Origin of the sequence: Antricoccus suffuscus (assembly GCF_003003235.1) — a bacterium.
In the GTDB taxonomy this organism is placed as follows: Bacteria; Actinomycetota; Actinomycetes; order Mycobacteriales; family Antricoccaceae; genus Antricoccus; species Antricoccus suffuscus.
Genome location: NZ_PVUE01000018.1, coordinates 1 through 57,671, shown reverse-complemented (window position 1 = coordinate 57,671; position 57,671 = coordinate 1). Strand labels below are relative to the sequence as shown.

Below are 57,671 nucleotides of genomic sequence, written 5' to 3'. Positions count from 1 at the left end.
AGGGAAATTCTGGAATTCCAATACACCCGTGCGCGGAGCAAACAATCCACGGGCTCGATGACGCCCTCCAAGTCAAGCTCAAATTACGGGCTCGCACGTACCATATTGCGCGACGACGTCGACCCTGACCGGCGCTACTAGCATTGCCGTACGCCGCGGCCGGCCAAGAGATCGACCGCTTGGGGAGTTCTCGGCCACTCCGCGCGGCGCCCAAAAGGCTAAATTGATAAAGTCGGCCGAGTCGGCCCACTTGATTTTTTGAGCGAGGCGCCGGGCCGTTGTAGGCCACCCGGAAGACACTGCCTGTTGATCGAGTCGAGGCGAGCCCTAGTCAGGTATGTCTCCAAGTGCTCCAAGAGGAGTTGCCTCGGCCGGAGCGCTGATGGCCAACGCCTAGTCAGCGGGTCGCGTGCGATCGCTTTAACGGTGGCCTTGCGGATCTGACTTGGGCGCCGGTATCGGGCCAATGCCGAGTGCGGCCTCGGTGAGCCTGGCCAGCGTTTCCATGCATGCGTCAAGATCGAGGGCCGGGTCGAGCTGGTACTGCAAGCCGATCCCGAAGACTGCCCCATTCACCACAGTAAGCAGCAGGTCGAGCGCCTCACGGTCGGCGTTCGATCTGCGGGGAGAACCGGTGGCCGAGCTAATCGCATAGCCGGCGGCCTTGCGCCGGGTCCGGAAGAACTCGACATAATGAGTGTGCACCGGGCTGTCGGATGAAATAGCCTCGGTAAGCAACATGTAGAGCACGCCGGCGGTCGGGCCCCGCATCCACTCCTTGAGTCGGTCGAATACCTCGCGCACACCACCCGGGCCCGAAGCCGCGATTGAGCCAGGCGGCATTAACTGATCCACGGCACGCTCCACCACCGCGATCAGCAAGCCGTCCTTGTTCGCGAAATGCCAGGGGATTGACCCTCGGCTGATACCAGAACGCTCCGCCACGTCGACGAACGACGTTCGGGAAAAGCCTTTCTCTGCGAACAACTCCTCCGCGGCATCCATGATGCGGCGGCGACTCTCTTCACCGATCTCTTCTATCCGGCTTTTGCGTAGCGGCATGCGCCGCACCTCACTGTCGGCATCTATCAAGTATCCGCCCAGCCCATCTCATCGTATGTCACACGCCATACCGTATGTTTCCATGTCCAGCATAGTCACTCAGTCCCCAGACGAGCGTACTGCGGCGCCCGCTTCTCCAGAAACGACTGCCAGCCCTCCTGAATGTCACCACTGTCGACGCACGCAGCAAGCAACGAACTCGAGGCTCTGGCGGAGTTAGTGAGAGTCCCAGACAGGTCCGCATAGATCTGCTTCTTGATGGTCGCCATCGACGTGGGCGAGCACAGCAACAAGGTCTGGAGATACTCCCGCGCAGCTGTGAGGAGCTCGCCCGCGGGCAGCACTCTGTCGACCCATCCAAGTCTGAACGCCTCGTCGGGCTGCACTCGGCGCGAGGAGATCAGGACGTCGAAGGCCGCACCCGGTCCGATGAGTCGCGACAGAAGCCAACTGCTCGCGCCCTCGGCGACAGTGCCACGCTGCGAGAACGCCATCGTGAACATCGCCTCCTGCGACATGAAGCGAAGGTCGGCCCACAGCGCGATGACCGCCCCCATTCCGACGGCTGGGCCGTTGACCGCAGCGATCACCGGCTTATCGAGGTTGCGCATTAGTGCAAATGGACCGGCCGTCTCCGCGTTCGTCGCCAACGACTCATGAGCAGACGCAGGTGCCGCTGGCTTCGGCACTCGGAGGTCGTCCAGCGTGAGGTCCTTGAGGTCACCGCCGGAGCAGAATGCCCGCCCCGTTCCGGTGACGATCACCCCGACCACCCGTCTGTCGTTGCCCGCACTCGTGAGCGCGTGCCCCAACTCGCGGGACATCGTCATCGTCCACGCGTTCAGCCGTTCCGGGCGGTTCAGTGTGATGGTGGCGATCGGATCGTCCACGTCGTACAGGATGGTCTCGTAGTCAGTCAAGGGTCTTCACTCTCAGGTTCGGGTTCGGGTTCGGGTTCGGGTTCGGGTTCGGTCAGGAGTATCAGATTGTGCGACCCGTCGCGGCCCAGTAGGGCTCGCGAAGTTCGCGCTTGAGGATCTTGCCGGAGTCCAGACGCGGGATCTGGTTGATGAAGTCGACCACCTTGGGCGCGTTGAAAGTGGCCATCCGGTCCCGAATGAACATTTGTACGTCGCCCGCGGTGACCTCAACCGTGCCATCCAACTCGACGGCAGCCGCCACCGATTCGCCGAACTCCTCATCCGGGATGCCGAACACCGCCACATCGCGAACTCCCGGCATGGTGAGGAGAACCTCCTCGACGGCCGGCGGGTAGATGTTCACCCCGCCGGAGATCACCATGTCCTTTTTCCGATCGCTGAGGTATAGGAAGCCGTCATCGTCCAGATAACCGATGTCGCCGGCGGTCAGGAACCCATCCTTCTCCATCTCGGCGCGCGCGTCAGGACGACCTTCGTACTCGAAGTCAGGCTGTTGCGCGATCTGGGTATAGATCTCCCCCGGTTCCCCGATCGGCATTTCATTGCCGTCGGCATCGAGGATCTTGACCTCTACGCCGGGTAGCGCCTTCCCCACCGTGCCCGGATGTGCCATCCACTCCTGCGCAGTGGCGCCGGTGCAGACGCCGGTCTCAAGGCTCCCGTACATCTCGTATACCACTGGGCCCCACCAGTCGATCATGGCCTGCTTGACGTGCCTCGGGCACGGGGCAGCAGCATTGGTAACGTGGCGCAGGGACGACACGTCGAACTTCTCGCGCATATCGACCGGCAGCTTGAGCAGGCGGCTGTACATGATCGGCACGAGGTACAGGCTGCTGACCTGTTGCTCCTCAATGATCCGTAGCAGGTCCTCGGGATCGAACTTCGCCTGGAGCACGACAAAGCCACCGGCGCGCACCCAGCCCAGGCCCCAGAAGTGTGGTGCGCCGTGGTACATCGGGCCCGTCACGACGGCGCGGGCGCCGGGTACCACGCCGAAGTACTCGGCCATCCGCGAGTAGTAGCCGTCCTCGGTCATGGCCTCGGCCGACTTGGCCTTGCGACGCACGCCTTTAGGGTTGCCCGTCGTGCCAGAGGTGTACATCATGGCGCCCGGCGCGGGCACCGGGGCGTCGGGCCATGGATCGAACTCATCGACCCAGGTGTCCCATGCGACCAGCCCGTCAGGGACAGCACATAGGTCTTTGGCAATGCCGTACGCCTTGCCGATGTCATCCGGCGTGGGGACCACGCGGATCTCCATGCCCTCCGGGATCAGGCCGAGTACTGGGCGCAACAGGTCGGCGTGCGCGACTACGACCTTGGCCTTGCAATCGCGCAGTATGCCGAGCACGTCCTCTGGCTTGCCGTGCCAGTTTTGCGGGACTGATGCGGCGCCGATAGCGCCTGCCGCGAGGGTCGCTTCGAAGAACGGGATGTCGTTGCGGAGCAGCAGCGCCACTGCGTCACCTGAACCCACGCCGATCGAGTCGAGTGCCGTTGCCGCGCGAAGGGCGCGCTCATTGAGCGTCTCGGTCGAGATGAACTCATCGCCCCGCAGGATCCCCGATTCTTTGATCACTTCAAACCTCCGGCTGTCGGTCGAAAAAACACTGGTTTGGCCACTACGCTGCTCAATCTAATCTATAGCATTTAACCATTGCTATGCTGATCAGCATAGCAACTAGATTGAACGGCCGCTTGCGGGCCATTACCGCTCGCGCAACTGGCGCTTGAGGATTTTTCGGAGTCCAGCTGCGGGATCTCGTCAAGGAAGTCGATTACCTTGGGCACCTTGTAATTCGCTAGGCGCCTGCCTACGAAGGAACGTACGTCGTCAGCCGTGACCGCCACGCTGTCCATGTCCTTTTTCCGATCGCTGAGGTATAGGAAGCCGTCATTATCGTGATAATCGATGTCGCCGGCGGTCAGGAACCCATCCTTCTCCATCTCGGCGCGCGCGTCAGGACGACCTTCGTACTCGAAGTCAGGCTGTTGCGCGATCTGGGTATAGATCTCCCCCGGTTCCCCGATCGGTACCTCAATGCCGTCGGCATCGAGGATTTTGATATTCACGTCCACGAGTGCCTTGCCGACCGCGCCCGGATGAGCCATCCATTCCTGCGCAGTGGCGCCGGTGCAGACGCCGATCTCGAGGCTGCCGTACTGCTCAATGAGCACTGGTCCCCACCAGTCGATCATGGCCTGCTTCGTGTGCTGCGGGCACGGAGCGCCGCCCAACACGACGTGGCGCACCGAGGACACGTCGTACTTCGCGCGGGTCTCATCGGGCAGTTGCAAGAGACGGTTGAACATGATCGGCACCAGCATCAGGTTGCTGATCTGCTTTTCGTAGATAAGTCGGAGCAGGTCCTCTGCGTCGAAGCGGTCCTGGAGCACGACGAAGCTGCGGCTGCGAACCCACCCTAGCGCCCGCGAGGAATGCCCGCCGGACCGGGGAATTCCTTGCTTGACGCTAGGAAAATACTTCTGCGTCACTGCAAAAGAAAGCGGCTGCGTGGGCCACGCCGACATGCTGTTGGTCATGCCCCCGCGCGCCCTCGTTGGTGCTGACCATCATCGGTCCTGCCGTGTCGAAGATGCTTAGCGCTAGTCGTCTTGGCGGGCCGGCGGTGATGGCGCTGGCGGCCGCGCGCTCGTGTGCTGCGGGCCGCTCAAGAATGGTCTGGGGATAGACCAGGTCGCTACGGCGATCGCGACGGCTGCCGTGATAGAACCACGCGCCCCGCGCGGTCGACCGCATCGGGCATCTTCTGCTTAGACGATCATCGCTGATTCGGCTCAGCCCTTTTGTTGCTTCGAAAATGAACCGCGCCGACAAATGCAACAACCAAGGTTATAGCGCCAGAGGCGCAGAGCCCCGCACCGAGGTGCCACCTTAGGAGAGTTGCGCCTAACGCCGCACCGCTTAGCATTAAGGCGATGGCCGCTACCCGACGCAGTCCCCGCCCGTCCCCACCGCTGCCGAGTGCCAGTTCGGAAGCGAGCGCCGTAATCGTGGAGGTGATGACGACGGTGGTGACGTCCTTGACCGCTATAAAGCGAGCGGCGCCGGCCTGCGCGCCCATAGCGCAACCGAGCAGGGAGGTGGTGATGACCTGGACTGTGCTGGAAGGGTGATCACCGACAATCAACAACGTCGCCGCGAGCACGAGAATAAGTAGCCCAATGGTTCCGAAGAGGAGGCTAAGGCGATTGCTCCAGCCCGATTGTGCTTTGCGTAATGACCTTCCTGCGATAGTTGCGCCTAGGAAGAAGCCGAAGAACGCGATCAATGGCCCGACAACCGGAAAACCTCCAGCTCCCAGGAGGCCCATCCCGAGGACGACGACGTTGCCTGTCATGTTGCCAGCAAAGACTCGATCCAGGCCAAGAAAGCCGACGGCGTCAACGATCCCAGTCGAAAATGTCAACAGGAGCATGAGTGCCAGATGCGCCGAGTCAGTGGGCACGCCGGCTAAGTGGCTTTTCAAGAAATGACCTTTCGGGAGGGGCACGAGGCCTGATTGGTGAGGTGTATGGCGAGCCAATTCCTGCGGCGTGAAATGCCGCGGCTTGATGAGGGAACATCGTCGCGGGCGAGGCGCAATTTGACAGCGCGAACCCGTTTTACGGTCTAACCGTGCTGAAGCCCTAGCTTCGTTATTCCATGCCGCTGACGTCGAACCGGTGTACGACTCGTGCTGCCGCTCGGGTGGTTAACCGGATCCCATTAGCCCAGCAGCCACGGCACACTCACTCCTCTATTCGGGGTAGAAAGCATAGTGCTGCCTTGACAATGGCGCGCCCTGGCTTCCTGGAGGTTGTCTCGCGCGAGGTCAAAGAAGTTTGCCACTGTGTTGTGCCGGAACCCCGTCCTGGTCTCCTGAATACGAGACCGGTCGAGCGGAAGTGACGTCTTCGCTGTTCTGAATCGGACGAATACTCTCCTGTTCGTCTTGGACCCGGGACTCGACCCATCGCGCCGTCGCCTGATTGGCATGCTTGAAGTGCGCAGCCATTAGTCGCCGCGCCGTGCTTGCGTCGTGATCTGCGATTGCCTGGCCGATTCGGTCGTGCTCCGCCAGGTTCTTACGGAGTAGATGGGTATTGCCCGCATATGCGCCGAAAGAGAGGTTGCGGGGCATACGCCGATGCAAGTCCATAAGGGTCAAGCTGAGTTGGTGGTTTCCGGCGGCTTCGACGATGACCGAATGGAAGTCTTCATTTGCATCACCCCACATGTCTGCGAGGTCGTGGCGGTCTGTTCTCTCGACCGTGTCGAGAGAACAGCGGAATGCGTCCCATGCGTGATGCATACGGCTAAGTTGGGCGTCGTTGATACGTTCTGCGGCGAGTTCTGCGGCGAGGCCCTGGAGTTCTGAGCGCACTTCTCCAAGCTCGCGGATGTCTCGACTTGAGGGGCCGTTTACCCGAGCGCCCCGGTTCGGAACGATGGTCACGACGCCCTGCGCCGCCAGAACTCGCAAGGCCTCACGTACAGGGGTTCGACTGACGCCATAGTCTTTGGCCAAGGCACTGTGGCGTAGCCAGGTCCCGATGGGGATAGCGCCGGTAATGATGGATTTTTGCAACTCGGTCAGAACGCGGTCGGTCGATGACAGCTTTACCTCAACGTCGTAGTGGCTCCCGTCGGCTGCATTCGACGTCACTCGCGGGCCCCTCGGATCCCTAATGGACGACAAGGTCGAGCGACGCGGTCAGAATCTGGTGGTCGTATGTGGACGGGTCGTTGTGCCTCGACCATTGGTCTCATGCGGTAAGGGTCCTTCGCTTGGCGATTCTTGTAGTAACTCGATGATGTAGTGCGTAACCGGGTGGTCCTCGAGATTGCGTAATCGATGGGGCGGAAGCGGACCGCCCCGACCAACAGTCTTGAAGAAGGCGTATCCACGCTCGGCCTCTTGGGCGACCTTCCACTCATCATCGCCGTAGTCCTGACCCTGCGCGCGGCCGGCCGTCGGCCACAGGATGAGGTGGTCGTGGTGATGCTCATGGAATTCATAAGTGCCCCCCTCCGCCTCAAGGTTCATGGCCCACACGCGTATCCGATCATTCTCGAAGACGAGTTCGTCGCCTGGGGCAGAGGTAAACGTTGGAGTGGGTTCCGGAGTCACGTCGTTCATTGAAGTCCCTTCGTGGGCGACGCGCTTACGTCTTTCGATGTCGCGTTTCATCCAACACTGGCTTATATTGCATCCAATCATATCAATTTCAGATGCAACACGAGAAGGTGCCCGGTGACCCCCCATTTTTTGACACGTCCAGATCTAAAAGGCTCCTTCGGCATGTGCGCCTCGAGCCACTGGATTGCATCGGCCGTCGGCCAGTCGGTACTGGAGAGGAACGGCAACGCCTTCGACGCGGCGGTCGCTATGGGATTTGTCCTGCACGTGGTGGAACCTCATCTGAACGGGCCAGGGGGAGAAGTCGTTGCACTTATCGCGCCAGTGGGAAGCCGACCGCAAACGCTAAATGGTCAAGGAGTCGCCCCCGAAGCGGCCACGATCGCGCATTTCGAAAGTCTAGGCCTAGACATGGTGCCAGGGGCCGGTGCATTGGCTGCGGCAGTGCCGGGTGCGTTCGATGCGTGGTTGCTGCTCTTACGTGATCACGGAACATGGGAGCTTGCCGACGCCCTTGCATACGCAGAACACTACGCACGCATCGGGCATAGCGTCGTTCCTAAGGAAGCCGACACGATCGCGACCGTTGCCGGGCTTTTCCGCGAGCATTGGCCGACGTCAGCGGCGCAGTGGCTCGTGGACGGTACGGCGCCGCAAGGTGGTCAGTGGGTGCGGAACTCTGCGTATGCGCGAACTTTGAATCGTCTGGGCGCGGCGGCCGTGGGGCCCGATCGTGAAGCGCGAATCGATGCCGCACGCCGGGAATGGCGCAGCGGATTTGTAGCTAAAGCGATCGATGCTTTCATCGAGTGCACTCCGCATCGCCACGCTTCGGGAACGTCCCATTACGGCGTCATCACCGGCCAGGACATTTCCGATTTCGAAGCTAGCTACGAAGACCCAATCATTGGGCAGTTTCGCGGGACTGACATCGTCAAACCAGGACCATGGTCGCAAGGGCCAGTGTTGTTACAGATCATGGCGATCTTGGATGGGTATTCCGACTCTGAACTCGATCTGGCGAGCGCGGACAGCATCCACCGCGTGCTCGAAGCGATGAAATTGGCGCTTGCCGACCGTGACGCCTACTACGGGCCTGATTTACCCGTAGAGACACTTCAGACTCTGATCTCGGCAGAGTACGCAAACAGTCGGCGCGCCCTCATCGGTGAGACCGCGTCGCGAGATTTACGCCCTGGCGACCCGGGTGGGGTTTCGCCGTTTCTCCCCCCTCTGCGCCACGACGCGCCTATTGCAGGCGGCTTGGACATCGGAACTGGCGAGCCGACGGTTAGCGTCACTGGGACGACCCAAGGCGATACCTGCCACCTCGATGTCGTAGACCGCTGGGGAAACACGATCTCGGCGACACCTTCCGGAGGGTGGTTGCAGTCCTCGCCGACGATCCCCGAGCTTGGATTCCAGCTGGGTACACGACTCCAAATGACATGGCTTGACAGACGTAGTGCATCAGCACTGCGCCCGGGTGGGCGACCCCGAACTACGCTTTCACCCACCCTGCTTATGCGAAACGGCGAGGCCGTGAGTGCTCTTGGATCGCCCGGCGGAGATCAACAGGACCAGTGGCAAGCGCTTTACCTCGTACGTGTGCTTGCGGGTGGGAAATCACCTCAACAGGCAATCGATGCGCCAGCCTTTAACACGACGGCTTACGTAGGCAGTTTCTGGCCACGTCAATGGAACCCCAGAGGAGCCACAGTGGAGGACCGCGTCGGTGCAGAGGTGATCTCCGATCTTGAACGCCGCGGTCACGTGGTGACGCGTGCCGGCGAGTGGGCGCTCGGTCGATTGTCCTCCGTCACCCGTGATCCGAGCGCGGGGATCTTCTCTGCGGCCGCCAATCCGCGAGGTGCGCAGGGTTACGCGGCCGGTCGGTAATTCCATGTCGGATCGTGAACCTCTGGCGACACTGGTGAAAAAATTTGCTGCGGCATCTAGCGCAAATGAGAATTGGATGCAATCATCTCTAAATTGCATCTCCTCGTCTGTCTATGGAAGGGCAACCTTGTCCAAAGTAATCGGCATTCATCGCGGCGGCGCTCTCGTGGCGCTTCTTGTCACCGTCATTCTGGTTCTCACTGCATGCAGCGGCAACGGCTCGTCCGAAAGCAAAGGAGAAGGTTCCACCCTCAAACTTCTTCTGCCGTTCCTCGCGGACACCTGGGATACTCGTGACACCTCGTCGGTCGAGCTAGCACCGGGCCTGCTCGTCAACGAGCCGTTGATGACCTACCAAGCTGACGGCACGTTTGCACCGACGCTGGCTGTGAAGGTGGACCACCCGGATCCACTAACCTACGTATACACATTGCGCACCGGTGTCAAGTTTTCCGACGGCGCGAAGCTGACCCCTGAAGATGTCAAGTATTCGTTCGACCTGCACATCGCCAAAGGCACGACGTCCAAGATTGCGCGTTACTGGGCGGGCAAAACGGTGTCGGTCGAAGGTGCCGATCAAGTGAAGGTCACACTTCCGGGCCCGGATCCAGAGTTCCCGTACACCATCACCAAGACCGGTATCGTAGAGAAAGCGTATTACGAGAAGAACAATGGCCAGGTGGGGACGCCTAATGTGCCCCAAATCGGGACGGGTCCATACACTTACGAGTCGTTTAGTGCAGGGACCTCGGTGACATTAGAGCGAAATTCTGGATACTGGGGCAAAGAGGCGCCGTACAAGTCGATCAGTTTCGTAACGCCGAAAGATGACGGAAGCAGACTGCTCGCGCTACAGTCGGGCGATTACGACGGGATTTTCCTTCCCCCGCTTAGTCAAGTGCCCGCCATTAAAGCCGTGCAGGGTTTGTCCAGTGTGAAAACATCCGATGTTGCTATCTACCGCATAAGTTTCGACATGAAGAAGGCCCCGTTTGATGACGTGCACGTCCGTAAGGCAATTACACATCTGGTTGATCGCGAATCCTTAATCAAGACTGCTTTCGGGGGTGAAGCGACCATTGCGAATTCATTAGTGCCTAAGGAAACTCTAATTGGACTTGCCGACGCTGCGCCGGTCGATAGTGCCTATAAGAAGTTCGGCTCGGAATTGACCTATGACCTATCCGCTGCGAAAGCTGAACTGGCTCAATCCAGTGTTCCTAGCGGGTTTGACGTTGAAGTTCCAGTCCACGCGAGCGATCCTACGGAGTCCTTGATTGCCCAAACGCTTGCTCAGTCACTCAAACAGATAGGCATCAACGTATCGGTGAAATCGGTTGACGACGCTACCTTCGGCAACGCGGTCTACCTTGATCACACGACGGGCGGACTGATGGTGGACTCCTGGAATGCGGGTTCACCAGAACCGGGGAACCTGCCGTTCAGCGTCCTCACTCCTGGCTCGATCGCGAACCTCTCACAGCTTGACGATCCAGCCGTCAACGAGGCTTTGAAGGCCTACCGCAATCTTGAGCCCGGTACGGAAGCTCAGACCAAGCTTCTGGACGCGCTGACGGCGGCTCAAAGCCAAGCAGCATATGTCCCCATCGCCTTTTCCAATATCTATACATTTGCGATTGACAGTCTGCAGGTCAAGGACTTCACCTCGTTTTGGTGGCTGACGCCCATTATTGAAACTTTGGTGAGTAAGTGAATCGAACTATGGTCAGGGAGACCACCATCGGGACCTCTCGACCTCGGTCGCAGGCTTCGCGTGTCTTGGCGTTCGTGGCAAAAAGACTGCTTACGGCGATCATGGTGCTGCTGGTCGTTACGGTTCTTGTATTCGCTTTCATCCATGCCGCTCCCGGCGGTCCCGAGCAGGCGATCGCCGGCCCCGACGCCGACCCTGCTCAACTGGCTGCGATCCGTGCGACCTACGGCCTTGACGACCCACTGCCCCAGCAGTATCTGCGATTCTTAGGGTCATTAGCGCACTTCGATCTCGGAACCTCCTACTCACTGCACGAGTCGGTCATTTCGGCGATATGGCGGGCGGCGACGGTGGTGACCATCCCCCTACTGCTCATCTCATGGTTTCTCTCGACCACAATTGGTAGCCTCCTCGGCTACTTCGCCGCTCGTAGCCGAGGAGGCGTCCTAGATCGCACGATTGTCGGATTCGCCATCCTCGGGGCGAGTTCGCCGATTTTTGCCACGGGGATGCTGATCTCGTATATTTTCGGCGTAAAACTCGGTTGGTTCCCGTTCATCGGGGTCGGTGGCGACGAGAGCCTCCGGCAACTAGTGCTGCCCGGAGCAGCCGCAACGGTTCTGCTATTGGCATCGTCAACCAAACTGGCCAGAGTCCGGTTCGCCCAGATCCTGGATGAAGACCAGGTAACGTTCGCGCGGGCACGGGGACTTTCCCCGCAATATATTGCAGGGAAAGCGATTCTGAAAAACTCGGCTGTCCACCTGGTGACATGGTCCGGGTCCCTATTTGTTGCGCTGCTTGGTGGTCTGGTGGTGGTCGAGCAGGTATTTAGCTTATCCGGGGTTGGAACTCTGCTGATCAACGCCATCAGCGCTCGGGACATTCCACTTATCCAGGGCATCACACTAGCAATCGCGATCGGAGTGGTGCTGGTCAATCTGGCCGTGGACTTGATCTGCCTCGCCATCGACCCACGGGTCAGGCTTGGGCTGGAGGTAGAAGCATGACATCGTTGGACGCAAGTATTGGCGAAACGTTCGGCGATCGCAAGCGACAGTGGGGCTATTCGCGTCCGCCAGTGATCGTCGTACTCGCCACGTTGGTGCTGATCACTGTGGTCGTTCTTGTCGCGTTCCCTGGTGTCGCTCCCTACGACGCTTCGTACATCAACCCCGGCGACGCCCTCCAGGGACCTAGCTCTCGTCATCTGCTTGGGACGGATCAACTTGGTCGGGACATCTTGTCTCGAGTAATCTTCGGCGCCCGCACCGCATTCCTCGCACCGCTCGCCCTCGCAGGCATAACGATCCTGCTTGGCTTGGTACTTGGCCTACTCGCTGGCTTCGCTGGTGGATGGGTCGACAGTGTCATCAGCCGAATCGTCGATGTGCTCTACTCTATCCCTGCGTTGATGGTTGCCATCATCGTCGTGGGGGTCACCGGAGGCGGTTTGGTCCTAGCACTACTCGTGTTGATCGTATTCAACCTACCCACCAACGTTCGTTTAATCCGTGCTTCGGTACTCGAGCGCGTTCGGCTGCCCTACATTGAGGCTGCCCGCACCACCGGACTTTCGAACGCGGAAATCCTGGTCAACCAATTGATCCCCGCATTGGTACCACTCCTAGTTACCACCTTTTTCCTGCAATTCACCTACGGGATCGTAGAGGTATCGTCCCTGTCGTTCCTGGGTCTTGGTGTCCCTCCTGGATCGCCAGACTGGGGCCGGATGATGTTCGAAAACCGGGCGCTACTTTCCTCCAACATGTGGGCGACTGCCGCCCCTGGCATTCTGTTGGTCCTACTGGCGGTCTCGGCGAACGTTATCGGTGACTGGGTATTCGCTCGGCACGAAAGCGAGGTAAGGGAACGATGACAGTGACCAACGAAGTGACGAGCACACCGCATGGGACGCGCGCGGCACTCGATATCGCTGATCTAAGTGTCGCATTTCGGCGAGATGGCCGAACTGTGCGGATCGTCGACGGTCTGACCATTCACGTTGACCCAGGCGAGGCCGTAGCAATCGTTGGCGAGTCCGGTAGCGGAAAGACAGTCACAGCCAAATCTGCGTTGGACCTCCTTCCACATGGGCTTCATATCAAGGGCGACGTCCGTGTCCAGGGACGAGAGACGGGCCAGTTGAATGACCGGGACCGGCGAGCCATGCGCGGAACCGAAATCGCCATGATCATGCAGGACCCGTTCACCGCGCTCAATCCGCTGGAGCGGTGTGGCACGCAAATTACTGCGGCTTTGCGGCGCCCGAACGGGCGACGATTGCCCAAGGCCGAACGGCGTACCGAGGCGATCCGGCGGCTCCGCGAGGTCGGTATCACCGATCCTGAAGTAGCGGATCGGTATCCGTTCGAATTGTCCGGTGGGATGAGCCAACGCGTGAGCATCGCTGCGGCGATCGCGCAGAATCCGAAGGTACTTATCGCTGACGAGCCGACCACGTCCCTCGACGTGACGACTCAAAAGGAGATCCTCGAGCTCCTGGCGCGTCTTCGTGCTACCCACGGCCTCGCCCTGGTTCTGATCACACACGACCTCCGCGTGGCCTTCTCTGTCTGTGATCGCGCATATGTCATGTATGCAGGCCAGGTCGTCGAAACTGCCAGATCAGCCAAACTGGTCGCCTCGCCAGCTCATCCGTATACCGCCAATCTATTGCTGGCAGATCCGCCATTGGATCGACGCGTCGCTGTACTGGCAAATATTCCCGGATCGGTACCGGCACCGGGAGCCCGTCCGACCGGTTGCAGTTTCGCTCCTCGCTGCATCTGGGCTCAGGACAAATGCAAAGAGGCTCCAGTAGGGCTAGTGCCCGTCACGGACCGAGACCACCTGGCTCGTTGCGTGCGGCACGAGGACATCGCAGACGAAATCCGAGCCATGAATCGCGAACACGATCGCGCGGAAGATACATCGAACCAACGTCCTCGAGAGGGCGCCGTCATCGCAACAACCGCGGCACGCCGAACCTATGGAGCCAAGGTCGCGGTGGGAGGCGCCACGATCAAGGTGCACAACGGCGAAAGCGTGGGCATCGTTGGAGAGTCCGGGTCAGGAAAGACAACCCTAGCTCGAATGCTCATCGGGCTGACACGGCCCACATCAGGCGAAGTCTTGGTCGGAGGTGTCGACTTAGGCGCGCGACCGTCTAAGGACGATTGGGAACGCGTCCGATCGACCGTGCAGATGGCCTTTCAGGATCCATTTTCCACACTCAACCCCCATCGCACAGTCGGTGCAACCCTTCGAGATGCACTGCGCATGGTCTCTGGGAATGATCTTCACGCGCGGACCGAGGAACTCCTTGACCTCGTGGGCCTACCTGCGTCGTACGCAAACAAAATGCCCGCCCAGCTATCCGGCGGCGAAAGACAGCGAGTGGCGATCACCCGTGCCCTCGCCCGCCGACCATCAGTCATGATCTGTGACGAGATCGTATCCGCACTCGACGTTTCGGTGCAGGCACACATCCTAAATCTGATGCGCAGGCTCCAGAACGAGCTAGGTCTCGGCTATGTCTTCATCACACACGACCTCGCCGTTGTGCGACAGATCACCGATCGGATCTACGTTATGCAGCACGGCGAGATCGTCGAGGAGGGGGCCACGGAACAAGTTCTCGATCACCCGACTCAGCTGTATACCCGCCAACTGCTCGACTCCATACCCACGACAGGACACGGTGCCACGAACAATGAATAGGCAAGCCGTCGGCTCAGGGCCGGCACCCATAACACGACACCTCGAAACCAACGGTTTGAAAGTTGCGTACGTTGAAGTTGGCGCAGGCGACCCACTCATACTCATCCACGGAGCAGAAAGCGATCGTCATCAGTTTGCGAGACTGCAGAAGTACCTAGGTCACGACTGCCGCTCGATCTCATATGACCAGCGTGATTCGGGTGCTACCACTAGCCCGCCCGAACCGTTCACAATGACGGACCTGGCCGCCGATGTCGTCCACCTGATGGATGCGCTTGGTATCGATAGAGCTCACGTGCTGGGAACCTCGTACGGCGGCATGATCGCGCAACATGTCGCACTTGACTACCCGGACCGGTTGGCATCCCTGATTCTCGTCAGCACCACCCCGACCACATCAGTACGAACTCCAGAGTCGGAACGACTGGTCGCGATGTCCGCTGAGGAGCGTTCCGAGGCGTTTATCGACTTGCTAGTGACGCCGGAAGGACGCGCCAGTCCAGAGGTCGCGGCGCAGAGCCGCCGCGCGCTAGCCCCCCGCACCCCGGAGCAGACTGCACGCCGACGGGCGGCCGCGGCGAACCATGAAACGCGGAACCTGCTCAACTCGATCGAGGTACCGACATTGGTTATTCACGGTAGCGATGATCGTGTTACCCCGGTTTCGTGGGCGGAACTCCTTGCCGAGCAGATCACGCATGCGCAACTGCGCACTATCAAGGGAGCCCGTCACGGACTCACCACCGAATTCCCCGAGAAGATTGCGGACTACGTTCGGCAATTCATCGGAGCGTCGGCTATATGAAAGCAATGGCAATCCGCCCATGGAGGACACCGTGACCGCATCCGCACCTCGACATGCCCTCATATCCGGCGCCAGTGTCGCCGGGCCTGTCGTCGCATACTGGCTTCGCCGCGCCGGTTGGCGAGTGACAATTGTCGAGCGCGCATCCCACATTCGCAACGGTGGCTACCCGATAGACGTCAGGGGAACAGCGGCAGAGGTCACACAACGCATGGGGGTATACGACCAGATCAAAGATGCTCGTTTAACCCGCACGGTATCCCAGGTCATCCGGCCGAACGGTCGCAAGCTGATCAAGGTCGCCCTGAACGACATCATCGCCGGAGTAAACACAATCGATGTGGAGCTCGCAAGGGGCGAACTGACTCAAATTCTTTACGACGTCACAGTCGGGGACGTCGAGTACGTCTTTAACGACTCGATCGCATCAATCGTTGAAGTGACCGAGGGCGTGCACGTCACATTCGTGAATGCAGATCCTCAGACATTCGATGTCGTCATCGGCGCAGACGGAATCCATTCCACAACCCGTCGGCTTGCATTTGGGGACGAGTCGCAGTACATCCACCACCTCGGGCCTTGCGTTGCGATCTACAACCTCTCAAATTCAGCGATCGAGCCTGGAAAAGGCTATATATATACGCAACCCGGTAAAAGCCTATCTGTACGACGATCGACGGCCGGCCCGGCTCGTGTCTTCGCTGCGTTCGTCGTGGACGATCCAAGCGCGATAGATGTCGACGATGTCAAAGCAGCCAGCCGAACAATGAAGGAGATCTATCGTGGCGCCAAGTGGCCGTTGGCGTCCGGTCTGGTTGAAGCGGTAGAGACCGCTGACGAGCTGTACTTCGACACGGTCAGCCAGATCAAGATGGCTACGTGGAGCCGAGGACGGATTGGACTCGTCGGTGATGCTGCGTTTGCGCCATCCTTCCTATCTGGTCAGGGCACCAGCATCGCGATTCTCGGAGGGTACGTCCTCGCCACAGAACTTCAGGCCACCACAGATGTCAGCGCCGCACTCAACGCATATGAGACGCGCCTACGGTCGTTCATCGAGAAGAATCAGGCCCTTGCTATCCGTAAGAAGTCGAACGTGCTGCCGAGAGACGCCAAATCCTTGCGGCAGCGGAACCGGCGATTTGTGACTGTACCGATACTCAAGCGACTCGGTTTGATGCGAACGCTGAGCGGGGACGTTCGGGAAGCATCGAACGAGTTGTCGATCGCCGATTACGGGCTCGGCCGGTGACTGGATGGGCGGGATCGACATGCGCCATCGTTGGTCGTTGAGCGTCACAACTTCCACCTCTCGGCTGTGGCCTGTTCGTCCGGCGCATCAGACGGTGCCGACAGTTTCGCTTCGTCGTCTTCCGGTAGCCGGGGCGGCGACGAGATGAGGACCGACAAACGTGAGCTGTAGTCGTTCAAAATCTGTGATGTCGTGTCCGTGCGGGCATCGTGGTACCCGATCTTCGGGGCGAGGTCGTTCCAGTCTCGCGGGTGCTGACCGGCGCGGCACGCGTCCGGGTCGCGACCGAGCCACATCGTGACTCTGTCTTGGAAGCCCGGCAGGGTCCGGTCGTAGAAGTACGCCGCGTCCCCGGGCGTCGCCGCGGACCCGTGGAAAGCGCTGGCCCACACCGAATACAGGGACGCGATCTCCCGCGCCAGTCCGGGATGCGCCGGCCAGCAGTACGGCACCAGCTGCGCCTGTTTCACCACGAACGTGGCGTTGTAGTCGCGCACGAAGTCGACCAGCGTCACCGACAGACTCTCCACGAGCTGCTCGTCGTTGGAGTCCCACGACCATGGCAGGTCGGTACCACCTGTGACGTGGAGCCGGTCCCAGATGTGTTCCGGACTTGGTTCGGTCAAAATGTGCCTCCGTCAGTGTGAATAGCGTTCTGCGCGACCTGGTCGCGGTACTGCTGCGCGTGCCGCGCGCGGTCTCTGGTGCGCTGGTCGCGGGTGTTGGTGCGGGCCCGAACGACGATGTCGCGGACTTTCGTCTCCTCGCCCGTGATGGTCTTGCGCAGCTGCCGGTTCTCGCGGAACGACGGCGAGTAGGCATACATCAGTGGCTCACCCGCGATCCGGATCACCGACTCCCCATCGCGCAGCTGCTGCTGGTCGGCCGCGGTCAGCACGTCGCGCCACTGCTCGGAATCGGTGAAATGCGCGCCCGACCAAAAACCGCCACCGACCGAGACGCTGGTGACCGGGGCGTGCCCCGCCTGCTGCGTAATGGTCTGATGTGCCGACTTATCGAACCCGCCCATAATCGTCACTTGCACGGCTCCCTCGAGCGATTCGGCTTGGGCGCCATACAGTTCCTGTTCCTGGCGCATCGCCTGCACCGCATACACCAGGCCGATCCCGGCGGCGCGGTCTCTCGCGGCGATCGCCGGCAGGCTCGGCAGCGGGACCAGCCACCGCAGCTCGTCGAGGACGGCACACACCGGCGGTGCGTGCCGCTTGGCCGGCAGCGCTTGGGCGAGTGCGCGGGCTTGGTAGAACCATTCCTCGGCGAACAGGGTCAGGATCGGGGACGCGGCGCCGGCGGTGTCTTCGGAGGCGAGCAGGTAGATCGTCTCGTGGTCGGTGATCGAGGCGCGAATATCCAGGCAGTGCCGCCGCTCCCCCACGAACTCGTGACCCGTGGCGGACCCGAACGGGCCAAGGGCCAACACTATGAACCGCTCCACGCTGCTGGTGGTGCGTTCGGCGCGGTCGTCGAGGTGCTTGCTCAGCGCCATCCGTGCCCGCGGCTCCGCGGCGGGGTGATCGCGCAGAATATCTTTCGGCTCGCTGGAGTGAATGTTCTCCTGCCACCGCAGCACATCAGTGATCTCTAGGCCTGCTAGCGCGGCGGCGTGAAACCACGCCTCGATCACCTGGCGCGCGGACTCGCGCCAGAACGCGTCGTCGTTGTCTTCACGGTCCCCGTCCTCGCTGCCGGAGACCAGGGCGCGGGCGCGGCGGGTCGCGACCGTGAGGTCTTCACACCCGGGGATCGGGTCCCACTGCACCGGCGTGTACCCGTCGGCGATGCGGTCGGTGGGGTCGGAGAAGTCGACGACGCGGACCTGGCCGCGGGCCTGGCGGGCGATGACGGTCTGCTCGAACAGGTCGGCCTTGACCGACCCGATCAGTGCCGCGCCGGGCACGTCGCGCGCGATCGGCACCAGCAGCCGGGATGTCTTGCCCCAGCCGGGGCGGGCGATGATCCGGACTCGCTGCTCGAAGTTGACCCAGATTGGTTTCTTGTCCTCGCGGAGTCGGCCGAGGTAGTACCCGAACTCGGTCCCCGCTGCGCGGGACCGCCGCGCGATGTCGGGGCGCGTGTAGGCGCCGGCCTTGCGGACCGCGGCGAGGCTGAAGTCCTTACCCACCAGGCTCGGTGAGGCCAGTGCCTTGGTCCGCTCGTCACGGCGGGCGCGGCGCGCGACCGGCCGGACCACCAGCAGGACCCACACCACCAGCAGCACGAGGGCGGCGGCGATCCAGAACCGCAGCGGCCCGCCGCCGCTGATCGTCCACAGCGGCGCGTCGCCGCCCTTGAGCGCCGCGCCGAGTGCCGAGACGTGCAGCCGCGGGATCGCGATCGCCATGCCGCGCCCGTCCAGTAGTGCGGCGATACCGCCGCCGAACGACCACGCCAGGCCGGCGCCGATCAGGAACAGGATCGTCATCGCGGTGACCGCGATCCGTTCCTTGCGCGTGCGGGTAGTGGTCTGTCGCTGCGGGCTCGTTCGCCTGGTGGCCATCATTTCACTCCCTGGGTTTTCTAGAGGTCTGTGTAGTCGAAGGTGGAGACCAGCCAGCGGCCGTCCGGTTGCAGCGCGATGGTCAGGTAGATCGTGCGAGTGCGCGGGTCGGTGCGCACCGTGCCGCCGGAGCTAACCCACACCCACGTCGCGGTATACGCCCGGTACACCTCGGCGGCGGTGTCCGGCGGCGCGCCGTGAGTGTCTTCTGCGGTGTACACCGTCGGCGCGTTGTAGGACTTCGCCGACGCGGCGTCGGCCCACTCGGGGCCGGGGGCCGGGTGCTCGACCGGCGCCAGGGTCGCGGCCAGCGCGGGCGTCAATAACGCGCTCACGCGGCGGATCCCGTCGAAGTCGCTGACGTCGACGGTGGTGTCCCAGGTGACCGACGCGGTCGCGACGGCCTCGGCGACCGCTTCCGGATTCGTCGCGTCCACCGCGGCCGGGTCGATCGGCGCGGGCTTCGGTGGCGGCGCGACCGTGTCCGGCGATCGCGGGGCCGTGCTGGTGCCGGTCGTGCGATCGCGTGCCGGGCCGTCGGTGCTGCCGACGTTGCTCGTGCAGGCGGCGACCAGCGTCACGACCAGGCACGCGGCCGTAGCCGCGAAGCGGGAGCGTCGAGATCTCATCCGAGCTTCACCCCCTTACTGGTCAGGATCGGCAGTGGATCGATCGGCGTGCCGTTACCGGCGTACGCGTTGGTCGGCGAGCCGGGCGAGTAGATCTCGAAATGCAGATGCGGCCCGGTCACATCCCCGGTCGCACCCATCGTGCCGAGCGCGGTGCCCGCTTTCGCGGTGTCGCCCTCTGTGACTTTCAGGCTGCCGGTGACCATGTGCCCGAACCGCATCTGAAACCCGGTGCCGTCCTTGAACGCACCGACGACCGAGCAGCCGTACCCATCACTGCCGCACGTGGCGTACGTGATGAATAAGTCCACCGGGGCGGTGACCGTGCCGGCCGGCTGACCGTTCGGCATCGCGAGGTCGATACCGGCGTGCAGTACGCCCCAGCGCATCCCGAACGGGCTGGTCAATACAGCACCGGGAAGCGGGATCACCCACTGGCCGGGTCCGACCGGTGGCACGCCCGCCGCGGGTGCGCCGGGTGCGGTGCAGTCCCCGGAATACATCTGCTGCGCCAGTTCCGGGATTTTCTGCACGTACTTCTGCGTCTCGGCGAACGGCGGTACGCCCTGGTATTGCTCGATCCGCGCCGGGCCCGCGTTGTAGGCCGCGAGGGCCAGCACGACCGGGTCCGCGCTGGTCGAGGTCGCGATCGGCGTGACAGATGTCAGTAGGACGCCCATGTATGTGCCTTGCGCGGCGATCGCGGCCTTCGGATCGAACGGATCGCCTTCGCCGTAGGCGTCCCACGTCGCGGGCATGAACTGCGCCAGGCCTTGGGCGCCGGCGCCGCTGGTCGCTTTCGGGTTCCACCCCGATTCGGCCTCCAGCTGTGCGGCGAGGACTGGGGCGGGCACCCCGGACGCGGCGGACGCGGCCATCACGTCGGCGTTCCACCCGTTCGGGACGGCGCCAGAGCGTAGCCCGCTTCCTGGCGTACAGGTGATCGCCTGGGACGCGGCCGAGTCGGAGTCGTCCTGCCCGCCGACCAGGGCGAGCGTGATGGTGATCGTGATGACCAGGACCACCGCGACACCGGTGGCACTGATTTTCAGGCCGGTGTGGCGGTGCCGGAGCGCGGTGCGCAGCATCTACGCGCTCACACCCCACGCGCCGTCGCTGCCCACGGCCAGCATCGGCGTGATGCGCCACCGGTAGGCGACCAAGTCGCTACCGGCGCCCGCGTCATACACCTGGACCGCGGTCACCACCACCGGCGTGCTGGTGGCAGTCGCCGGCCTCGCCGGATCCAGTGACGCGGTGAACTGCAGGCAGCGGACCTTGGCCGCGGTGCCACCGGTCCAAGACCCCGCCACCTCGCCGGTCGCGTACGGCGCGAGACGGTCCGCGTGCTCGGTCGTCGACTCGCCCGCGGTGGAGGCGCAGGCTTCGCGCGCGAATGCTTCGGCGACGTGCAGCGCGTTGTGGTGGTCGATCTCGCCGACGTTCGGGCCGGGCGGTATCCCCTGTGGTGGCAGGACGTGTGTCCCGGCGTGCGGGTCCAGTCTCACCGGTACGGCCGCGGCTGGGGCGGTGCTGCCCGTGTCGCGGGGGTCGGACACGGGTGCGGAGCTCGTCGCCGCCGCGCCTGACTCGTCGGTGCCCGGGTCGGTGCCGATGACGTTCACGATGATCAACACGGCCAGCACGAGTACGGCGGCGATCGCGAAGGGCAGACCCGATGCCCGACTCAGCGCGTCCAGGGCGCGGCGCTGCTGGTGACGGTTCTCGGTCTGCCGCTGCGCGGCCAGGGCGCGGCGCTGCGCGCTCCGCGCCCGCCCGCCCGATGGCCGGCGCTTCGGTGCCTCGAGGATGGGGCCGGTGATGTCGTCCGCGTAGGACGTTGGCACCGCAGACAGCGGACGGTCCGTGTCCGCGGACTGCTCCGGATCGTCCGATTCCCATTCACCCCAGCCGTTCATCGCGACGAACCGGTCCCACGCGGAAACCGCCGACGCTCATGTTCGGTGATCGGTGCGGCCGGCGGCGCCTGCTTGTCCTGCAGCGGTGAGACCGGTGACGTCGTCGAGGACTGCACAGACGGCAGTGGGGTCGATGGCAGCGGCGGCATCTTCCACCGCGGCCGTGACCGTCCCCCGTTGGTGGGGTGCCCGGTCGCCTTCGCGACCGGGCTGGTGGCGATCTCGGCCGCGATCCGTTCCCGTTCGGCGTAGGTCACGCCGCCGCGGGGCTGCTCGGTGACGACCGATGATCCGGGCTTGTGTTCGGGAATCGTGGGCGCGGCGTGCCGAGCGGCCCGCGGGGCGCGCGCCGTCTCCCGGCCGCGGACCTTGTTCTCCCGCGCGAACTCGCCGGCGCTCATCGGCGCCCCGGACGCGGCGTAAGCCCCCGCACGGCCGGAGGCCGGCGTGGATGCACTGCTACCAGTGGCTGCGTACTTGGTGTCGGCATACGCCGGCATCTGGAACCGAGCCGGCCGCCGCCCGGCCGAGCCGGTCCCGCTGCCGCCGGACGCGCGGTCCGCCGCAGCGCCGACCGCGCCCAGTCCGCGCTGAGCGGTACTGCTGCCGCGGTGCAGCTGCCGGGAGGCGAAGCCCATCGTGCGCATCGCCATGTAGGAAGACATCACGCCCGACCCGGACATGCCCAGGGCATTACGGTCCCCACCGATCGCGAAATTCTCCATCTGGCTGCGTAGCCGCCACGCGGTCACCAGCACGACCACGTTGAACAGGCTCGACATGAAATACCCATACGTGCCGAGCTGCACGTTGATGATCCCGGACACCACGGCGATCGCGCCGAGCGTGAGGGTGATCAGGATGCTCTGAAAGATGATCGCGATGAACGACTGCAGCCACTGCATCCCGATCCGCCGCCCGACGCCGGGCATCACCCACAAGGCGAGGAAGAACGGCCCGACCACGACCAGCAGCAGGATCCCGACCGCAGCCATCAGCCCGAACAGCGTCAGTCCCAGCAACAGCACCGCGATCGGGACCGACACCAGCAAGAACAACAGGACCGCGCCGAGGCGGCCGGCGAGCTGTCCGCGGATCCACCGGTCGTTTCCGTTCCACGCCTCGTACTTGTCGTTCTTGATCTGGGTGTAGTTGTCGTTGAGATCCGTTACTAGCTCGGCGCGCTTGTCGGGGTTCAGCATGACCTCGGAGTTCGCCACATTGCCGCGGTCCGGGTCGAGTGCTTTGCAGGTGGCGAGCTGCTTGAACTGGATGTAGCAGTACGGCGTGTTTACCCACGAGTCCCACAGCCCGTTGACGAGCTTGCGGCTGCCGTTCACGGCGGTCATCTGCTCACAGCTGCCGGGATTCTTGTAGCAGTTCGGGTTACCGGTCAGGTCCCCGCCATTGCTGGTGCCGAGGGCATTCTCGCCGTTCTGCCCCGCGTTGGAGTAGATGCTCATGACCTGGGTGCCGATGAACGCGCGCGCACCGTCCACGGTGCCGATGATCGTGCCGGGAAATAGCCCGAACGCCATCGCGAAGATCGACCCGCCGACGATCCAGGTCATGTCGTTGAAGATGGTGCCGCCGCCCTCGCGCTTGGCGCGGGCGTAGGCGCTGAACCCGGCGATCACCAGCGTGACGCCGAGCATCGGGATCAGTAGCCGGGTCGCGACATCCTGCACGACGTTGTTGATCTTGTCGGTGTTGTCGGCATACAGGTCCAGCCCGAGCATCCACTGCGTGGCGATCAGGGCGCCGCGGATGATGCTCGCGCCGACCCAGAACAGGCCGTTCTCGATCCCGTTCAGCGCGCCGGTCACGGTCCCGGCGAGGCCGTCATTGTTGCTGTCCGGCGCGAACAGGAACTCGTAATCCGAGGTGTCGTACCGCTCGAACGGGGTCGCCTGATCCCCACTCGCGCCGGTATAGGGACCGGTGAACAGGTCATCGGCGTGCGCCATGGAGGTGGAGCCGAGGACGAACAGTCCGGTCAGCCACATCAGCATCACGAACCGGCGTTTGCGCTGCAGCGGCCACCACACGACCACCCACGCGCGATCCCGCACCCGCGTCAGCCATCCCTTGCGGACAGCGGCGAGGTTCTGCATCAGGACCATGACCGGTCAGCCCAGTGTGATGGAGCCGCTGGCAGGATCGGCGTGACCATCCGGGCAATCCGGGGTCATTAAGTCATCAGACACGCTCTTGGTCACGATCGAGTTAATCTTGTAGTCGTTGCCCTGTTTAAGGACGGTGACCTGGACGCCGCTCTCGGTGCCGGCATCGGGGTCGAACTCGATCGATGGTTCGACACGGTACAGGTAGAGGTCTCCGGGTGGAGTCTTGGAGCCCCCTTGTGTGGCATCGCACGTACCGACGAGGTCGAGCGTGACCGCGGTCTGCTTGAACGTCGGGTCGTTCTCGCACCAGCCCTGCTTACCGAACCGCTTCTCGAGCTCTTGGGTGCCGTACATGCAGATATCAGTGGTGTGCCGCGTGACCATCTTCGTCGCGGCCCAGTCCGCGAGCTTGCGCCCGTCAGACTGATCCGGCGCACCGGCCTTCTGCTGCTGCGCCGACGAACCGCCGCTGCCGCCGTTACCGGTCCCGGGGTCGTCGTCACTGCAGGCGGCCAGACTGATCGCCAGTAACGCGCTCAGTACCGCGGCGGCGAGTTTGCCTCTCATCACGCGACCTCCATCTGCTCAGTGGCCTCGTCTGGGCCGGTCCGTTTCTGCGTCGTGCTCAGCTCCTGCTGGATCAGGCCGCTGAGATAGTCGAACTGCACCGGCGCGATCTGACCCCACCGGTCCTTCACCTCGCATTGGCCTTTGCCCCAGGACTTCTGCCGTGCCAGCACGCCGGGATCCGGTTCCAGGCCGAGCATCCGCGCTTGCGCTACTGCCTCGGCGTCGGTCCGGACCCGGAACGCGCACACCGTGGTGATCTGGTCTTCCAGGCCCTCGATACTGGCCAGTTCCGCGCAGGCCTGCGTATCGAGCAGCAGCGAGGTGTCCAGCGCGCGACCCATCAGGGCGGTCTGTTTCACCATCGAGCGGCCTACGTCGTATCCGGTGAGCAGGTGCAGCTCGGGCAGCGCGATCACCTTCGGGATCCCGCGGACCCGGCCACTCATGTACGTCGAGTACGCGAACGTCGCGCGGGTCAGCATCATCGTCATCCGATTCGAAGGCGTCCAGTCCTCCCGCGCCGCGTCCCTCTCGGGCCAGGACATGCCTGCAAACGTCATATACACCAGGCCAGGACGGATCGGCAGCGACGCCGCGTCCGGGTCCGGTGGACCGGCGACCGGCATCACCAGCGGATCTTTCGCGACCTCCGCTAACTCCTCCCCGAGCCGCCGCGTGGCCGGATCGGCCGAGACGAGGAGGCTTTGAATCACCGACCACGTGGAGCGGTGCTGCGGATTCGGCAGCGCGGCGATGTCGTTGGTCGCGCGGCGCAGAATCGGCTCGGACGCGTCCGCGACGCTTTTGCGCAGCATCAGCTGCAACAGGTCCAGGCAGATCCCGGCCGCGTCCTTACCGTCCGGGACGTACCGGAACGGGCACATCGACCCCGACGCGGCGGCCGCGGTGGAGACCTCGTGCGTGGGAACACCGAACTGCCGCGCGACCCTCGGCAAGCCGCCCAGGTCGCCTTTGAGATCCAGCAGCATCACCCAGGAGCCGTAGATCGCCTCAGCGAGGGACACCAGCATCACCGCGGTGCTCTTTCCCGCACCCGATGAGCCGAGGAACACGCTCGTCACCGGATCACCCTCCAACGCGGCGTCAGTCACCCGCAGCCGGAACGGCGCCGGCGTCGAGCCGATATTCGCCGCCAAGTACGGCCCATCCACCTGACCGAGCGCGGACCCGCCGTGAAACCAGCCCCCGATCAGGGTGCTCATCGGGCGCAGCTGCGTGAAATCGTGCACCCGCGAGTAGTCGCCCAGCACGGTGGAGCGCCACAGTTCCCCTTGCAGGTTCGGCGCCGGCCACAGCTGGATCTGCATCCCGGCGTAGTAGTCGATCGCGGCCGTGGTCCGCGAGTCCAGGTCCTCTTTTGTGTCGGCCTCCACCAGCCACACCGGCGTGTCCTCGATCATCGAGGCCTGCCCGCGGGAGACCTCACTGACCCGGGTCCGTAGCACCGCGCGCGATTCCTCCAGGGCGTCGGGCATCTCCTCGGCCAGGCCCTTCGAGGCTTCCCGGCCCTGCTCTTTGAGCAGTGAGAGAGCTTCGGTCATCTTCTTCGTCGCGACCGCCGGCGGCAGGTTCACCCCGCGGATCGACACTTCGAGCGGGTACTGCCGCGCCGCCGAATCGTCGGTATCGCGCAGCAGCAGGTCGCGTAGCCACTCCCCGCCCGGCAGCGCGAGATCCATGGTCGGGAACCCGGTCTGTGTCGGGGTCAGGCACCGCATGTACCGCACACCGGAGTCGGTGTGGACCTGCACGTGATCGGACTGCACCAGCACCTCGCCCGCGCGCAGCCGCGCGGTCTCCCCCGGCCCGGCAAGCGGGCCCGGTGGCAGCCAGTCCACGGTGCGGTGCAGGTCGTGACGCAGCGACCACGCGATCTCGTGCACGCTGGCCGGTCGGGCCGCGAACGTCGTCCCGCGCAGCCGGTCGTGCCACGCCGCGGCGCGGGTGACGTACTGCTTCATCTGCCTGCTGGCGCCCTTGATCGGATCGGTCCCGGCCCGCAGCGCGACCGCGCCCATCGTGGTCGCCTCCTCATCGACGCGTACACCGAGCAGGACCTGCCGCCGCGGGAAGTTGCCATGCTCGATCCGCGCGCCCTGCAACTCGATGTGCTCACGCACCCCCGGCGGCGGGTTACCGCCCCAGTGCGCCAACTGAGTGCGCACGTGTTCCGGGCCGGAGTACGTGCCCCACTGGATCTTGATGTGGAACTGCACCCCCTTGGGCAGGGCCTGTCTCAGTTCGTTCGCGCCGGTCAGAGTCAGATCGAACAGGGTCGCGCTGGCCAGTTCGTCGGTGGAGCGGGTCGGGATCACGCACCACGCCCACACGCCGTGATCGCCCGCGGTCATGCCGCCTGCGATCACCGACGGTGTCGACAGCGGCCCGGAGTCCCGGCGCAGGCTCTTGAACAGGTTCATGCTTGTACCTCCACCACGGCGAACTCGACCGGGATCTGCTGGGCGCCGTTGTCCGGCCGCGCGGTGTCGGCGTTGAGGATCAGGCGGTCAGAGCGGTTGAGCCGGTACGCGGCGGCATCGAGCCAGGACCGCAGCCGGACCCGGCCCGAATCGTCGCGGCTGACCGCGAGCCAGGTCGCGATCGCCGGCGGACCGAACCACAGGTACGGCATCTGAAGTAGCGACACTCCGATCACGCCCATCACGATTAGCCACGGGGTGAAGATCAGCGTCGCGACTTTCATGCTGGAGCGGCGGATCCCCTCGCCCAGGTCGAAGTTGAAGAGCCGGTACTGGCGGGACTCGATCCGCACATGCGCGGTATCAGTCGGTAATGGCAGCGTCATGACCGGGCCTCAGCCGAAGATCGAGCTAGTGATGTCTTGCAGCAGGCCGATCGCGGTGTCCGGGGTCCACACGAAGAACCCGACCACGATCACGCCGATCACCTCGGCGACGATCTCGCCCCACTGCCGTTTGGCGTAGGCGTTCATGATCCGCACCAGCAGAATGATGATCAGCACGGTGCCGAGCACCTTGATCACCAGATTCTTCAGTGAGTCGAGGTTGATCCCCGCCGCCAGCACGTCGCTGAAGAGGGCTTCGGTGGCCAGGTAGTTCACGGTGCGCATGGCGGTCACTTTCCTTCGGGTACTGAGGGGGTCAATACGCCGATCCGGTTCAGTACCGGAGCGGTGGACAATTTGGACAACAGCAGCCCGTAGGTCTGCTCGATGAAGGCATCAACACCGGTCAGCTGCCACATCACGGTCACCGACGCGGCACGCTCATCGGTGTTATCGATGCCGGTTTTCACGTCGACATCGCTGATGTCGGTCGGGGTGAGCTGACCGCTCATCCCGGCCAGGTGCGTGCCGGGAGCGGTGATGTACTGCAGGTCACCGGTCGCGTAGGAGGCGAAGATCTTCAACGCGGACGCCTCCAGCCGCCCCGCGGCCGCCGAGTCGGTATCGGTACCTGGACCGGTGACCGGGACAACGCTGTCGGCGCTGAACACCGGACCACTGGCCGCGACCACCAGCCGCGCGTCGGCGGTCGTGATCGGCACGATCAGCCGCAGCCATACCGCCGCCGCGGGCTTGTAGTTATTCGGTACCGGCGGCACGAATGCCGGCGCGGCGCCTTTCGATGGCGCTGGCCCGGAGGTCGTCGAGGTCGGACCGCCGTTCGGGACGTAGGCCTGCACTCGAACTAGGACCGCGATCGCCGCGGAATGCTCACCAACCGCGCGGCTGGCCTCCACCACCGGGCTATCGGCCCGCAGCACCGACTCCCCCGTCCAGGTCGCGGTACTGACCGCCGCGTCCGCGCCGGGCACCACCCACTGCTTGAGGGCGGCCTGCCGTTGCGGGTTGTATTCCGGCCCGCCGTAGGAGAGGTAGTCAGTCGCGAACCCGGCGGCGAGACCGCCGGCCGCGGCGAGATCGACGGTGGTCTGCTTCGATGCGGCTTTCTCCTGGCCGCCGAACAGATCACGCAGTGGGTGGATGACGAGCTGATTGATACCGGCCAGCACCACCAGGGCGATGGCGATGTTGCGTAGCCATACCCACGCGGTGTGCCCGCCGCGGCGCCGTTTCGCCTTCGCGAACCCCGCGAACACATCGTCGGTAGATGCCGATCCGCTCGAGGCGGTCTGCCACGGGCTCCGTGAGTCGCCCTGATGTGCAGATGGCGATGAGCCGCCCGACTCGAAGCCGAGGATGCGCCTCCACGCCGTCATACGGGAACCTCCAAACCTCGCGTGCTCTTAATTTCTGTTCAGTCCCCGTATGTTCTGCACTCAATCACACTGCTGCGACAAACGGTTGACGGCCCTCCAACGCTGTGGATAAGTCCACGACCTGCGCGTTCTCGAACTACACTCAAACAGTACATATAGACACGCTAGTTGACAACAGGAAATTGAGTAGTAATCATTGACGATAGATAAACATTGCCGCACGTTGATGTGCGTACGAGAGGGGGCGGTCCTGACATGATGGGCAGCATGCCCCGATACGCCGTCACCGGCCTCGACCGAGACGCCCTGACCCAGGCACGCATCGCACGCGGCCTGACTCAGGAAGATCTCGCCATCAAGCTGAACGTTGCGACCAACACGGTGCGTAACTGGGAGACCGGGCGGGGAAATCCGATGCCGAACACGTTTGCCCTGTTACTCCGGGTGCTGAACATCTCGCGCAGCGAACTACTGCTCGAGGCGGAGGACGCACTGGACGCGTTAGCGGACTACCGCAGACGCGCTGGCCTCAGTCAACGCGAGGCAGCCGGCGCGACAGGCCTGCCGTGGCATCGGCTCCGGGAAATCGAACGTGGCGTACGAGTGGCCACCACGATCGAGGCGCAGACGATCGCCGGCGCCTATGGGATTGCCGCGGACGACGTCACGACCGCGAACCAGCGGCTACATAGTTACCGACACAACGAACAGACCTGATCTGTGCGAGTACGGCAAGGGGCCAGTCAAGCAATGGAAGCGATCATCTTCGACGCGGGCACCGCGAGCGTGGACGCTCGACCGGTGACGGCGTCCGGCGCGCAGAACATCTACCAGCTGGTTCTCGATCAAGTAGCGGTACGCGCGGCCTCCGAAGGCGAACCCGTCTCGCTGACCGCGCACGATCACGTGCAAGGCACGACCGATCAGATGCTCGTCACCGCCGACGGGCAGGTCACCCTCCTCCACGCCCCGGCCGCGGCTCCACGCCAGGCACCACGACCGCCGACTTCGCCTACGCCGCAGGCTCCATCGCCCGAGGTACCAGGTGGTTTTCCTGCACCGCACTCCCCCACCGCGACCGACTTCACGTCGTTCATTCGGCCGACGAAGCCAGTCCCCTCTAAGGGCTGGCGCAGGACAGTCCACAGCCTCACCGGCGGCGCGATCAATCCCGGTCTCAGCGCCACCGAACGACGTCACGACCAGCTCATCGAACAGGCGCAGACCCGCGCCACTAAGCCGTACACGATCGCGGTGATGTGTCTCAAAGGCGGCATCGGGAAAACCAGTACCACCGTCGGAGTCGGGCTCACGCTTGCGCAGCATCGTGGCGACCGGGTGATCGCGATCGACGCGAACCCCGATGCCGGTGACCTATACGAGCGGACCTGTCCCGGTGAGGCTCCTGCCACCCTGACCGATCTCGCCGATCGGCTTGATGACATTACTGGCATGACCGACCTCAGCCGTTATACCTCGATCGCCGGGCGGCTGACCGTCCTGGCTGGGGATCAGGAACCGACGATCAGCGAGAGCCTGTCGGCCGAGGACTTCACCAGCGCGCTACGCACGCTGCAGCACTACTTCAACGTCATCCTCGTCGACTGCGGAACGGGCGTCACGCACCCGTCGATGGTCGGGATCCTGTCCAACGCCGACCAAGTCGTGATCGCCGGAGGGTACGCCGTCAGCGGAGCGAAACGCGCCGAACGGACCCTGCGCTGGCTCGCGACCAACGGTTACGAGCGGCTCGCCCGCAACGCGGTCGTCGTACTGACCGCGACCGCGGAGGTGTCGCGGCAAGTCAATACCGACGCGATCGAGCAACTGCTCGGCTCCCTCGCGGCCACGGTCGTCACCGTGCCGCGCGACCAGGCAGTCGCCGACGGCGCCGCCGTCACCCTCGACCGCCTCGATGAGGCCACGAGACAGGCGTACCTGCAGATCAGTGCAGCGGTCGCGGAAGATTTCCGCTGATGTCCCGGCGTGGCACGAACATCGCATCTGTTACAGAAACTAAAGTTTGCCCCATGAGCCACACAGGACGTCCCAGCTTTGGCCCGCGTGTACTGATTCCTGCCCGTGTCCCAATAGAACTCAACGAGCAACTGATCGCTATCGGGAAGACCCTGGGAATCCCTAAGGGCGAGGTAGCCGTGCGGCTAATAGCAGCGGCTATCGAGGACTATGACGTGGCCGAATTGCCGAAGATCTACCACAGCAACAAGTGTGACAACAACCAGGAACTCCCGATGACCGGCTAAGACGAAGCAACAAGAGCCGAGGCTAAGCGGTGACCACTCCCCTGCCTCGCCGTGCACATTCGTCGCTGAGGCGTAACAAGCCCAGAAAAGACGAAAGCCGCCCCTAAAAGTCCTGGAAGACCGGGCGGCTCACGGATCGCACATAAACGATCACTTCGTCTGCGTAGAGCGTACCTCACTGCTCCGCAGCCTGGCCACACGTATCGATAAACCACTCTCGCGTGTCGTGGCTGGTCCTGCGCACCCATTTTTCGATGAGTGCGCTCCTGCGCAGACTCCACAGCATTCCCACTCTTTGACGGTTGGGAATCCTTCTTATGGAGTCACCACTTTGAGTAGCGCGACCGCTTCGCATCTTCTTACCGATGAGCGCATCGACCAAATCTTCACCGAACAGTTCGGCGTCATCCGGCCACGGGTACCCGAAATACCGGCAACGAGCTCCCTCGACGAGCTCGAAGCTATCGCGAATCTGATCGACTCGGTCGACGACATTGAGGCTGAACGTCACCAGCTCGCCCACGACCTGTACACCGACCTGCCCATGGTTGATCCTCAACCGACCCACGCCGATGGGTATGGCTACCTGTCCGGCCAACAGTGGCTCGCGCACGCTCGATCACAGATCACCAGCCGGCCTGAGATCCTCGCAGCACGCCGAGTCTCTCCCCAAGCGGCCATCGCCACTGCGATTACTCTCGCTGCCCTCGCCCGCAAGAATGGGGTGTTCATGGCCGGCCTCGACAACGCGGCAGCCAAAGCCCCCCGCATCAGCGAACGAACCTTCTACCGCGCCCTCGGCGCGCTGCAAGACCTCGGCATCGCCGCACGGCGGTTCCAGGGTCGCAGAGCAACCTACGAAGAACGTGCCCTGATCCTCGCGGTCGGTCTCAAGCACGACCGCTGGCGGTCCATCTGGCAGCTAACGATGCCCAGAAAACCAATTCGACCCACATCATGGCAGTCCCCGCGTAGCGAGTCTTTTAAAGCTTCTACCTCAAGATATAGAGGTTTATCTACACGCCTACCGCGTGACGAAGCGGCTACGCCGCAGCAACCACGAAGGAAGCCCCGCTGGAAACACTACGATCCCGCCGCACGAACACTTTTTGACGGCCTCCAGAAGCTCTCTCGCACCTGGAACCGAGCCACCCCTGGACGAATGCTCCCGAAGCTGACAAAATTCGCCCTCGCCGGCGTAGGCCCGTCACAACTCATCGCAGCGATGGACCGTGACAACGCGCAGGCACGGCGTGTAACTCCTCGGTGGATCCGCGATCCCAACCGCTGGCTCCTTGCGGCTCTCGGACGCCTGGACACTAACCACCCACCGACCTGACATCACACGCATACCCCCACCATTACGCCCACACTTACATACCCGTACACATACAACTAACTGTGCAACCGTAGACACGCCGCGCAGCCTCCCTATACCCGCGCCGCGTCGCACTTATCCTGAGCCATATGTACGCCCACACTTCTACCTACTGGATGAAACAATGATTGACTACGGGGCGCTGGACCGGACCGTCGTGATAGGCAACGGCAAAGGCGGGGTGGGAAAGACGGCGATCGCGGCAAACGTCGCCGGACTTGCTGCGCGCTCGGGATATCCGGTGCTACTCATCGATCTCGACCCACAGGGAAACATCCGCGACGAACTAGGCATCCGCGGAAGCGAAGTAGATGACGACGGGGCAGGCCTCGCGCAAACCCTTATGTCTGGCCAGCCACTGACCGTTACCGCGCCACAGGCGCGGCAAAACCTCGATGTCATCATCGGCGGTCGCGCCCTTAGCGACGTCGCAGCAGTCATCAGCGGCCGAATCGCCGCCGGCCGACATGACGGCAATACTCTCGCGGGACCGCTTGCTGCCTATCTGAGCGGCACAGGGTACGACCTTGTCGTCATCGACAGCCCACCCGGTGAAGCCGCATTGCAGCAGGCCGCACTTGAAGCCGCGCGGTGGCTCGTGATCCCCACCCAGTCCGATACAGCTAGCCTGCAGGGAATGGGCGAGATCGCCGAACAGATGGTCCGAGCGGGTGAAACAAACCCAGCGTTGGAACTGCTCGGAGTCGCACTGTTTAACGAATCGGTCGCAGCAACAGCCCTGCGGCGCGACGTCACCGCCGATATTACGACCATGCTCGGGGACATCGCGCCTATGTTTTCTACTATCATCCGGACCTCGGTAGCCGGCAAAAAAGCCCGCAGGGATGGACAGCTGGTCCACGAATACAGCGAAAAGCTGACCGGTGAGGCGCCCTGGAAGGCCCTACGGGAAGGGCGAAAGCCAGCGAACCCAGGGACCGCGCCGGCCCTCGCCGCTGATTACCTGGCCTTGACCAACGAAATCCTCACGCAAATAGCCGACCGCGAGAAGGAAGCAGTCAACGCATGACAACCCCGACCGCGCTACCAGACCTCGCCACCACACTGCGCCGCAAACGCGCGACGCCGACGGGACAGGTCACAGCCGAAACGACGACTTCGACGGCCCAGGCGCCTGTGCGAACCCCGGACAAAGAATCGGAGACGCCCAGTCCGGCCAAAGCCTCACGTCCCGTGGAACGTCGTGAATACCTCCGCCAGATCACTTACTCGCTCCCACGGGACCTGCACCGACGCGGCAAAGACCGTGCCGCCGAACGCGGCGAAACACTCACCGCATTTCTCTTGAATGCAATAAATACCCACCATGAGCGGATACTCGACGGACATGAGACCCCGCAAGAGGTCACCGGTGGACTATTTACCATCCCGCAGGCCGCCCGACCCACGGTCAGCAAGGTCCAGACAAGCATTCGGATCACCGACAGCCAAACCGCGGCGATCACCGCACTATGCAAGAAAACCGGGCTCGATAGGGGAGAAGTCTTCGCAGCAGCGCTACGGCTTGAACTTCGCTAAGCCCGGCGAGCTCGACCCACGCGGACCGTATTCACCGCGCATGAAGACGCGGCGAAGAGCGCGGTCAGCCGACGCCGTAACGAAACTGAACGCGACGTAACGAAATTACGCAACGTCCACGCAGGGTATCCAAAAAAGACGATCGGCGCGGTTATCGAGTGCCTCACCCCACGACTCGGATGAACGTTCTTACATATCAAGCGCACCGTTGCATACATCGAAACATCTGAAGGAGGCGTACGATCAGACAAATGACACGCATAACTGTCGCATTAACCCGATATTAAGGGGACGGTCATGACTAGCGTTGCAGACGGAGTCCGGTCGCGAGACCGAACCCGATACGACAAAGCCCATGCCCAGGCCATCCGAGTCGACTTCACCGAGATCGTGAAATTCCTCTCCGAAAGCCTCGGACCGAAACTCACCGCGTTCATTGCCGGAGTCGACACCAAAACAGTGCACCGCTGGATCAACAGCGACGGTCAGAGGCCACGCGAGGCGTACGAACAGCGCCTCCGCGCCGCATTTCAGATATTCCAGCTACTGCAAGCCGTGGAATCACCACCCACCGTGCGCGCGTGGTTCATGGGCATGAACCCGCAACTCGATGACGCGTCTCCGGCCGAAGCCCTCGCAGAAGACCGTAAGCGTGATGTCATGGCCGCGGCACGTGCGTTCGTGCAAGGCGGATAACGGAACTATTCCAGAGTGTCGACACCCAGCTCCGCAGTCCTGCCCCGCGAGGCACAAGCATCAGGTCCACTGTTTCGAGTGGCACGTTCTGACCGACTCCTTGATTTCTCCTACATCCACGCCGCCGATGCCCTCATGGCCAGATCGGGAAACCGGTTCGACGTACCCGGCGGGGGAGTGCTCTATCTGGCCAGTACCCCCAGCGGCTGCTACGCCGAGACCCTCGCCCGGTACCGGCCGTCCGCACGGATCATCGACGCCGTCCGGGGTGAAGATCCCAGTTTTCTCGTCGCCGGCGCGGTCCCGGCCGACTGGCGGCACCGGCGGCTGCTGGTCGATGTAGACCTTCACCAGGCGCTGCCGTTCCTCGATATCGAGGCCGCGGCCACGCACACCTTCCTCACCGCGCAGCTCGCGGCAGACCTCACGGCGTTAGGCGTCAACGAAATTGACGTCGCCGCCGTACGCGGACCCAACCGCCTGGTCACCAGGCTCGTCGCCGGATGGGCGTACGCGGCCAGCGACGAGCAGGGCAACGCGTTGTACGCCGGCATCCGCTACGTCTCACGACTAGGGAACCATGAATGCTGGGCCGTATTCGACGGCACACAGGTAACGCAGCGCCGCGGGCGCACCATCGACCTGGACGATCCCGACCTCCTGCTCGTCGCCGACGAGTTCGGGCTACGCATCTTCTGAGCGATCCCGACCGGCAGTGCAGTCACCTCCATCGCCGGCCGCGCACTACCGGCTAGCCGGTGGTGTGATCGGGCTTCGCTAGCCGCTCAGACAATCCACTCCTATAAGGAGTCTCGCTAGCTCGACACGACTCACTCGCGGGCTCGATCGCAGCGGCGAGAAAGAACAACAGGGGAGCGGCCGGCGGCACTCACCGACCGGAAAAGGCCCGCGTGGTCCAGTTTTGGGCTGTGGGAAGTCGTCTCAGTGAAGCCGGTCTGGGGCCCGACCTGTCAAGGCACGCCACCACCCGGCCCGGGGCGCTGCGCTTATATCCCTGGCCCGGGCGGCGACTCTACGGCCTGGACAGCCCACCCTCGACCGGCTCCCCATCACTGCCTTCACCCAGCCGGAAACACCGGCACTACATCGAGGGCAGAAAGCAGGTCCCACCATGAGCACCTACATCAGCCGAGTCGCCCTCAGCATCGCCGGCACCCAGAAAGTCGCTGTCAGTAGTCACACCATGACCAGTGACGAATTCCCGCACGTCACCGTCCAAGCCGGGCAGCTGCAGATCGTCTGCACCGAGCCCGGTGCCGTCGAGGCCTGGGCCGAAGGCTGGGCCATCGCCCGCGACCTGCGCGCGGTCGAGGCCGAGGTACCGCTCACCGCGCGAGTCACCGAGCCGATGCAGCTCGCGATCGGGACCATCGCGATCATGGCCAGCTGCAACGGGTACAGCATCCCCACCGTCGTCGGGATGCCCAGCGCCGTCGGGGAACGGGCCTACGTCGAAGTCGCCGTTGACGCGGTCACCGTCCGCGCCTACGACCAACGCGCCATCACCAGCATGCTGGAGGCCTGGTCACACGCGCACCACCTCGCCCGGCCGACATTCACCGACCCGATCGACCTGCCGCAGGCGAACGGGCACGCCATTCAGCGCCGCCGGCAGCGCGCCGGTCACACGCGATAGGGCGGTAACAGGGGGTGCCCGCCATACCAGGTGGGCACCCCCTCCGGGGCGTTATCCACACGCCGGAAGTGGCGCGCCCGCAGGCTGTGGACAACCACATTCGCCGCGCCCCGCTCAGCGACAGTGGACGAAATGCCACCCGAACTCCACGAGGAAAGAAGCGCACCATGTACCAGATCCGCACGCTCGACCTGCAAGACGCGGTCAGCACCACCATCAGCCGCCACCGCGACTGGTCAGGCGCGCTACGCGCGTTCTGCCGTGCCAGCATCGACATCCGGGACGTTCTCGCCGCCAGCGACGAGACCGTCGACATCGGGCTCGAGCTCGTCGATGAGGACGGCCGCACGTGCGACCGGGTCTGGATCAGCCACCACCACGGGCACACCGACACCCTCAGCCTGCGCTGGCCCGACCCGCAGCACGCCTGAAAACTAGTCAGGCCGCCCTCCGGGCGCGCTACCCCTTGTGGCCGCACGCGGCACATCCTTGCTCCGAATCGCCAATTCTTTCACGGTGGATCGCTTCACCAAGGGGAAGTCCTCCGGACAAATCCACTCGGCGCTCCTACGTCGCTTATTTCCTCGCGGATTTCTCCTGCGGACCGCTACGCGCCCTTGGCTCCGCTCACCACCACAGAATTTGGCTTGATATCGGAGCAAGGACAGCACCGATCAGGTGACCAAACCGGACACCCGCAACCAACGTAAGGAGCAAGTCATGAGCACCACACTCACCGTCGAAGGAAATCTCGTCGCAGACCCAGAGCTAAAATTCACGCCGAGTGGTCACGCCCTCGCCACGTTCGCTGTCGCGGTCAACAACCGCGAGAAGAAGGCAGGGGAGTGGGTCGATGCACCCGCGACCTACCACGACATCGAGGCGTGGAAGACCCTTGGCGAGAACGTCGCGACCAGTCTCTGCAAGGGCAACGGGGTCATCGTGACCGGCGTGATTCGCACCCATACCTGGGAGGACAAGACCACCGGCCAGCAGCGTAGCCGGAACACCATCACCGCGTACAACGTCGCCGCCAGCTTGAAGTACGCCACCGCGGCCGTGCACAAGGCCGAACGCAGGAGCGATAACGAGATCAGCGAACCAGCCTCGCAGTTCTAACCAAAGCCCCGGGGGTAGGCCAGCCAATAGTGCGGCCTACCTCGGCCGGCTGCCGTGAGAATGTCGGCCGGGTGCGAAATGATCAACGACGAAACCACCCGCAAGACAGACCGTCACAGACTTGGTGTCTCGCCCGCGCGAACCGCCTCCGCAGCGGGCGAGACGCCATCGCTACCGAGACCGAGTACAGGGAAGGTGATCGAGGATGCGTACCGCCGACACAGACGCGACGTACTACCGCACCGCGGCCACGATGGCCTATCCCTGCGGCCGACTACTCCGCGTCACCGACGACGGCACCCTGGCGGTGTATGACCAGCAGCAATGGCGCGCCCTCGGTCGCGCCGCCGACGTACCCGACGGCGCACACGCGATCACCGCCCGCGAAGCATCAGAACGTGTCGGGCAGAACGCATGAGATCCCGGCGCACCGAGCCCGAGCTGCTCGCCCACATCTTCAACCGACTCAGCGACATCGGGCTTCTCGTCGGCACTCTCAGCTTCGTCGTGCTCATCGTTGCCTGGCAGAAGGACTGGCAACACGCGTACGCATGGGTCTTTCCTGCGTCATGGGCGGAACCATCGGGGTAGCCGCTCGCGTCGTCGCACGCCGCTACACGAACACCGACTAGCCTGGGCTGGCCGCTCAAAAGACCATCGCACACCCGTTCGATGTGGTGGCGTACGCTAGCGCTCATGGGTGCACAACGTCGCTACGCCACAGAGCCCACTGCCGGCCTAGAGCGGGCATCCGGAGGGTGAGCGGGGGACCTCATCGCGGCCGCCGAACGCATCGCCGCCCACCACGAACGACAGCCTGCCGGCGGCGTGTACGCGGGGGATGGCAGGTATATCGGCAAAGCCGATGATGAGGCATGGGACGTGCCGACACGAGCCGGTGCGGGCCGGTACCGCAGGGGAGACCGCGCCGACGGCGCAGACGCGCGGCTACTCGTCACACCCGGCCAGGATCTCGACGCGATCACCGAGCTGGTGTACGTCGCGCGTGGCTACGAGTCGCCGGCCGCGTGGCGGCATCGCCGGGTCGCGGACGTGCTGTACGCCGCGATCGGCGCCGGCATGCTCGAGTCAGCCCCTACCGCGCAGGTAGAGGACACCGCGAGCCGCTATCTCGCGACCATCGATCCTGGCTGGCTCACCGACCACGCCGCTGGTCTCCGCGCCCACCTCGGCCTGCCTAGCGGAAGATGGACGGACTCCGCGTGGGGTGCAGCGCTGCGTGGCAGAGAAACATGCCGGAAAGCTTCTCCTTGAGAGCAACAGATAGACAATCGAGACATCGCGGGACGTCGTCTCGGAGATGTCACACGGGTCATGCACAATGGCGACGTGACCGTAACCCGCCCGAGCGCCCTCGACACCGCCAAGCTGCGCAAGGCGCGAGGTGCATTCTTCACTCCTGCTGCGATAAGCAGATTCATAGTCGAATGGGCCGTTCGCGATCCCCATGACTCAGTTTTGGAACCCTCGGCAGGTGACGCTGTTTTCCTTGTGGAGGCCGTTCGTCGCATGCGCGAGCTTGCCGACGGCGAGACGATGACGCCGAAGGTGCGTGGAGTTGAGATTCATGCACGCAGCGCACGCATCGCACGGGCGCGGGTGCGCAAAGCTGGGGGACACGCGACGATCACCGGGAGTGACTTTTTCCTCCTGGAACCCACTGCCAGCTACTCCGCCGTGATCGGAAATCCGCCCTACATCCGCTACCAAGAGTTTTCGGGTGAGTCGCGAGCAAGATCTAGAGCGGCGGCACTAAAGGCAGGTGTATCCCTGACCGGCCTCGCTTCAAGCTGGGCAGCCTTCACGGTGCATTCGGCGCTCTTCCTCAAGAAAGGCGGCAGACTCGGCCTGGTTCTTCCAGCAGAACTACTCGGTGTTAACTATGCCGCCGCCGTCAGGAAATTCTTATTCGAACGGTTCAAATCAGTCCAACTCGTGCTCTTCACCGAGCAGGTGTTTCCAGAAGCCGAGGCGGACGTGCTGCTGCTGCTCGCGGAAGGCTTCAATGAAGGTCCGACCGACCATGCAACGATCTACCAGGCACAAGACGCCGAAGCGCTTGCCAGCCTGAGTACACCATTGAGGTGGGCACCGTTGGATCCGTCTGCGAAATGGACCGGTTTGCTAGTTGACCCGGACGCAATCGAGCCACTCCGGTCTCTCAAACAAGCGGGTCACTTCACGCACCTCGAGACTTGGGGCGATACAACGCTTGGAATGGTGACAGGCAACAACAGCTTCTTCGCCCTTTCGCCCGCGCGTGTGACCGAGCTGGGACTACCCCGAAAGGATCTCTTGCGGTTGTCGCCGCCAGGTAGCACGCATCTGCGCGATCTGTCCCTCTCTGCTGGGATGATGAGACAGCTTGGGCGCAACGGACGCGCAACTTGGCTTTTCCGTCCGGCTGCAGAGCCGTCCGCTGCAGCAAAGGCATATATCACCGCGGGCCATCTTGCGGGTGTCGACCAGGCTTATAAATGCCGCGTACGCACACCTTGGTACCGCGTACCGCTACTTGCGCCGGCCGATTTGCTGCTGACCTGCATGAACGCTGACACGCCACGACTATCGACAAATGACGCGGGAGCGCATCATCTCAATTCGGTACACGGGGTCTATCTCAAGCCGAGCGTGAACGAACTCGGCCGAGATTTATTACCACTGGCGAGTCTGAATTCGGTGACGTTGCTCAGTGCCGAGATGGTCGGCCGCTCCTACGGCGGCGGCATCCTCAAGATCGAGCCACGGGAAGCAGATGTCTGGGCGATGCCGACACCAAGTCTAGTTCAGGCGCGGGCGAGCGAATTAGGAGCGATTAAGGAGTGCGTAGCAAAACTACTGCGGTCCGGGAATCTAATGGAGGCGGTCGCCATGGTTGATCAGACTCTCTTGTTAGATAGCGGATTGGTCACCAAGACCGACCTCCGCAATGTTCGAACCGCTCGGACCATGATGGCCACGAGGAGAGCATCGAGGTCAGATCGTGGCCGCTGAACCATCGGCAAAGGCCAAGGCGTGGGCGATTTTCGATCACATTGTCCAAGAGGCCGCGCCCAACGGTGACCACTCCGATCCATGGACGCGAGACCCCGCATCCGGCGCGCTCGTCTACACGCCAGATTTCGACGTGCTCACCAGGCTTCTCGGTGTGCCGCTTTATTTGAGGGCCGTGCCGAGAACAGGTGTACCAGCGCTGGCTCTTGACGTGTGGACGTCGTACGAACTACGTAGAGCCGGGTTCGATAGTGACGCCGTGTGGCCGAGGCCGTCCGCGCCGAGAGTTCTTCCGGCACCCATTGTCAGCCTTCTGCAAAAAGTCACCAAACCGGAGCGGGAAGCGCTCTGGAACCGGCTCCGGGGGGCCACACCGCCCGCCGGTGCAGCGGCGTCGAGCGCGAGCATTCTCGGTAAGAATTATCTGAAGCAGGTCGATGTTGTGATGTCGAACTGGGTCGCTGGTCCTGAGCTGCTTATCAGCACGAAGCGCATGGATTCAAGTTTCGGAAACAACGCTGCCAACCGTGTCGAAGAATCGTATGGCGATGCCAAAAATCTTCGCCTACGACATCCGCTGGCAGCACTTGGGTTCATGTACGGTCTTCGGTCCACGATCTTCAACGAATCACCGGGTATAGCCGAGTGGCTGGTCGACCTTCTGCAAAAGCTTGGCCGCGAAGACGACGCGTACCACGCAGTGACGCTCATCGTCATGGAATACGCCGACGACAACGCCGTCGAAGGAAGCGACGATGATGCCGGGGACGGCAAAGGCGCACTCACCGAGGCCGGCGTCACTATTGACGAACCTGACACCGATACCAGTGTCGCAGCGACCGAGGGGACTATCGAAGTCGGCGCAGTCGAAACCGCCATGGCCAACCTTCCTCTCGTAACTATTCGGTTCGACCTCGTGCCTGCGGGGCTGCAGCCTGGACGCTTTATCGCAGAAATGACCAGGCGCGTTCTCGACGCAACGCCCGTAAATCTCCATAGGGAAGCGCGAAGGCGGATGTCCAACTCGATGCCGGGGTGAAACATCGCGTCGGCCCGACGCGTCTGCCCATCGTCTCAAACTCATGGGGGTATACCGCGCCTGAGGTACAAGTTGCCGGGATAATGTGCCTGCTGTAGCCGCGACGGGCGCCGGAATACTCGAGGTTTTCCCCACCGCAAAGGACGTGGAAGGCGTCGCTCAGTACTTCGCGAGTATCGACCCGGGCTGGCTTACCGACCATGCCGGCCCGCTGGAGGTCGGCGCAGCGCAAGAATCGGCAGCGAATCGTAAGTGGTGATAGGTGGATGACCGAGGATGGCTGGCGACTCCTACTCGCCGTGCTTGCGGTGGTGATTTCTCTCGCCGCTTTCGGGTTCTCGATCGTTGCGTTTCGCCGTGGCTTGCCCAAACTTCGGATCGAAGCGGGTAAGGCGATGGTGTTCGAACCTCAGGGTGATCCCCGAGGGGTGATTGTCGTAAGAGTAGCGAACAACGGCGGGTCTTCGGCGCATATTAGTGGCGTGACCCTCAACGCCACGGACGGGTCGCACCGGGAGTACCCGATGAGGGTTGGGGGCGGTCCCAGCATGCCGCATGAACTTGCGGCAAATGGAGGTCGGGCGTCGTGGTTTTTCGATCATGCGCAGCTACGCCAGCATGCGCGCGATCAAGTACGGGATGAACCTCTAAGGGTACGGGCAACGGTCCAGGTTGGTAGCAACCATCGCCGTCAACGGGGGCGAATCGATATCGCTCCCGCCGGTTCTACGGCCGACCATAGGTCTCTAAATGGGCGACTATTGGCGTGGATTCGTAGTTGGACCCATCCGGGTGTGGGTCTGTACCCGTTCGCGTCAGATTTCGACCTGATCAACCGGACTGGCACGCTCACTCTTTTGAACGCAGGTCGAGGATTCACGCGTCCTTCCAAGCTCACACTTACAGTGCAGCACGCTGATGGCCATCGCGATCGCGTTGTCGGTTATGACCCTGTACGGGTACCTCGGATCTGGCCACGCAGTCAGATCACTCTGCGCGTGCCACTCGTTAACCCGCCCGACGTGGGCGATGGGGACACCTTCACGTGGAGTTCGACGCGGGGAAAGGGAATCGGCGGCGGCTACGGCGCCACCACTTACGCCGAAGCTGAGGAGTTCGTAAAGCAATCTAAGAGTAGGACCGAGGCGACCGATGCCGCGACTGAGTGGCTCGGCGATATAGCCCCGCCGACGGACCTTTAACATCCGAACTCGCCCCCGACACAGAGCGAACGCGTCCGATTAACGATCCCTCACCGGCACACCATCACGGCGATGTCGGTCCCCACGTTTACGCTAGTCGCATCGTACCGAAAACCCGTTCCGCAAATAGTCCCGTTGAAGGTGCCTTATTCGGTACGGCGTAGATGCTAACCATTTTGTGCCGAGAGGACCGAGCCATGGCTGCAGTTAACAGCGACACCGTTGCTGACTCGCTCCGCGCGTGGGCGCGCGGCAACTATGCCCTCGAGGCCGCGGCCGAGATGGTGATTCGGGCGGCCAGTGGCCGCTACGCGGATCCCGGACAACCGTGGATCACCGCCAAGCATCAGTCCGGTGGCGGCGATCGGTACATGCTGGATGTCGACGCGATCACCGACCAGAACATCGGGGCGTTGTCCGGGGGAGAGCAGCGGGTTCTTCGGATCGTCGCTAGTCTCGCCGGCGGTGCACCGGTTCGCCTTGACGATGTGGCCGGTCTTGATCGCGGGACGTTAGACCTCGCCCTGGCTGCGATAGCGCACGCCGGGGGCAGCCATGAGCACTCCGATGTCGCAGTTGATCCGGACGGCGGGGACTTCGCGGTCATGAGACTTGGCAGTCTGCATCCGTGGCCGACGGGGTCCACGCCGCCACGTTGGCCGACAGGGAGCCCGTCGTGAGAGCAGCCGGATTAGGGTCCGCGGCGATGACATAAAAACATCACTACGGTTCGCAACGTTCATATCTCGGACCCCGGGCGCCTTTCACTCATCAAGGACATTCTCGAGTTAAACCTGGTGAAGGCTCTCGGGAAGGTTGGAACAGGGCGCCACGTGGCTTGGCTCAGCACTCTCTGGGATCGCCACGAACGTCCAGCCCAACGCCGCGAGGGCGTAGGTGCCAGCTTCCTCCGCCTCGATGCGGTTCCACAGGTCCGGTGTTTCGCCTGGCATCAAGTCTGCTGCGGGTGTGCCTAGCCACAGGTCGTCGCCGGCCCATCGATGCGGTTCGCCGCTCGCATTGAGGACGTCGCTGAACACATCGCGTGCGACGATCGGTGTTGCCCAGCCATTCCAAGGCTCGCCGAACGCGAGAGCTTGCCAGGACCGATCGGGTAGGGCGTCGAGAGTGAACCGCATGTAACCAAGCATGCCAGCCACACCCGACAGATGGCGGCAACAATGGGCTGATGGCTGATCATCTCACCCCAGACGGACGCTCTCGAGTGATGGCGGCGATCAGGTCCAAGGATACGAAGCCAGAGCTTGCGCTGCGGTCGGCCCTGCGTGCCGCAGGCGCGACGGGCTACCGGCTTCATCTGCGTTCGCTACCGGGTCGGCCAGATATCGCCTTCACCAGATGGAGAGTCGCAGTATTCGTCGATGGAGTGTTCTGGCATGGACATCCTGACCACTTTCACCCTGATCGTTCTACAGAGTATTGGCGCGTGAAAATTGATAAAACCAGGCGGCGCGACCGCGCGGCCAACATTGCTCTCGCAGCGGAAGGGTGGGTCGTTGTGAGGGTCTGGGACCAGGAGGTCAAAGCATCGGTGGGGGCGTGTGCTCAGAAGGTCATCCAAGCGCTGGCTCGAGCGGGCTGGGGAAGGCAGGGTTGACTCTCAAGCGCTCACTGTTGCCATGCGTTGATTCAGGAAGGCGAAGAACCGCTGCACTATTTGCGTCGCGTTAGCGGGCTCGTAGAGCTCCCGGACGGCACGGTGCGCCGTAGGCTCTCCAGCGGAGTGAAGTGACGCGGCTGTGTATATCGCAGTAGCGCCTGTTCCCTCCGCGGTTAAGGCGTGTACCTCAAATTCAACTCGTGGCGCTCCGAGGTGCCTTTCGAGGAGTAACTGCATCACGTTGGCCTCGTACAGCGGCTGGTACAGGCGGTCTGAGCGCAGGCTACTTTTCAGCGCCATCGCGAGGATGATCTCTCCGGGTTCGACCGAGTCCGCGAGCCGCGTATGGGCAGTCGAGAGCGTTCCTTGGGAGCCGCGGTCGAGATTCAGAAAAGGAGTACGCCAGATATCGTCCTTGCGCACTTCATCGGGCAACACCACTACGGCAATGTCCGGAGTTGAGGTCGGCATAGATAGGTTGTTCTCTGCAAGTTTGTCACGCAGTACTGCGATCCGCGCCTTTGCGTTCGGTTCGAGTAGCCGGACCCAATCGTAACGGCGCGGCAGGTTGACGATGCCGACCTGTCGGCGTTCCGACCTCCCGACTGAGGGTCGTGCATAGCGTCGAGGCGTTGGCCAGTTGCCCGTGGCCATGAACGAGTTCCAATAGGCCGCCGCATCCCAGAGGATAGCGCTCGTGAGGGTCTCGTAAATGTCTCCAGTGACCTTCGCAATGGCGTTGCTGTCGAGCGTGAAGTCGGAGCCATAGAGGTAGTCGCCCTCTGCTCGAGCGTTGGCAATTGGCTGACGTACGACCTCCTGGAAGGGCATCGCGTTGAGTCCGGACGACCCCCATCCGGGAAGGGCGGCGCCGAATGTATAGGCCAGCATGTTCTGTTGGAGGAGGCGGAACTGGGTCTTCCGGTTTCGAATTGGCGCATCCCGGAGGTCCTGGATGCACCGGTCCTCGGGGGACAGCGCGTTGGTGGCAACCTGGCTGAATCTGAAAGGCACTACAACTCCTCCGCCTCGTGGATAAGGGATGAGAGTGTGCATCCCAGGGCGTCAGCCAAACGCTGCTGCGTCATGAGGGTGGGGTTTCGCCGCCCCCGCTCCAGGCTGCTGATGTAGGTCCTGTCAAGTCCGGCCGCTCCCGCAAGTCCCTCCTGGGAAAGCCCCGTGCTCATCCGATGCCGCCGAACGATCAGGCCGAAGCGCGTCGTCATCTCATCCCGTGGCACGCTCGCGACACTAGGCATTTGTGGACGATAAGACCACGGACTATAAGTCACATCGTTAGGACACTAGATTCGCGCGCGAACACAATATGTAGACTATTAGTCACATTCGCCGGTGGTCCCTTACTCTGTCGTACTTCGCGGCTATGGTCACAGCACAGCAGCGCGAACCAAAGGAGCAAAGTGTGGCAAAGCGCACGGCGGTATCACTATTTTCGGGGTGCGGAGGCTTCTGCGAGGGTGTTCGCCTCGCGGGGTTCGACGTGCAGGCGGCCGTTGAGATCGATCGTTTTGCATCATCCACCTACCGTGAGAATTTCCCGGAAGTGCCACTCTTCGAAGGCGACATTCACGCGTTCCTTAACGATTCGCACGCCGACTGGACCGACGATGAGTCCAAGCGTTTCGGGCACTTAAAGGATGCCGAAGTGGACCTTCTCTTCGGGGGGCCTCCGTGTCAGGGATACAGCCAGATCGGAACTCGCATCCTTGACGACCCGCGTAACGAGTTGTACTTGCAGTACATCCGCGTGCTGAAGCAACTTCGGCCCAAGGTTTTTCTTATGGAGAATGTCCCTAACATGCTGTTGCTTGCCAAGGGGAGGTTTAAACGCGAGGTTCTCGAAGCCTTTGCTGCCGCTGGATACACGAACTCAGGCGTGACGGTCGTATCGGCCGCGGATTACGGGGTGCCACAGGTCCGCCGTCGCGCAATTTTCTTCGGAATCCGCGATGGCGAGGATGCCGGCGGAACAGCCGAAGACCTGATCGCGAAGTTCCTCAAGGAACAGGAACGTCCTGCCCCGACAGCGTGGGCGGCAATCCGTGACTTGCCCGAGCGGACTGCTATCCATTACGAGAATCTTACTTACCCACGCTCGAGCGCCAAGTCGCCTTTTCTAGATGAGATGCGTCTGGACCGCGACGGTGAGCGATATACGGCTGTTGACAAGGTAGCGGCTCAAGGTGTTGAGCGGCGCATGCTTAGCAACCACCACACGAAGGAGATACGGGCGCGGAGAAAAGCGCTCATCGCCCTCCTTGAGCCTGGAGCCAAAGGCGACAGCCTGCCCAAAGATGTCTGGGACGGGCTGCGGCCAGAGAAGTGGCGCCGCTTGCCGGTCGATCGTCCCGCTTACACAATTCTGGCTCAGATGCACCGCGATCTGTCCGAGTGGGTTCACCCAAAGTTCGAGCGTTGGATCACCGTGCGGGAGGCCGGCCGATTGCAGTCGTTCCACGACGGCTTCGTGTTTTACACGAGCGAGTGGCAGATGCTTAAGCAGATCGGCAACGCGGTTCCGCCATTGTTGGGTCGTGCGGTCGCCGCCTCGGCTATCGAAGTCCTGGACAGAATCGACGAGGACGCCACGACGCTTGATCTAGGAGAAGCCGAGCTGGAGCGCAGGTCCACGCGGTTCGAGACGCTGGCAGTAGTCCAGCGAACCTAAGGCCGTCTAACGTGATCTTCGCGCCGTACCTAAACCCCAGGATCGCTGCGTGACTTGCGTAGCATCGCCGCGTGTGGCGGTTTTCTGATGGCCCGGCCACCGCGCTGGCAAGCGACGCTCGACGCCAGCATCGAGGAAGTGTGTTTGGCTGTACGGCTCTATAACGATCCGGCTGAGACCCGCTCCTTTGAGGGGTTTGTCGTCCATATGCACCTGGCCTGGCTGTATCTGTTACACGCCGAGTTCATCCGCGACGGAGTCGACTACCGCTACTGGGATGACCGTTACAAGAAGCGGCTACTTCGCGTCGACGGCGAACCGAAGTTATGGGAACTTGAACGATGCGCTAAGGAGCGCTGGACGGATCCCACAGACCCCATGGCGGCAAACCTACGTCTCTTCATTCGGTTGCGGAATCGGCTCGAGCATCGTCACGCGCACGCGGATGCCGCGCTGATGCTCAACCTGGCCGGCCACTCCCATGCGCTGCTGATCAATTACGAGACCGAGCTAACCGCGGGATTCGGTGCGGACCGCTCGTTGGCTCTGCGCCTACGCGTTCCACTGTTTGTCGGAACGTTCACCTCGCAGGGCGAACATGCACTTCGTCAGTTTCGAAAGACCCTGCCAACAGATCTGAATGGGCTCCTCACTGATTACTTCACTGATCTTGGCGACAAGGTAACCAATGATTCGCGCTTTGAGTTTAGGCTCCGAGCCACCGTTGAGCTTGCCCCCAAGGATCCTGACGCCGTAGCAATCCAGTTCACGCATCTCAACGACATGACCGACGACGAGAAGGCGGCGGTAGAACGGATGGGCCATAAAGGGCAAGTCATCATCCGCGACCGGCGACAGCCCATATCCGGCATGGGCATGCTCTCCGGCAAGGCAGCGACCGACGAGGTCCAGGCGGGCTTGCCGTATCGCTTTAACGCCAATCATTTCACCGCTGCGTATAAGCGATTGAATGCCCGCCCCGGTCGGGGAGCGCCCGATCCCGACCACACTAACCCCGACTGGTGCGTCTATGACGAACCGACCGGCTGGTATCGCTATACGAAGGGGTACGTCAAATACCTCACCAAGAAGTGCGGCACTCCCGAGGGCTTCGAGGAAGTCACCGGCTTGAAAGCCCGGCGGAAGCCCTAGGATGCCCGTCAGGGGACGTCAATAGCCGCTACTTCAGCGGCTGCGCGCTGGGGCTTGCGGCTGACACCTTGACCCCGGCCCGCAGGTGGGCATGCTTTAGGCGTGTGTCGAACGTACGTTTTGCATGTTGACGCTCGTCATCGCCATATTTTGACAAGAACAGACCGCAAGAGTAGTGGTTCCGGATCGTGCATCAGATGCGATTCGCCAAGGTCTACCTTACGTAACGTCGATTCTCGGCGTACTGCATCCTGTTGTAAGCGACCGGGTGTCCCCCGCGTGGGGTTGGTCTTCGGCGTGGAGTTGAGGAGGGCTGCTCCCCGGCCCGTGGGGAGGTACGCCAACCGGCGTGTGCGTCGCATGGTGGTCGTCAGACGCTTCTTTTGGTGGGTGACGTCCCGCTGAGTGGTGGAGTTTCTCGACACCGTGCGGGTCAGTGGTTTCAGATTATGCCGCGCTGATTTCGGGCATGACTTCGACCTCCTTCTCGGGGTTGTTCATGGCGGCGAGTTCGGCCATGGACGCGGTTGAGAAGTAGCGTCGGTCGCCGGCTTCCCACTCGTCGTGCTGCTCGAGCAGGACAGCGCCGGCCAGCCGGAGCAGGGCTGCGGGGTTCGGGAAGACACCGACGACGTCGGTGCGGCGTTTGATCTCCTTGTTGACCCGCTCCAGCGGGTTCGTTGACCAGATCTGACGCCAGTGTTTGTGCGGGAAACCGGTGAACGCCAGCAGATCTTCCTTCGCCTCATCGAGCATGCCCGCGACTTTAGGATGCGACCGCGCAAGCATCCGGGAGACCTCATCGAACTGGGACCGCACGTGCGGGGCATCGGGTTGAGCGAAGATCGTACGAATAATCGACGCGACCATCTCCTGAGTGCCCTTGGAAACGACCGACAAGACATTGCGCATGAAATGAACACGGCACCGTTGCCAGCCCGAGCCCTGCAACACCGCGGCAATAGCGTTCTTCAGGCCGGTGTGAGCATCAGACATCACCAGCTGGACCCCGCCGAGACCGCGGGATTTCAGCGACCGCAGGAACTCGGTCCAGAACGCTTCGTTCTCGGTGTCCCCGACGTCAAACCCCAGGACCTCACGGCGACCGTCCGCGGCGATACCGACCGCGACCACGATCGCCTGGGACACGACCCGGTGATTGACGCGAGCTTTGCAGTACGTCGCATCAAGGAACACGTAAGGGAACCCCATCGCCCCCAGATCGCGGCCGGTGAACGCGCCGACCTCCAGGTCCAGATCAGCGCAGATCCGGGACACTTCAGACTTCGAAATCCCCGAATCAGCTCCGAGAGCTTTAACCAGATCATCGACCTTTCGGGTGGAGATGCCATGCAGATAGGCCTCCATCACGACCGCGAACAGTGCTTGGTCGACCCGCCGGCGGCGCTCTAGCAGGGACGGGAAGAAACTGCCCCGGCGTAGTTTGGGGATCTTCAGTTCCAGGTCGCCGGCGGTAGTGCTCAATGTCCTGGCGCGGGTGCCGTTGCGGACGGTGGTGCGATCAGCGGTGCGTTCATACTTATCGGCGCCGATCACGCTCGCGGCCTCAGCATCGATCAGTTCCTGATAGAGCGTTTCGGTTACTGACTGGATCCGATCAGAAACATCGGTCAGCTTCAGTTGAGCCAACAGGGCAAGCAGGGCAGACTGATCAAGAGCCATCGTGTGTTGTGTCCTCTCGTGAGTACTTAGAGCGTTCTCACTGACCATCGCACGATGGCTCGCCTCATCGAAGACAAGGCCTGGAACTACACCACTCGAGGGGACGTCACCTTTTGGTGTCATTCGTGCGGGCGGAGCGAGCAGTCACCTCGTGGTAGTCGTGATGCCGATGCCGATCACCTTCCTTTCTCTCACCGGTAGCAATAGTGACTCTCTCACCGGTAGCAATAGTGACGAGCCTGGTGGGCGTCGCGGTAGGCCCGGCCAGGTGGTGAGCGTGGCCGGGCCCAGCCATCGGTCCCGGGCGCGTGGGCCCGCGGCAGTCCCGCGCGAGCGGTGGCGGTAGTGGCACGGACCCGGTCGGCGCCGGGAGTAGGCGCGACCGCGACGCGGGTCGATGGCGGGTCCGGGGGCTGCGCTGGCCATTCGGCGGCGATGATCGAGTCGAACTGCTCGCGTAGCCACTGCCGATCCTCGCGCAGCAGCACCAGGGTCTGCTGCGCGTCCGCGTCGTCCCTGCACCAGTAGCGGTGGTCGGTGGTGGTCTGCATGATCCTCACCTGCCCGTCGATCTGCTGGTCGCCAGGTGCTGGCGCGGCTAGGCGTTGATGGCCTCCCGGTCGCTGTTGCTGCTGATCTCGATTTTGCGGGGCTTGGCCTTTTCGGCGACCGGGATCGTGAGGGTTAGAACGCCGGTCTGGTAGCTGGCGTTGATCTTCTCGGTGCTCATGGATGGGCGGCGGAACGGCACACGATGTAGCGGATGGTGCATGTGGTGTGTGGTTTGTGGTTAGTTGCCGGGCAGCCAATCAGTTATTGCGTTCTACTACCCCTGGCCAGCAGATTGGTATTAGATAAGCGAGCACGCATCGATTTGGGACTCCGGGGGGGAGCCGCATCGATACCGTGCGAGGCTCGGCCAAAGATTAGATGGGGATCTACTCTTCGAGCATCCGGTAGAGGTGCCGCGGGGCCCCGCAACCATTCGTGGTTGCGGGGCCCCAGTGCATGTGGCGCAGCCTGCTGCGCGCAAACCCTTCGCCGCTGGGGCATCGACGGCGAATCAAGACCCGCAGCGCATCGGAAGCCAATGACAGCGCGGCGAAACGCTCAACGCGTCCTGAGCGAAAGGTCCGGGACTCCAGGGTGGTTTTGGATTGTCCTGTGTTGAGCGCGATGAACTATGAGGAGTGCGAGTAGGGTCCAAAAACATGACGAAACCGCAGACCACTGTGCGGACCGAAGTCCTTCCCAGGGTCGGCGTCGACCTTCATCTCGAGCTTCACGGCCCCCGATTGCGCGAAGGGCTGACCGATGCCCTACGCGCGGCGGTTCGCTCAGGGAGGCTCGTACCGGGTACCAGGCTGCCAGCTTCCAGAGCATTGGCCGATGACCTTGGCATCGCGCGGAGCACGGTCACGGAGTGCTACACCGCGTTGATCGAAGAAGGTTGGCTGACCGCGCGGCACGGATCAGGAACACGCGTGGCGGAACGAGCGAAACCGCTTCGTAACCCCGCGCAGAATGGTCGGACCGGGTCACGACGCCCATCCGCACACGGGCTCGGCCCGGGAGTGGCGGACTATGCGGAGTTCCCCCGCGCACCATGGCTAGCGGCAGCCCGACGCGCATTCGCAGCGGCGCCGCACACTGCCTTCGGATACGGCGATCCTCTCGGATGGTGGGAGCTACGCAAGACTCTCTCCGACTATCTGTCCCGAGTTCGCGGAGTGTATGCCGACCCCGGACAGATCGTCATCACCTCAGGCTTCCACCACGGTCTGTCCGTGATCGCGCGGGCGCTCAAGGCGCATGCGATTGACACCGTGGCCGTCGAAGGCTACGGCCTCGACATCTATCGAGCGGTGCTCAGAGACGAAGAAATGAACATCCCGCCACTGCGAGTCGATGAGAACGGTGCACGGGTACAGGACCTCACCTACCTGGCGGGAGTGAATGCGGTACTGCTGACGCCGGCGCATCAGTTCCCGACGGGTTTCGCATTGTCCACCGACCGCCGGAGCGCGGTTCTGGACTGGGCGCGCCGCAGCGGCGGAATGATCCTCGAAGATGACTACGACGGGGAGTTCCGCTATGACCGCAAACCCGTCGGTGCGCTGCAGGGCCTGGATCCCGATCACGTCGTCTACTTCGGAACCGCTAGCAAATCCATCGCGCCGGCGCTGAGACTAGCGTGGATGGTCGTACCTGAGTACCTCCTCAGTGCGGTCACGGAGGCCAAAGGGCGGGTCGATACGGTGAGCGTGCTGGACCAGCTGATCTTTACCGAGTTTATGAAGTCCGGCGCCTTCGACCGACATGTTCGGGGCAGACGGCAAAACTATCGTCGCCGCCGCGATGAACTCATCGAGGCCATCGAAGAGAGCGCCTCCAATGTTCGGGTCGCAGGCATGGCGGCAGGGTTGCAGGCCGTCCTGACCCTTCCCAAGGGTACGGAGGCACGGGTCCTCCAAGCGGCCGCACGACAAGGGTTGATCGTCGGTGGCCTCGGGGAGTTCCGTCACCCGTCGGTCGATGTACATCAGCCGTGGAGCGATGCGTTGGTCGTCAACTTCTCGGCTGTATCCGACAGCGCCTGGCCCGGAGCGTTGAGGACGCTCCGCAGCATTCTGCCGTAGTCCAGCGGATCAGCTCTCTTGCCAGACGGACAAAAAGCGATCTGCAAAAGGACACCTCGAGCGGTATGCGGCCGTCGACTTCTCACCTGTTGCCTGGAAACGTAGCGCAGGCAGAGGACAGCACCGGAAGGGCGCCGTCCCTGGTCGGGCGGAGGCACTCGAGCGTGCTACCGCAGAGCACGCGGGGACCTAGACGACGGTGAACCGAACGCACTCGACCTTGGGTTCGCGGTTGCATCCGCCATGGTTCCCGACCAATGGTCTGAGGCGGGTGCCGCGATTTTGTCGTTCTGATCCGCGTCAGGCAAATTGGTCTGCCCAATTGACCCAAAAGTGGACTAAACATGTAGACCGTTTCTCACTAGCGTGGAATTACAGCGGTCGGAAATCCACATCGGCCGCATTCCTCTCCTTACAAGGAGCTTTCGTGCTTTCTACTCAAACCGCGGCCCCATCTGGCGTCGTACCGAGGCCTCGCGCTTTGCCTGGCGGCCTTGCGATGACGGGCGCCGCCGTCGCGTTCGCCAGCATGTATCTTGCTGCTGGTGCGCTGACGCCTCTTCTTGTGGCGTACAAGCAGCAGTGGGGCTTCCCACCCGAGATGATCAACGTGGCATTCGCGGTTTACGCGATCGGGTTTCTTGCCGCTGCACTTATCCTCGGATCCCTCTCGGATTACATCGGGCGGCGCCCTGTGCTGATCGGTGCCCTGATCGTGCAACTCGCCTCGAGTGTCCTGTTCCTGGTGGGTACGGACGTCACCTGGGTCATCGCTGGGCGAATCGTCCAGGGAATTGCCGGCGGCGCCGCCACTTCCGCGTTCACGGCGACGCTGGTCGAGTTCGCCCCCGCGGGCAGGAAGAGAATTGGCACCGTGCTTGGCAGCATCGGTCTCACGGGAGGACTCGCTTTGGGGTCACTCCTGGCGGGGCTTGCGATACAGCTGACCCCGGCAGCGAACACCATCGTGTTCGTCGTGCTGATCGTGCTGACGATCCTCGGGGGCGTTACCGTGATCGCTTCGCCTGAAACGGTGACCTGCAGCCCAGGATGGCGTCGATCATTAACCCCGCGGGTCTCGATCCCGTCGTCAGCTCGCAAAGAGTTCTACGCAGCGGCCCCAGTGGTTGCGGCAGTCTGGATGCTGGCCGGTCTCTCAGGGGGCCTAGCGCCGAACATGGTGCGCAGTATCTTCTATCTCGACAGCCCATTCCTGGGCGGGTTCGCTGGATTCGTGGCGCCGGCGATGGCGGCCGGGATCGGGCTCGTCTTCGCCAAAGTGCCCTCGCGCCGGGCGATGCTCATCGGCATCTACGCGTCTATCGTCGGCGCCGCGGGGATCATCGGCGGGGTCTTCGCGGGGAGCCTGACGATCATGATCCTCGGACAGGCCGTCGCCGGCATCGGTTTCGGTGCGTCCTTCACCGCCGCCCTTCAGTTGCTCATCCCCCTGGTCACATCGCATCAACGCGCCGGGATCGTCGCATCGATCTACGTGGTGTCCTACCTCGCATTCGGTCTCCCCATCGTGAGCGAAGGGCAGCTCGTCGAACCACTCGGAGAGATCCCCGCCGTGGTCTGTTATACCGCCCTCACGATCCTCTTGGCTCTGTTGAGCCTCGTCGCTCAAGCACGACTCACACGCCGCGCCTGAGCGGCTATCAGCTCTACCAACATAGAAACGGAGAACACGATGTCCAGAATTTTTCTAGCCGGAGCATCCGGAGTCATCGGCCAACGTCTGATCCCGCTGCTCGTCGCCGCAGGCCACACAGTGGCAGGCATGACGCGATCGGCGAACAAGACAGATCGGCTCAAGGAGCTCGGCGCCCAGCCGCTCCTCGTCGACGTCTTTGACCGTGACGCGCTCATCGCCGCCGTCGTCGAATTCAAGCCAGACTTCATACTCAATGAGCTCACCGATCTGCCCGACGATGTGAACAGGATCGCGGAATTCGGTGACCTGAACGCCCGGATCCGCACCGAGGGCAATCAGAACATCATCGATGCGGCCCGCGCGAGCGGTTCACCGAAGATCCTCGCGCAGACCGTGGCCTGGGAGCTGCCCGACGGGCCCGACGCCCGCGCAGTGAAGCAGCTCGAGGCCACCGTCCTCGCCGAGGGCGGTGTCCTGCTCAGCTACGGGCAGTTTTACGGGCCCGGCACATACAACGAGAGTGGCATCCCCGCCGAGCCGCGCGTGGAGATCGACCGCGCCGCCGAGCGCACCGTTGCACTCCTTGACGCTCCCAGCGCAGTGGTGACCATCACCGACTGACTTACATCGACGAAGGAAGGTCGGAGCCTGCGCTGGCATACGACAGCGCAGCCCCGCTCGGGGCATGCTTTACCCGTCAACCAGGACAGTAGCGACGGATCGGCGAGATGCAATGGTCAGAGGCGCTCTGCCGTCGGCTACACCGACTCTGTGTGGCCTCATGCCAGCTACGTCGAAGGGGAGACGGCTATGGCGCAGGTATTGCGCAAGCTCGAACCGTCTCCTCGACCTGGATGACCCCGCGACGCGGTCAATGGAGACTGGGTCCAGCCGTCTACAGAAACTCGCGTTATCTGAGTTCGCAGTCCATCACCAAACGATCAGGAGTCTCTCTATGCCATCCGAGGCAACGGCAGCGGCAATGAATTCGCAGAGCCGCCCGACGTGGCGCGTGCGGGCATGCCCGACGATCGCCCGAGCGATGTCATGAAGGAACCGGGCAGCGTCGCTCAGGGTGCCTGGCTTGTCGCGATCGATCTGGACGGCACCACGATTGGCGAGACAGAGGAGGCAAGCCCGGCGGTGGTGACTCAACTTCGACGCATCGAACGGGTGGGTCACCACCTGCTCATCGCTACGGGTCGGTCGGCGGCAACGACTCTGCCCGTGCTCGACCGAATCGGAGTGTGGCCGGAGTACCTCGTCTGCTCAAACGGCGCCGTGATCCTGCAGCGGGATACTGCAGCGACGAGCGGGTATCACCGACTCCACGCGGCGGGTTTCCAGACCGCGGCAGTGTTGGAGGCGATCCGCGCGCATCTGCCAGAAGCGCACATCGCCGTAGAGGACGAGGCCGGCACCTACCGGTATACGCATCCATTCCCGCCCGCGACGACCGGGGCCGCCGAGGACCAGGTCATCGTGCCGTTCGAGACCTTGCTCGATGGTCGGGCGGTCCGAGTAATCGCGGTCCTCCCTGATCACGATGTCTCCGAGTTCAGGGTGAGCGTCGAACGGATGGACCTTAAGGGAGTGACGTTCTCGCTCGGCTGGACGGCCTGGCTTGATATCGCCGCGGAAGGCATCACCAAGGCGGTGGCAGCGGAGAAGGTTCGGGCGGTGCTCGATTTCGGCCGCGACCGCGTCCTCGCTGTCGGCGACGGCTTCAATGACATCGAGTTCCTGCAATGGGCAGGGCAGTTCGGGCGCGGGGTGGCTATGGGTCATGCTCCCAAAGAGCTTCGGGCCGTGGCGTCGGAGATCACGGGCACATTCGCTGAAGATGGCCTTGTGCGGGTCCTCGCGTCCCTCTGAACCGAACAACCCAAAGACCCTGAAGCCCCGCCGCTCTCGCGGCGAAGTCCCATCAGATGCTCCGAATACGGCTACAGCCAACCGCGTTCGACGGCGCGGATCCCGGCCTGAAACCGGCTGGTCGCGCCCAGCCGCTCCAATAACTGCGCGACGTGTCGGCGGAAGGTGCGTTCGCTGACCGCGAGCCGTTTACATGCGGCCTCGTCGGTCAGGCCTTCACTCATCACGCGGATTACTGCGAGTTCGATCTGGGTGGGGCGGCCGCTGGGTGCTGCCGGGTCGATCTGCTTCAGTTCCCGGCCGCTGCGAAATAGTCCCCAGGCAAGATGACGCAGCCCGATGACTAGGGCCGGCTCGGTGGTGATAATTGCGCCGTCACTGCGCCGGTCGCGCACGATCGGCACCACCGCGCGGGCGCCATCGGAGATGATCATTCGGTAGGGGACTGCGTCGGTGAACTGTACCTGCGCGCCGTCCGCGCAGATGGTAGTGGTGTATGTCCGGACTCGGGAGAGTTGCGCGAACTCGACGGGATAGACGATCCGTAGTCGTACTCCGCGCGCGAGCAGTGCCCGGTCTGCCGGCAGGGCGGCGTTGAACGCCTCGGCCGAGGGTGGTTCTCCGGCGTGCAGGCTGAGCAGTTCCCGGCCGGTGCGGTCCGCGAGCTGGGTGAGCCGCGCGCGTAAGACGGACAGGGCGGTTACTTGTTGAACCAGTAGCGCGGGATCTGGCTCTGGCTCGGTGAGCAGTCGGTCGAGAGCGGCGCGCCCGCCGAGCAGCTGCTGGTCGCGGGCGGACGCAGCGGCGTGGCGTCTGCTTAGCTCTCGTATCGCGTCATGATTATCGAAATCGGTCCCGCCAGCCGGTCGGTGCCGCGCCCACTCGTGCAGGTCTACGTCCCGCCGGGTTCGCGTCACGCTCGCGGGGGCTGCGCTCACGACTCGTCCTCCTCTCGGAACGGTTTTCCATGGTGAGCAGGGGAAACTATATTCACTCTAGGCTCGATGCCATTGCTAACCGCTGTTGTGAGGCGACTCATAGTTGAGGTTAGGGAACCTATGCCTTCTTTCCGCGTCTGCGCGCGCCTGGAGCGTGGAGAGACGATCTACGGTCGATGCGTTTGCCTCGGTCGTTCGGATCGGCGGACTACTCGAGATGGGGCGGCCGACGGCCCCGCGCCGGTACGAAAGTATTGGCGCGGGGCCTGTGACGTAGTCATAGCCACGGGTCTCATGTACCCACAACGGCGGCTGTAAAACGCCAAGAAGCCCCACCCGCTAATCACTAGTGGGGTGCTTGTGGTTTGGTGAGGCCCCCGAGCAATTCGGGGGGATTTGGGGGCCTCCGCGACTCGCCTCCGGGGGAGTCGGTCGCACGGCCTCGGAAGCGACCCCGAGGCCAGATGCCCCGGGAGCGACCCGAGACTTGCTAAGCCTACGCGGAAAAACGTGCGCACCGAAGATTCGACACGGATGTCGACTCGGTCACTTGACCAGACAAAGTTGCGTTTTCTACTACCGCTGACCAGCAGATTGGTATTAAATAAGCGAGCACGCATCGATTTGGGGACTTCGGGGGGAGCCGCATTGATACCGTGCGAGGCTCGGTCAAAGGTTAGATGGGGGTCTACTCTTCGAGCATCCGGTAGAGGTGCCGCGGGACCCCGCAACCATTCGTGGTTGCAGGGTCCCCGTGCTTTAGCGGGAGTCGAGACCGCTAGCAGTGCTACTCGGCAACGGTGGAGGCATACGTACTCGGGCCTCAGGTACGTCCCGCGGCTCAGTGATCACGAGTGTTGGGCAGTATTCGAGGAACTCGTCTCACGCAGCGCCGCGGTCACACTATCGACACCGACGACGCGGACCTGATTGCGGTGGCAGCAGACTTCGGGCTGCGCGTGTTCTAACTTCATGCCCG

General features: G+C 62.9%; 58 protein-coding genes. 31 read left to right on the top strand and 27 right to left on the bottom strand.

The window, feature by feature from the left end; all coding sequences use genetic code 11:
• Positions 1–420 precede the first annotated feature (420 nt).
• From CLV47_RS17540 to CLV47_RS17510, 7 genes are all read right to left on the bottom strand, one after another.
• Positions 421–1,062: a TetR/AcrR family transcriptional regulator gene (locus CLV47_RS17540; RefSeq protein ID WP_106350418.1), complete on the bottom strand. Its 642-nt coding sequence runs from the start codon at positions 1,060–1,062 to the stop codon at positions 421–423.
• 95 nt (positions 1,063–1,157) lie between these two features.
• Positions 1,158–1,982 (bottom strand): enoyl-CoA hydratase-related protein, encoded by an 825-nt coding sequence (locus tag CLV47_RS17535; RefSeq protein ID WP_106350417.1) that lies wholly within the window; start codon positions 1,980–1,982, stop codon positions 1,158–1,160.
• A gap of 61 nt (positions 1,983–2,043) precedes the next feature.
• A complete protein-coding gene (locus CLV47_RS17530; protein ID WP_202862668.1) occupies positions 2,044–3,585 on the bottom strand; it encodes an AMP-binding protein in 1,542 nt (513 codons plus the stop codon).
• 71 nt (positions 3,586–3,656) lie between these two features.
• On the bottom strand, positions 3,657–4,550 hold the full coding sequence (locus tag CLV47_RS17525) for an AMP-binding protein (RefSeq protein ID WP_106350416.1): 894 nt from the start codon (positions 4,548–4,550) through the stop codon (positions 3,657–3,659).
• A 239-nt stretch (positions 4,551–4,789) separates the two neighbouring features.
• On the bottom strand, positions 4,790–5,497 hold the full coding sequence (locus CLV47_RS17520) for a YoaK family protein (RefSeq protein WP_202862667.1): 708 nt from the start codon (positions 5,495–5,497) through the stop codon (positions 4,790–4,792).
• Between the two features lie 345 nt (positions 5,498–5,842).
• Positions 5,843–6,676 carry a GntR family transcriptional regulator gene (locus CLV47_RS17515; protein WP_202862666.1) on the bottom strand — a complete coding sequence of 278 codons (834 nt, stop codon included), beginning with the start codon at positions 6,674–6,676 and terminating at the stop codon, positions 5,843–5,845.
• Positions 6,677–6,724: 48 nt separating this feature from the next.
• Positions 6,725–7,141: a hypothetical protein gene (locus CLV47_RS17510; RefSeq protein ID WP_202862665.1), complete on the bottom strand. Its 417-nt coding sequence runs from the start codon at positions 7,139–7,141 to the stop codon at positions 6,725–6,727.
• A gap of 21 nt (positions 7,142–7,162) precedes the next feature.
• Here CLV47_RS17510 and CLV47_RS17505 point away from each other — a divergent pair, with 21 nt between their 5' ends.
• The 7 genes from CLV47_RS17505 to CLV47_RS17475 are packed head-to-tail and all read left to right on the top strand — an operon-like array spanning position 7,163 to position 16,543.
• Positions 7,163–9,049: a gamma-glutamyltransferase family protein gene (locus CLV47_RS17505; protein ID WP_238145490.1), complete on the top strand. Its 1,887-nt coding sequence runs from the start codon at positions 7,163–7,165 to the stop codon at positions 9,047–9,049.
• Between the two features lie 4 nt (positions 9,050–9,053).
• Positions 9,054–10,763, top strand: coding sequence for an ABC transporter substrate-binding protein (locus tag CLV47_RS17500; RefSeq protein ID WP_106350412.1), 1,710 nt, complete (start codon positions 9,054–9,056; stop codon positions 10,761–10,763).
• Between the two features lie 8 nt (positions 10,764–10,771).
• Positions 10,772–11,773, top strand: a complete 1,002-nt coding sequence (locus CLV47_RS17495) for an ABC transporter permease (protein ID WP_106350411.1) — start codon at positions 10,772–10,774, stop codon at positions 11,771–11,773.
• Positions 11,770–12,642 (top strand): ABC transporter permease, encoded by an 873-nt coding sequence (locus tag CLV47_RS17490; RefSeq protein WP_106350410.1) that lies wholly within the window; start codon positions 11,770–11,772, stop codon positions 12,640–12,642. Before CLV47_RS17495 ends, CLV47_RS17490 begins: the two co-directional genes overlap by 4 nt.
• Entirely contained in the window at positions 12,639–14,486 is a 1,848-nt protein-coding gene (locus CLV47_RS17485) for a dipeptide ABC transporter ATP-binding protein (RefSeq protein ID WP_106350409.1), read from the top strand. The genes CLV47_RS17490 and CLV47_RS17485 overlap by 4 nt, the downstream gene beginning before the upstream one ends.
• Entirely contained in the window at positions 14,479–15,291 is an 813-nt protein-coding gene (locus tag CLV47_RS17480; protein WP_106350408.1) for an alpha/beta fold hydrolase, read from the top strand. The genes CLV47_RS17485 and CLV47_RS17480 overlap by 8 nt, the downstream gene beginning before the upstream one ends.
• A 31-nt stretch (positions 15,292–15,322) precedes the next feature.
• Positions 15,323–16,543 (top strand): FAD-dependent monooxygenase, encoded by a 1,221-nt coding sequence (locus CLV47_RS17475; RefSeq protein ID WP_170111134.1) that lies wholly within the window; start codon positions 15,323–15,325, stop codon positions 16,541–16,543.
• A gap of 44 nt (positions 16,544–16,587) precedes the next feature.
• On the opposite strand, the gene CLV47_RS17470 is transcribed toward CLV47_RS17475, so the two are convergent.
• The 11 genes from CLV47_RS17470 to CLV47_RS17420 all read right to left on the bottom strand — a co-directional run bounded on the left by CLV47_RS17470 (position 16,588) and on the right by CLV47_RS17420 (position 28,529).
• Positions 16,588–17,169, bottom strand: coding sequence for a hypothetical protein (locus CLV47_RS17470; RefSeq protein WP_106350406.1), 582 nt, complete (start codon positions 17,167–17,169; stop codon positions 16,588–16,590).
• A complete protein-coding gene (locus CLV47_RS17465; protein WP_106350405.1) occupies positions 17,166–19,064 on the bottom strand; it encodes a type IV secretory system conjugative DNA transfer family protein in 1,899 nt (632 codons plus the stop codon). The genes CLV47_RS17470 and CLV47_RS17465 overlap by 4 nt, the downstream gene beginning before the upstream one ends.
• Before the next feature lie 17 nt (positions 19,065–19,081).
• The gene (locus tag CLV47_RS17460) at positions 19,082–19,690 is read right to left on the bottom strand and encodes a hypothetical protein (RefSeq protein ID WP_146135426.1); all 609 of its coding nucleotides are present in this window, start codon (positions 19,688–19,690) and stop codon (positions 19,082–19,084) included.
• Positions 19,687–20,778 (bottom strand): peptidoglycan DD-metalloendopeptidase family protein, encoded by a 1,092-nt coding sequence (locus tag CLV47_RS17455; RefSeq protein WP_106350403.1) that lies wholly within the window; start codon positions 20,776–20,778, stop codon positions 19,687–19,689. Before CLV47_RS17455 ends, CLV47_RS17460 begins: the two co-directional genes overlap by 4 nt.
• Positions 20,779–21,537 (bottom strand): hypothetical protein, encoded by a 759-nt coding sequence (locus CLV47_RS17450; protein WP_238145489.1) that lies wholly within the window; start codon positions 21,535–21,537, stop codon positions 20,779–20,781.
• A gap of 68 nt (positions 21,538–21,605) precedes the next feature.
• Positions 21,606–23,732 (bottom strand): hypothetical protein, encoded by a 2,127-nt coding sequence (locus CLV47_RS17445; RefSeq protein WP_106350401.1) that lies wholly within the window; start codon positions 23,730–23,732, stop codon positions 21,606–21,608.
• A gap of 6 nt (positions 23,733–23,738) precedes the next feature.
• Complete coding sequence (locus CLV47_RS17440; protein ID WP_106350400.1) at positions 23,739–24,302, bottom strand: hypothetical protein; 564 nt, start codon at positions 24,300–24,302, stop codon at positions 23,739–23,741.
• Positions 24,302–26,746 carry an ATP-binding protein gene (locus tag CLV47_RS17435; protein WP_106350399.1) on the bottom strand — a complete coding sequence of 815 codons (2,445 nt, stop codon included), beginning with the start codon at positions 26,744–26,746 and terminating at the stop codon, positions 24,302–24,304. Before CLV47_RS17435 ends, CLV47_RS17440 begins: the two co-directional genes overlap by 1 nt.
• Positions 26,743–27,132 carry a hypothetical protein gene (locus CLV47_RS17430; RefSeq protein ID WP_106350398.1) on the bottom strand — a complete coding sequence of 130 codons (390 nt, stop codon included), beginning with the start codon at positions 27,130–27,132 and terminating at the stop codon, positions 26,743–26,745. Before CLV47_RS17430 ends, CLV47_RS17435 begins: the two co-directional genes overlap by 4 nt.
• Before the next feature lie 9 nt (positions 27,133–27,141).
• On the bottom strand, positions 27,142–27,417 hold the full coding sequence (locus tag CLV47_RS17425; protein ID WP_146135425.1) for a TcpD family membrane protein: 276 nt from the start codon (positions 27,415–27,417) through the stop codon (positions 27,142–27,144).
• Between the two features lie 5 nt (positions 27,418–27,422).
• Entirely contained in the window at positions 27,423–28,529 is a 1,107-nt protein-coding gene (locus CLV47_RS17420) for a conjugal transfer protein (RefSeq protein ID WP_106350396.1), read from the bottom strand.
• Between the two features lie 267 nt (positions 28,530–28,796).
• Here CLV47_RS17420 and CLV47_RS17415 point away from each other — a divergent pair, with 267 nt between their 5' ends.
• The 3 genes from CLV47_RS17415 to CLV47_RS17405 are packed head-to-tail and all read left to right on the top strand — an operon-like array spanning position 28,797 to position 30,793.
• Complete coding sequence (locus tag CLV47_RS17415) at positions 28,797–29,246, top strand: helix-turn-helix transcriptional regulator (RefSeq protein ID WP_170111133.1); 450 nt, start codon at positions 28,797–28,799, stop codon at positions 29,244–29,246.
• 33 nt (positions 29,247–29,279) lie between these two features.
• Entirely contained in the window at positions 29,280–30,506 is a 1,227-nt protein-coding gene (locus tag CLV47_RS17410; protein WP_202862664.1) for a MinD/ParA family ATP-binding protein, read from the top strand.
• A gap of 53 nt (positions 30,507–30,559) precedes the next feature.
• A complete protein-coding gene (locus CLV47_RS17405) occupies positions 30,560–30,793 on the top strand; it encodes a hypothetical protein (protein ID WP_106350394.1) in 234 nt (77 codons plus the stop codon).
• Between the two features lie 175 nt (positions 30,794–30,968).
• Here the strand turns inward: CLV47_RS17405 and CLV47_RS21865 are convergent, their stop codons facing one another.
• Both CLV47_RS21865 and CLV47_RS21860 read right to left on the bottom strand, forming a co-directional pair.
• Positions 30,969–31,406 (bottom strand): hypothetical protein, encoded by a 438-nt coding sequence (locus CLV47_RS21865; protein ID WP_146135424.1) that lies wholly within the window; start codon positions 31,404–31,406, stop codon positions 30,969–30,971.
• A gap of 6 nt (positions 31,407–31,412) precedes the next feature.
• The gene (locus tag CLV47_RS21860) at positions 31,413–31,691 is read right to left on the bottom strand and encodes a hypothetical protein (RefSeq protein WP_146135423.1); all 279 of its coding nucleotides are present in this window, start codon (positions 31,689–31,691) and stop codon (positions 31,413–31,415) included.
• A gap of 604 nt (positions 31,692–32,295) precedes the next feature.
• Here CLV47_RS21860 and CLV47_RS17395 point away from each other — a divergent pair.
• The 14 genes from CLV47_RS17395 to CLV47_RS17335 all read left to right on the top strand — a co-directional run bounded on the left by CLV47_RS17395 (position 32,296) and on the right by CLV47_RS17335 (position 43,118).
• The gene (locus CLV47_RS17395; protein WP_106350392.1) at positions 32,296–33,201 is read left to right on the top strand and encodes a ParA family protein; all 906 of its coding nucleotides are present in this window, start codon (positions 32,296–32,298) and stop codon (positions 33,199–33,201) included.
• Complete coding sequence (locus CLV47_RS17390) at positions 33,198–33,710, top strand: ribbon-helix-helix protein, CopG family (protein WP_106350391.1); 513 nt, start codon at positions 33,198–33,200, stop codon at positions 33,708–33,710. The genes CLV47_RS17395 and CLV47_RS17390 overlap by 4 nt, the downstream gene beginning before the upstream one ends.
• A 297-nt stretch (positions 33,711–34,007) precedes the next feature.
• Positions 34,008–34,406 (top strand): hypothetical protein, encoded by a 399-nt coding sequence (locus CLV47_RS17385; protein ID WP_106350390.1) that lies wholly within the window; start codon positions 34,008–34,010, stop codon positions 34,404–34,406.
• Positions 34,407–34,484: 78 nt separating this feature from the next.
• Complete coding sequence (locus CLV47_RS17380; RefSeq protein WP_106350389.1) at positions 34,485–35,105, top strand: RES domain-containing protein; 621 nt, start codon at positions 34,485–34,487, stop codon at positions 35,103–35,105.
• 433 nt (positions 35,106–35,538) lie between these two features.
• A complete protein-coding gene (locus CLV47_RS17375) occupies positions 35,539–36,063 on the top strand; it encodes a hypothetical protein (protein WP_106350388.1) in 525 nt (174 codons plus the stop codon).
• 167 nt (positions 36,064–36,230) lie between these two features.
• Positions 36,231–36,494: a hypothetical protein gene (locus CLV47_RS17370; RefSeq protein ID WP_106350387.1), complete on the top strand. Its 264-nt coding sequence runs from the start codon at positions 36,231–36,233 to the stop codon at positions 36,492–36,494.
• A 289-nt stretch (positions 36,495–36,783) separates the two neighbouring features.
• Positions 36,784–37,182, top strand: coding sequence for a single-stranded DNA-binding protein (gene ssb / locus CLV47_RS17365; protein WP_146135422.1), 399 nt, complete (start codon positions 36,784–36,786; stop codon positions 37,180–37,182).
• A 205-nt stretch (positions 37,183–37,387) separates the two neighbouring features.
• Positions 37,388–37,600, top strand: a complete 213-nt coding sequence (locus CLV47_RS17360) for a hypothetical protein (RefSeq protein WP_106350385.1) — start codon at positions 37,388–37,390, stop codon at positions 37,598–37,600.
• Complete coding sequence (locus CLV47_RS22105) at positions 37,597–37,773, top strand: hypothetical protein (RefSeq protein ID WP_170111132.1); 177 nt, start codon at positions 37,597–37,599, stop codon at positions 37,771–37,773. Before CLV47_RS17360 ends, CLV47_RS22105 begins: the two co-directional genes overlap by 4 nt.
• Before the next feature lie 291 nt (positions 37,774–38,064).
• On the top strand, positions 38,065–38,457 hold the full coding sequence (locus tag CLV47_RS17355) for a hypothetical protein (RefSeq protein WP_146135421.1): 393 nt from the start codon (positions 38,065–38,067) through the stop codon (positions 38,455–38,457).
• 75 nt (positions 38,458–38,532) lie between these two features.
• The gene (locus CLV47_RS17350) at positions 38,533–40,197 is read left to right on the top strand and encodes an N-6 DNA methylase (RefSeq protein ID WP_202862663.1); all 1,665 of its coding nucleotides are present in this window, start codon (positions 38,533–38,535) and stop codon (positions 40,195–40,197) included.
• Positions 40,187–41,236 carry a hypothetical protein gene (locus CLV47_RS17345; protein WP_106350382.1) on the top strand — a complete coding sequence of 350 codons (1,050 nt, stop codon included), beginning with the start codon at positions 40,187–40,189 and terminating at the stop codon, positions 41,234–41,236. Before CLV47_RS17350 ends, CLV47_RS17345 begins: the two co-directional genes overlap by 11 nt.
• An 85-nt stretch (positions 41,237–41,321) precedes the next feature.
• Complete coding sequence (locus tag CLV47_RS22100; protein WP_170111131.1) at positions 41,322–41,495, top strand: hypothetical protein; 174 nt, start codon at positions 41,322–41,324, stop codon at positions 41,493–41,495.
• Between the two features lie 1,140 nt (positions 41,496–42,635).
• Positions 42,636–43,118 (top strand): hypothetical protein, encoded by a 483-nt coding sequence (locus tag CLV47_RS17335; protein ID WP_106350380.1) that lies wholly within the window; start codon positions 42,636–42,638, stop codon positions 43,116–43,118.
• 108 nt (positions 43,119–43,226) lie between these two features.
• Here CLV47_RS17335 and CLV47_RS17330 read toward each other — a convergent pair whose 3' ends face one another.
• A complete protein-coding gene (locus CLV47_RS17330) occupies positions 43,227–43,577 on the bottom strand; it encodes a hypothetical protein (RefSeq protein WP_146135420.1) in 351 nt (116 codons plus the stop codon).
• Positions 43,578–43,627: 50 nt separating this feature from the next.
• Here CLV47_RS17330 and CLV47_RS22795 point away from each other — a divergent pair, with 50 nt between their 5' ends.
• Positions 43,628–44,056, top strand: a complete 429-nt coding sequence (locus CLV47_RS22795) for a very short patch repair endonuclease (protein WP_106350378.1) — start codon at positions 43,628–43,630, stop codon at positions 44,054–44,056.
• Positions 44,057–44,059: 3 nt separating this feature from the next.
• Here CLV47_RS22795 and CLV47_RS17320 read toward each other — a convergent pair whose 3' ends face one another.
• Together CLV47_RS17320 and CLV47_RS17315 are read right to left on the bottom strand one after the other, a co-directional pair.
• Positions 44,060–45,073 (bottom strand): Cfr10I/Bse634I family restriction endonuclease, encoded by a 1,014-nt coding sequence (locus CLV47_RS17320; RefSeq protein ID WP_170111130.1) that lies wholly within the window; start codon positions 45,071–45,073, stop codon positions 44,060–44,062.
• Entirely contained in the window at positions 45,073–45,285 is a 213-nt protein-coding gene (locus CLV47_RS17315; protein WP_202862674.1) for a helix-turn-helix domain-containing protein, read from the bottom strand. Before CLV47_RS17315 ends, CLV47_RS17320 begins: the two co-directional genes overlap by 1 nt.
• A gap of 197 nt (positions 45,286–45,482) precedes the next feature.
• Between CLV47_RS17315 and CLV47_RS17310 the strand changes: the two genes are divergently transcribed.
• On the top strand, positions 45,483–46,748 hold the full coding sequence (locus CLV47_RS17310; protein WP_202862662.1) for a DNA cytosine methyltransferase: 1,266 nt from the start codon (positions 45,483–45,485) through the stop codon (positions 46,746–46,748).
• 54 nt (positions 46,749–46,802) lie between these two features.
• Entirely contained in the window at positions 46,803–47,900 is a 1,098-nt protein-coding gene (locus CLV47_RS17305) for a DUF3644 domain-containing protein (protein WP_202862661.1), read from the top strand.
• Positions 47,901–48,347: 447 nt separating this feature from the next.
• Here the strand turns inward: CLV47_RS17305 and CLV47_RS17300 are convergent, their stop codons facing one another.
• From CLV47_RS17300 to CLV47_RS17290, 3 genes are all read right to left on the bottom strand, one after another.
• Positions 48,348–49,583 carry an IS256 family transposase gene (locus CLV47_RS17300; protein ID WP_106350373.1) on the bottom strand — a complete coding sequence of 412 codons (1,236 nt, stop codon included), beginning with the start codon at positions 49,581–49,583 and terminating at the stop codon, positions 48,348–48,350.
• 215 nt (positions 49,584–49,798) lie between these two features.
• Complete coding sequence (locus CLV47_RS17295; RefSeq protein ID WP_106350372.1) at positions 49,799–50,134, bottom strand: hypothetical protein; 336 nt, start codon at positions 50,132–50,134, stop codon at positions 49,799–49,801.
• Positions 50,135–50,181: 47 nt separating this feature from the next.
• Positions 50,182–50,313, bottom strand: a complete 132-nt coding sequence (locus tag CLV47_RS17290) for an Hsp20/alpha crystallin family protein (protein ID WP_272946810.1) — start codon at positions 50,311–50,313, stop codon at positions 50,182–50,184.
• A gap of 481 nt (positions 50,314–50,794) precedes the next feature.
• On the opposite strand from CLV47_RS17290, the gene pdxR reads away from it, so the two are divergent.
• The 4 genes from pdxR to CLV47_RS17270 all read left to right on the top strand — a co-directional run bounded on the left by pdxR (position 50,795) and on the right by CLV47_RS17270 (position 55,754).
• On the top strand, positions 50,795–52,222 hold the full coding sequence (gene pdxR / locus CLV47_RS17285) for a MocR-like pyridoxine biosynthesis transcription factor PdxR (RefSeq protein ID WP_106350370.1): 1,428 nt from the start codon (positions 50,795–50,797) through the stop codon (positions 52,220–52,222).
• Positions 52,223–52,649: 427 nt separating this feature from the next.
• Positions 52,650–53,876: an MFS transporter gene (locus tag CLV47_RS17280; RefSeq protein ID WP_202862660.1), complete on the top strand. Its 1,227-nt coding sequence runs from the start codon at positions 52,650–52,652 to the stop codon at positions 53,874–53,876.
• Positions 53,877–53,915: 39 nt separating this feature from the next.
• Complete coding sequence (locus tag CLV47_RS17275) at positions 53,916–54,500, top strand: NAD-dependent epimerase/dehydratase family protein (protein WP_106350368.1); 585 nt, start codon at positions 53,916–53,918, stop codon at positions 54,498–54,500.
• A 399-nt stretch (positions 54,501–54,899) separates the two neighbouring features.
• On the top strand, positions 54,900–55,754 hold the full coding sequence (locus CLV47_RS17270) for an HAD family hydrolase (protein ID WP_202862659.1): 855 nt from the start codon (positions 54,900–54,902) through the stop codon (positions 55,752–55,754).
• A gap of 71 nt (positions 55,755–55,825) precedes the next feature.
• On the opposite strand, the gene CLV47_RS17265 is transcribed toward CLV47_RS17270, so the two are convergent.
• Positions 55,826–56,692: a helix-turn-helix transcriptional regulator gene (locus CLV47_RS17265; protein ID WP_146135419.1), complete on the bottom strand. Its 867-nt coding sequence runs from the start codon at positions 56,690–56,692 to the stop codon at positions 55,826–55,828.
• Positions 56,693–57,671: the final 979 nt, after the last annotated feature.

Coding starts and splice junctions, on each gene's coding strand:
- CLV47_RS17290 (WP_272946810.1), bottom strand. CDS start 50,313: ATGAGCACCGAGAAGATCAACGCCAGCTACCAGACCGGCGTTCTAACC.
- CLV47_RS17440 (WP_106350400.1), bottom strand. CDS start 24,302: ATGAGAGGCAAACTCGCCGCCGCGGTACTGAGCGCGTTACTGGCGATC.
- CLV47_RS17360 (WP_106350385.1), top strand. CDS start 37,388: ATGCGTACCGCCGACACAGACGCGACGTACTACCGCACCGCGGCCACG.
- CLV47_RS22795 (WP_106350378.1), top strand. CDS start 43,628: ATGGCTGATCATCTCACCCCAGACGGACGCTCTCGAGTGATGGCGGCG.
- CLV47_RS17270 (WP_202862659.1), top strand. CDS start 54,900: ATGCCCGACGATCGCCCGAGCGATGTCATGAAGGAACCGGGCAGCGTC.
- CLV47_RS17385 (WP_106350390.1), top strand. CDS start 34,008: ATGACTAGCGTTGCAGACGGAGTCCGGTCGCGAGACCGAACCCGATAC.
- ssb (WP_146135422.1), top strand. CDS start 36,784: ATGAGCACCACACTCACCGTCGAAGGAAATCTCGTCGCAGACCCAGAG.
- CLV47_RS17275 (WP_106350368.1), top strand. CDS start 53,916: ATGTCCAGAATTTTTCTAGCCGGAGCATCCGGAGTCATCGGCCAACGT.
- CLV47_RS17395 (WP_106350392.1), top strand. CDS start 32,296: ATGATTGACTACGGGGCGCTGGACCGGACCGTCGTGATAGGCAACGGC.
- CLV47_RS17500 (WP_106350412.1), top strand. CDS start 9,054: ATGTCGGATCGTGAACCTCTGGCGACACTGGTGAAAAAATTTGCTGCG.
- CLV47_RS17430 (WP_106350398.1), bottom strand. CDS start 27,132: ATGACGCTGCCATTACCGACTGATACCGCGCATGTGCGGATCGAGTCC.
- CLV47_RS17460 (WP_146135426.1), bottom strand. CDS start 19,690: ATGAGATCTCGACGCTCCCGCTTCGCGGCTACGGCCGCGTGCCTGGTC.
- CLV47_RS17455 (WP_106350403.1), bottom strand. CDS start 20,778: ATGCTGCGCACCGCGCTCCGGCACCGCCACACCGGCCTGAAAATCAGT.
- CLV47_RS17425 (WP_146135425.1), bottom strand. CDS start 27,417: ATGCGCACCGTGAACTACCTGGCCACCGAAGCCCTCTTCAGCGACGTG.
- CLV47_RS17480 (WP_106350408.1), top strand. CDS start 14,479: ATGAATAGGCAAGCCGTCGGCTCAGGGCCGGCACCCATAACACGACAC.
- CLV47_RS17495 (WP_106350411.1), top strand. CDS start 10,772: ATGGTCAGGGAGACCACCATCGGGACCTCTCGACCTCGGTCGCAGGCT.
- CLV47_RS17525 (WP_106350416.1), bottom strand. CDS start 4,550: ATGACCAACAGCATGTCGGCGTGGCCCACGCAGCCGCTTTCTTTTGCA.
- CLV47_RS17370 (WP_106350387.1), top strand. CDS start 36,231: ATGTACCAGATCCGCACGCTCGACCTGCAAGACGCGGTCAGCACCACC.
- CLV47_RS17330 (WP_146135420.1), bottom strand. CDS start 43,577: ATGCGGTTCACTCTCGACGCCCTACCCGATCGGTCCTGGCAAGCTCTC.
- CLV47_RS17435 (WP_106350399.1), bottom strand. CDS start 26,746: ATGAACCTGTTCAAGAGCCTGCGCCGGGACTCCGGGCCGCTGTCGACA.
- CLV47_RS17410 (WP_202862664.1), top strand. CDS start 29,280: ATGGAAGCGATCATCTTCGACGCGGGCACCGCGAGCGTGGACGCTCGA.
- CLV47_RS22105 (WP_170111132.1), top strand. CDS start 37,597: ATGAGATCCCGGCGCACCGAGCCCGAGCTGCTCGCCCACATCTTCAAC.
- pdxR (WP_106350370.1), top strand. CDS start 50,795: ATGACGAAACCGCAGACCACTGTGCGGACCGAAGTCCTTCCCAGGGTC.
- CLV47_RS17300 (WP_106350373.1), bottom strand. CDS start 49,583: ATGGCTCTTGATCAGTCTGCCCTGCTTGCCCTGTTGGCTCAACTGAAG.
- CLV47_RS17445 (WP_106350401.1), bottom strand. CDS start 23,732: ATGGTCCTGATGCAGAACCTCGCCGCTGTCCGCAAGGGATGGCTGACG.
- CLV47_RS17390 (WP_106350391.1), top strand. CDS start 33,198: ATGACAACCCCGACCGCGCTACCAGACCTCGCCACCACACTGCGCCGC.
- CLV47_RS17485 (WP_106350409.1), top strand. CDS start 12,639: ATGACAGTGACCAACGAAGTGACGAGCACACCGCATGGGACGCGCGCG.
- CLV47_RS17375 (WP_106350388.1), top strand. CDS start 35,539: ATGAGCACCTACATCAGCCGAGTCGCCCTCAGCATCGCCGGCACCCAG.
- CLV47_RS17335 (WP_106350380.1), top strand. CDS start 42,636: ATGGCTGCAGTTAACAGCGACACCGTTGCTGACTCGCTCCGCGCGTGG.
- CLV47_RS17315 (WP_202862674.1), bottom strand. CDS start 45,285: ATGACGACGCGCTTCGGCCTGATCGTTCGGCGGCATCGGATGAGCACG.
- CLV47_RS17420 (WP_106350396.1), bottom strand. CDS start 28,529: ATGACGGCGTGGAGGCGCATCCTCGGCTTCGAGTCGGGCGGCTCATCG.
- CLV47_RS17415 (WP_170111133.1), top strand. CDS start 28,797: ATGCCCCGATACGCCGTCACCGGCCTCGACCGAGACGCCCTGACCCAG.
- CLV47_RS17465 (WP_106350405.1), bottom strand. CDS start 19,064: ATGATGGCCACCAGGCGAACGAGCCCGCAGCGACAGACCACTACCCGC.
- CLV47_RS17490 (WP_106350410.1), top strand. CDS start 11,770: ATGACATCGTTGGACGCAAGTATTGGCGAAACGTTCGGCGATCGCAAG.
- CLV47_RS17295 (WP_106350372.1), bottom strand. CDS start 50,134: ATGCAGACCACCACCGACCACCGCTACTGGTGCAGGGACGACGCGGAC.
- CLV47_RS17405 (WP_106350394.1), top strand. CDS start 30,560: ATGAGCCACACAGGACGTCCCAGCTTTGGCCCGCGTGTACTGATTCCT.
- CLV47_RS17540 (WP_106350418.1), bottom strand. CDS start 1,062: ATGCCGCTACGCAAAAGCCGGATAGAAGAGATCGGTGAAGAGAGTCGC.